Origin of the sequence: Ruegeria sp. HKCCA0370, from assembly GCF_013033705.1 — a bacterium.
Classification (GTDB): domain Bacteria; phylum Pseudomonadota; class Alphaproteobacteria; order Rhodobacterales; family Rhodobacteraceae; genus Ruegeria.
Genome location: NZ_WQEP01000009.1, coordinates 1 through 56,071, shown reverse-complemented (window position 1 = coordinate 56,071; position 56,071 = coordinate 1). Strand labels below are relative to the sequence as shown.

The window sequence follows — 56,071 nt, the reverse complement described above, 5'->3', positions numbered from 1 at the left end:
CAGGCTGTGCAGAACTTGATATCCTTCAAGGTGCTGTGGGCTTTCTGCCATCACCTTGTGCAGGCCCGGCAAACGGCCAAAAGCGGCCTGGGACTTTTCCAACAGCGGTTTGGATGCTTCGGGTGCGGATTCGAGGTCATGAGACGGGAAAGTGGCCATGTCGGAACTCCTGTTTCTGGCGCGATGGGTGGTATTTAGGGTTTCTTGAGCGATCGCTCAAGTATATATTTGAGTGAATGTTCAAGAATTGGTGATGCCGATGCCCCGTAAACCCGCATATGATCGCGACGCGTTGATCGAGAAGGCCCGTGACATCTTTTGGCGTCAGGGTTGGGCTGGTACGTCGCTGAAGGACCTTGAGCGGGAATTGAAGCTGAAACCCGGCAGTTTCTACGCAGCTTTTGGGTCGAAGGATGCGCTCTATGCGTTGACGCTGGAAAGCTACACGCAAGAAGGCATGGCGCGCCTGAACGCCCTTGCTGAAAGACTGGGGCCGAAGGAAGCGCTCAAGGCGCAACCTCGTTTGGTCATCGAAGCGGTCGAGAACCCGGCAAAGGCTTGCATGTTGGCAAAGACATATGCCGAGTTGCAGGCGAAGGATCATGCGCTCGCGGATCAGGCCGCGCTTCACATGGCGGAAATGAAGGCGTGTTTCGCCGACCTGTTTCGCAGCGCCCAGGCTGCCGGTGAAATCCGGCCTGAACATGACCCGGATCGGCTGGCGGCCCGGTATCAGTCGGACATTCTGGGGCTTCGGTTATCGGCCGAACGCAAGGATGTCGATGCGCTGGAAATCGCGGCGGATATCGCTTCTGACATCGACCGGTTATGAGGTGGATTCGGATGGGCAGAAAACGACCCGAGTACACACAAAATATTGGGGGATCGCGTGACAATCCCCACCAGAAAACGTATAAGGTACCAAAATAATATAGGTACTGACTGAATGTCCGAAGACGCACAGGCTCCTCAAGAATACGGCGCAGATTCCATCAAAGTTCTCAAGGGTTTAGAGGCCGTTCGCAAACGCCCCGGGATGTATATCGGGGACACGGATGATGGATCGGGCCTGCACCACATGGTGTATGAGGTTGTCGACAACGGAATTGACGAAGCGCTGGCGGGTCACGCCGACCATGTGACCGTGAAAATTCACGCGGATTCCAGCGTTTCGGTCAGCGACAACGGTCGCGGAATTCCGGTTGATATCCACCCGGAAGAAGGCGTTTCAGCGGCAGAGGTCATCATGACCCAGCTGCACGCGGGCGGCAAGTTCGACAGCAACTCTTACAAGGTGTCGGGCGGCCTGCATGGCGTGGGTGTTTCGGTGGTAAACGCGCTGTCGGATTGGCTGGAGCTGCGCATTTGGCGCGCGGGCAAAGAGCACGTGGCGCGATTTGAGGGCGGTGAAACGGCAGAGCATCTGAAGGTAGTCGGCGAATGCGGCGATCGTACGGGAACCGAAGTGCGGTTTCTGGCGTCGACCGACACGTTCTCGAATCTCGAATACTCGTTCGAGACGTTGGAAAAACGGCTGCGCGAACTGGCCTTCCTGAACTCGGGCGTGCGGATCATCCTGATCGACGAACGCCCTGCCGAGCGGCTGGAGACCGAGCTGTTCTACGAGGGCGGCGTAAAGGAATTCGTCAAGTACCTCGACCGATCCAAAACGCCGGCCATGCCCGAGCCGATCTATATCAAAGGCGAGCGCGACGATATCGGTGTCGAGATCGCCATGTGGTGGAATGACAGCTACCACGAAACGGTGCTGCCATTCACCAACAACATCCCGCAACGCGACGGCGGGGCCCACGTTGCGGGGTTCCGGGGGGCTTTGACCCGGACGATCAACAACTATGCGCAGTCCAGCGGGATCGCGAAAAAGGAAAAGGTCAGCTTCACCGGTGACGATGCGCGCGAAGGTTTGACCTGCGTATTGTCGGTGAAAGTGCCCGATCCGAAATTCTCGTCCCAGACCAAGGACAAGCTGGTTTCCTCCGAGGTCCGTCCGGCTGTTGAAAGTCTGATGAATGAAAAACTGGCCGAGTGGTTCGAAGAAAATCCCAACGAGGCCAAGAATATCGTTGGCAAGATCATCGAGGCTGCGTTGGCCCGGGAAGCTGCGCGAAAGGCGCGCGAGCTGACCCGGCGCAAGACTGCGATGGATGTGAACTATCTGGCGGGCAAGCTGAAGGATTGTTCCGAGAAAGATCCGTCGAAAACCGAAGTTTTCCTCGTCGAGGGTGACTCGGCAGGTGGATCGGCACAGACCGGACGGGATCGTCTGACGCAGGCGGTTCTGCCCTTGCGGGGGAAAATCCTGAACGTCGAGCGCGCCCGGTTCGACCGGATGCTGTCGTCTCAGGAAATCGGCAACCTCGTCATGGCGCTGGGCACGGGCATTGGCCGCGATGAGTTCAACATCGAAAAGCTGCGCTACCACAAGATCGTCATCATGACCGACGCGGATGTGGACGGCGCGCATATCCGGACCCTGTTGCTGACCTTCTTCTATCGGCAGATGCCGGAACTGATCGAGGGCGGGTACCTCTATATCGCGCAACCACCGCTGTACAAGGTTTCCCGCGGGAAGTCAGAGGTTTACCTGAAGGATCAGGCCGCTCTGGATGACTATCTGATCAATCAGGGCGTCGAAGGAGCGGTGCTGAAACTGGGCTCGGGTGAGGAAATCATCGGCCAGGACCTGACCCGCGTGGTGGATGAGGCGCGTCAGCTGAAACGTGTGCTGGACGCGTTTCCAACGCATTACCCGCGTCATATTTTGGAGCAGGCCGCCGTGGCTGGGGCTTTCGTGCCGGGTGCGGTGGACGCCGATCTGCAAGGTGTGGCTGACAAAGTCGCCGCACGGCTGGATCTGATCGCGTTGGAATACGAACGCGGTTGGCAGGGTCGGATCACACAGGATCACGGCATCCGGCTGGCCCGTATCCTGCGCGGTGTCGAAGAGGTTCGCACGCTGGACGGCCCGATGCTGCGTTCTGGCGAGGCGCGCAAGACCGGCAGCTTTACGCAGAGCCTGCAAGAGATCTACAACTCTCCGGCCACTTTGAACCGTCGTGATCGCAGCCAGATGATCCACGGTCCGCTGGACTTGTTGCGCGCCATTCTGGAAGAGGGTGAAAAGGGCTTGTCCTTGCAGCGCTATAAAGGCCTGGGTGAGATGAACCCTGACCAGCTGTGGGAAACGACACTGGATCCGGATGCGCGGACTCTGCTCCAAGTGCGCGTGGATGACATGGTCGAGGCGGATGATTTGTTCACCAAGTTGATGGGTGACGTCGTGGAACCTCGTCGGGAGTTCATCCAGAAAAACGCCTTGAGTGTTGAGAATCTGGATTTCTGATCATGGTGTAGCAAGTTCCTTTGCCGAACAGACCTGCGAATGAAGTCGGATGAACAGCTTTATCTGACTGGTCCCTTGAAATTCTGGACTGATCATTCCACATCTATGCCATGAACAAAGAAATCCTTCCAATTGCCGACATCAAGTCGCCCGCAGGCCCGGGTAGGCCTCGTGCCTTTGACGAAGCCGATGCTTTGGAAAAAGCCTTGTGCGTATTTTGGCACAAGGGCTACGAGGCCGCGTCGGTGGACGATCTGACCAAGGCCATGGGTTTGAGCCGTTCCAGCTTCTATGGAACCTTCGGAAACAAGCAGGCATTGTTTCGCAAAGCCCTCAGCCACTATTCAAGACGTGGTTTGAAAGCTTTGCGCGACGTCGCGGACGCGGGTGGAAATGACCCCGTCGGCGCGATAATGGAAGCCTTGGCGAATCCGCAAGGAGGTCGTGACGGCTGCATGCTGATCAACTGCCTTACCGAGCTTGCCCCGCATGATGATGAAGTGGCCGATCTCGGACGCCACCATTTGGAGAGCATTGACAAAATTATTGCGGAAGCGCTTGAGCCTTCAGATCCGGGTCTGGCGCTCGACAGGGCGCGCGCCTATGCCTCCCTTGCCATTGGCACGCTAGCCTTGCGTAAGGCGGGCGTTCCCGCTGAGCAGATATCGCAAACCCTGAAACAAGCCCGGTTGGTGATTTCGCCATAAGGTCTCCCGCCACCATAACGAAATGAAACCTAACACAAACTCAAACAAGAGAGAGTGAGCGCAATATTGGACTAGTTGGTCCAATAATATCTGAACGAAGTTTACCAAAGAAGGAAGCAGCAATGGCTGATGAAAAACTGTTCTCGGGCATCAAAGCTGGTGCAATCGAGCTGAAGAACCGAATTGTAATGGCGCCACTGACCCGTAACCGGGCAAGAGCTGAGGATGACAGTGTCCATGAATTGCAGGCCGAGTACTACGCACAGAGGGCAGCTGCTGGTCTGATCATCACGGAAGCATCGCAAATCTCGCCCCAAGGCAAAGGCTATGCCTGGACGCCCGGCATTTATTCCAAATCGCAAATCGACGGCTGGAAAAAAGTGACTGAGGCCGTCCATGCCAAAGACGGGAAGATCGTGATCCAGCTTTGGCATGTCGGACGGATTTCGCACTACAGCTTGCAGGAGGGTGGTGAAGCCCCTGTTGCGCCATCCGCAATTGGCGCTAAGGCCAAGACGTTTGATGGTGAGCAGTTTGTTGAAACTTCTGAACCGCGGGCTCTGGCCATCGAAGAAATTGCTGACATCGTTGCGGACTACCGGAGGGCCGCGGAAAACGCCAAAGTGGCTGGTTTCGACGGTGTAGAGGTCCATGCAGCCAACGGATACCTTATCGATCAGTTCCTGCGCGACGGGTCGAACAAGCGTGAAGACGAATACGGTGGTCCTGTTGAGAATAGAGCGCGATTCTTGAAAGAGGTGATGGACGCTGTTGTCGGCGTGTGGGGTGCCGACCGCGTCGGTGTCCGCCTCAGCCCGTTCTCGGACGCTAACAACATTTCCGACAGCGACCCACAGGCGACGTTCTCGCATGCGATCAAATTGTTGAATAGCTATGGGTTGGCCTATCTCCATCTCGTAGAAGGGCAGACCGGCGGCCCGCGCGATATTCCTGAAGGTGGTGACCTAAAGGCGCTCTATGAACTGTTTGACGGAGTGAAAATGGGCAACAACGCTTATGACCGAGACATGGCGATTGAAGCAGTTGAGACCGGCGCCGTCGACCTGGTGGCCTTTGGTCGGCCGTTTATTTCCAACCCGGATCTTGTCAACCGGCTGGAGAAAGACGCCGCACTGAATGAGCTCGATCCAACCACTCTCTACGGCGGCAATGAAAAAGGGTATACCGATTATCCGGCACTGGAAGAGGAAGCGGTCGCTGCAGAGTGATACATCGCTCTTAACCCCTTAGCGACGGGCTATACCAAGCAAAGTGAGCGCGCCGGGTTGGACGCGCTCACCCAGCAACTACGGAGATCTCTATTCTTAAGGCGAGGGCCTGTCACAAACCTGCAAATGAACTGCTGCCATATGATCAGGGTTGAATGTATCCAATCAGGATGCATCCTTGATTGAGGGGCGCCCGGTTTTAGTTGAGGAAGAAGTGCGGTGACTACAATCAATTGAGCGCATTTCTCGAGCCGCGCATTGTCGCAAGTAAATCGTGCAAAATAGTTCAGTCTTTTGGCGTAGTCTTTGCGGTTACGGCCCCTTGCGTTGCTGAATCCCGCAAAGGTCCTCCTTAGGAACCTTGGGTTCTATGCAGCCTTTCTTGCTTGGACTTTCGCAAATGTCTCCGATGCGCAGAAAGCGGGCTGTGCAAAGCCGTCCGGATCCGTCAAATCTTGCAATCTTCAATGGCTTTCAACGCTGTAAAGCCTTCGGACCAAGACCAATCATTCGAGTTCAACGTCGCATTGTACCTCTGAATGTGACATCAAGGATTGACCCTAGAACACTTTGCATCGGCTGCGATACGACGTGCTTGATCAGTATCTAGTCAGAGTATCAAGTATCGCTTGCCGCGTTGCGTCATCATTGTGGAAGATCCTGCCGGCGAGAAACTCCGATGGAAACTCAGGCCACGTTTTGCGCATTTCAGTGACCAGTCGTTGTGCTTCTTGCGAATGTCCCAGCTGATCCTGCGCAACGGCCTGGAATAGGAGCGACGGAGCACTTACGGGCGAACCGGCAGCGGGCGCGCCTTGAAATGCTTCGACAACCTTTTCGTAATTCCCGAGCATAAGCTGCGATACACCCCAAATATTACGTGCGCCAAAGCGGCCCGATCCGGACCTTAGTCTTTCGGGATTGCTAACCTCGGCAGCAAGTTCCGGTGCGTTAGCCAGGATGGCTGTGATGCCGACAAGATCCAGGATATGACCATCATTCGGAGCAAGTTCGACGGACATTCTTGCATATTTTTTGGCCTCGACTGGATTATTTTGGGCAGCCAATACCCAACCATTTGCGCCGTTTGCCCAGGCATCTGTCGGAGACAGATCAAGCGCCCTTCCCGACATCTCCGAAGCCTTGCTGATGAGGTCATCTCTTTGCGCTGTGTCCGGGGACAAAATAGCCAAAGTCGCCAGAACTTGTGCCGATCCGGCGTAGCCATCGGAAAGTGCCGGGTCCAACTCTGTGGCATGTTGGAACATTCCCAATGCTATTTGCTGTCGTTTGACATCGAAAACAGGAAAAAACATTCCTCTGGCCTGATCCGCAAGGTTGGCCGCCTGAAGTCTCGTCAAAGACTGCTCACCAAGGGCTGCTCTTTCAGCCTGTCCTAGGGATTGGGTTGGGGGCAAAACCACATTGCTATCTTGAGCCAGCCAAAAGCCAAGTCCAGCAATCAATACAAGACAACCCAGTCCAAGCGGCAGCATTTTTTTCAAACGCGGATGTTCTGCTAGCACATCGCTATTCGGTACCTCTGAGGCGTCGTATGCTGTCGTATTTTTTTGCGAAAACCGTGGCTTGTATCCACCCGGATCAACAAAAATGCGAACCCCTTTGCCGTTCCATTGATCTTCGTAAAACTCATGAAGCAGTCGACGCAGCCGTCTGGCTTCAACGCGAACGAGATTTCGGCCACCGGTGCCATCAATACTTCGACCGTAAACTTCGACTGCGATTGCTTTGCCACGGATTTGGGCGCCGCGACCAGCGAGAGTTTCTTCGACCACGTAAGTAATAAATTGCTGGAGTCGCGGCGAAGCCTGGAACGCGACGCTTGAAACAACGCTCTGAAGTGCCTGTCGGACAAGCTCCGGCGATGGCGGTGCAATATCTTGATCTATCGGCAATTCATTAGCTTGGTTCAAAGCAAACTCACCCCCAACTCACGGTGACTCACTTGGCCTGCATCGTCAACCGCACTCATCTTGATCTGAGAATAGATAGTGGGAACCATGGATAATCCAGTGACTTGGGAACTGAGTGACGAGCTTCCAGAGCTTTCCGATGCGCTCTCAGGGTTTAACGAAACGGATGCGTTGCTCAGCGAGGCAATCGAAGACCTGAAGAAAGTATCGGCACTGTTGGATGACACATCGATACCAGCCCCAGAGCGCGCGGAATGGACCCACATCAAATCTGAGCTGATCAACGAGCTTCGCCGGATGGTGAAGCGAAGCCTTCGCAACACTTCTAACTGAGGACTGGTCCATGACTAAGGAAGACACAGGGAAAGACCTGGACAACAAACAGGGGCAACCAACAGAGCAAATCGAAGACCCGTCGCGGCGGAGTGTTCTAAAGGGCTTGGCCACTGGAGCGGCCGCGACAGGGGCAGCTGGGTTTGCGGCAGGAAGTGCCGAGGCCCACGAAGGAGACGGCCCCCTGGGAGAAACACTCAAGAACCCATATGGCGGTCGACCCGCAGGCGGCATATCATTGCCAGAGTACTTCCGCCCGACGAAGTACATGACCGGTTCAAACGCGAACTATTTTCCACTGAGTGAGGAGTTGGGGCCAGATGAGATGCGCATCTCATTCTGTGGTTCAACACCGTATCCACCGCGCGAAGATCAGGCGGGTACTTGTATCATGGTGGAGTTGGGGAATGGAAAGCGGTTCTTTTTCGATTTTGGATCCGGTTGTGTCCGCAACATCATTGCCATGCAAGTACCTGGGCAACTGATCAACGACATCTTCATCTCTCACCTGCATGTCGACCACTACGCCGATATTCCCTATATTTACCCATTCCGTGCCTGGTCGGGTGGTTACACACCGCTGCGCATTCACGGTCCCTCTGGTCGGACACCCGAGCTTGGCACAGCCGGAATGGTCAAAGGCATGCAACAGATGCTCAAATGGCATCTGGAGGCCTTTGATGTGTTCCCGATTGGGGACGGCTACGAGATCGAGGTCAACGAATTCGATTTCCGTCAGGAAGGCGGCATCGTTTATGACGAAGATGGCGTGACTGTTCGGTCCTGGCCACGAAGCCACGCCAAGGACGGTGCGGTTGGCTATCGGCTCGATTGGAACGGGCTGAGCTTTGTATGGACCGGCGATGGTCGCCCGGATGAGCTTTCACGTAAATACGGCGAAGGTGTTGATGTCTTTGTAACCGAAATGTCGGGACAGGATATTGGTCAGCTGATGACCTACAAATATGGTATCCCACAGGATCTCTTTAACTACACCATCGATACGCACCATACCTCTCACTATGCCGTGGGTAAGCTCTTTGCTGACGCAAGGCCGCGTTTGGGAATGGTGACGCACTATACTCAGGACGAAGACATCGACGCTGAAATGCTGGCTGGAATTCGCGCCCACTATGACGGTCTGTTCCAATGGGGTCTCGATGTAGCCGTTGTAAACGTGACCAAGGATGCAATCTGGTACAGGAAAGCTGCACTGCCCGGAAAATCCGGTACCGTTCCGCCATTCCGCGAACTGGCTGCGGCAGCTGAGGCCGGACGTATTGAGCTTCCGGATGAAATCACACTACCGAACCCGAGGCTCACCCGAGCAGATCAGCAAGATCAGAAGTACAGAGATATGGAGATTGATCCACGCGAGTACTACCCAACTGACGTTTTCCGAGCACCCGGCGGGGACTGGCCGCAGGACTTTACCATCAAAGTTTCGGATGTAATCGGCACGCGTGATGAAGACTGAAAGGAGATCGAACGATGATTGAATTTGGTTCGACTTCTGCGATCCCCGTCACGATCCTTACCGGCTTTCTAGGAGCCGGTAAGACAACACTTTTGAACCGCATCCTGACAGGCAATCACGGGTTGCGGGTTGCGGTTCTGGTGAATGACTTTGGATCAATAAACGTTGACGCTGACTTAGTAGTCGGTCTCGAAGATGATGTGATGAGTCTGGCAAATGGCTGCGTTTGCTGCTCGATCCGAGATGATCTGATCGAAACGGTGGAAGCCGTTCTCGCCCGGCCTGAGAAACCGGAATACATCGTCCTTGAAGCAAGCGGAGTGTCGGACCCGTCATCAATTGCGATGACATTCACCGATCAGAAGTTTCGGGACATGATCCGCTTGGACAGCCTCATGTGCCTGGTCGATGCGGAACAGCTATTTTCTGCGCCGGAGCAAATGGAACTGAAGCTCCGTCAAATCGCGTTCTCGGACATGGTTATTTTGAACAAGGTCGACCTCGTCGACAGGGCGGCTGTTCAAAGGGTGCACGATTGGCTTGGGTCTCGCTTCCGTCGATATCGCCTGGTCGAAGCTGTCAATGCCGACGTCCCACTGGATATACTTCTTTCCGTTGGTCGCTTTGCCGCCGAACAGCTCGAAACAGCGATACCCGATCATCACGAACACGGACCAGATTGTGGTTGCCGCCACTCTGATCACTCGGACAGTTTCTCAACAACCATGATGAAAGCTGAACGCCCGATAAGCCTATCTTCTCTCCGGAACGCAATTCGGAAGCTTCCGGGCGATGTCTATCGCCTCAAGGGTTTTGTTTTTAGCGAGGAAGACCCGGATCATCGCATTCTCGTTCAGGTCGTTGGAAAACGTATGGACATCGCAAGGGATGCGGCATGGGGCCACCGAAAACGCGAAACAAGGCTTGTTGCAATAGGTGCACCGGGAGCCCTTTCGGAATACGAGCTTTCCGATGCGTTGTTGGCGACCGTATAGCGGCAAGTTCAACCAAACTTGCTTGCGTGTGCTTCTTAAAGTCCAACTCGTAACTGCTCGTAAGCCCGCAGCGCCGAGGATCAAATGCAGCGCCGAGGACCAAATAAGAAGAAACACCTGATTGCAGATACAGATTAGGGAATTCGTTCAAGCGATCACATGGCCCACACCTGCCACTGCGTTTGTATTATCGGGCACGGTTGCATGCGCGCAGGACGTCTCAGGTCCAGAACTTGACGATGCAGCCCCGGAACCCGGATTGCCGAGTACAGCCGGAGGACAAGATGCCGAGTTGTTTTCTGCTTTCCACGGGCCCGAGGCGTTACCTCGGGTCGCAAATCTCCTTTTCTGGGGTTCTAGGGGCAAAGACAGGATGCCTATATTTTTCAACCGAGGAAAATCTGGAAGCCATGCAGCGGGTGACGTCAGTGTTTTAACAAAGTCAGGCGAGGTCGGAACAAAGCACTGCGCGTCAGTGTTGCACGCCAATGTTCCCGGTGAATTGCGTGCGGCGCTTCTCATCAGGGACTTTGGGAGCGATTCCGACGATCCACCCGTGGCAGTCGAAGTTATTGGCCACCTGCATTTCATCGAGGCCGCACTTGATCTCCGAGGCGCGATTGTAGCCGTAACTTCGAAAGCAATTATTGGCTGAACCACGATAGGCAAAAGGCATTAATCTGATCCAAGACACCCGCCGAGGCGTATTTATCAAGTACCTCTTAACAAGGAGAAAAGAATGCTTCCACCCAGCATTATCGCTGCGACCCTTGGGTTTTTCGCAGCCACTTCGCTTCAAGCTGGTGTTCAAATTCGCTTCGTAGAGGGCGCACCAAAGGATCGTTTTGTTCTGACAAATGTCGGAACTTGCGACGTCGTAGCCTCGACCGTCAAAATTGACTTGTCGCAATCTGCAGGACGCTTGATTTTCGACGTTACCGAAAAAGGCGCGGGCGTAGAGGTTTTTCAACCTCTCGAATTCGTTGAAGGTGCTGATGCACTGCGTCAGTTTCCTTCGGTCGTCGACGGGTAAAATACAATTGAACTTGAGATCACCTCCCTCGCGGCAGGGGAACAACTCGCTTTTACCATCGATGTAGATGACACCATTGGGCAACGCGAAATCACTGTTTCTGGGTCGGAGATCGAGGGCGCCATGGTGTCATATACTGCCTCGGATGAGACCAATACTGCGACCTTCTCTTCCGAAGCGTTCGTCAACGTGATGACCAAGGATTGCTGAGAGCTGCCCGGCAATGTCGAACTGGTTGATCCGCATAGCATTTCTTGCTCTCATGCTCGGAGGCGGCATCCTGATCGGGATACTAACCGCACCCGGTGATTGGTATGCGCAACTTTCTAAACCTGCTTTCAATCCACCAAATTGGATTTTTGGCCCGGTTTGGACGGCGCTTTATGTTTTGATCGCGATGGCGGGCTGGCGCCAGTTCGAAGCAGACCGGAGCTCGGCCGCCATGAAGTTGTGGTGGGCGCAGATGGGGCTGAACTTTTTGTGGTCACCAACCTTTTTCGTACTGCAAATGCCGTGGGTTGCCTTTGTGGTCATTGTTGCGTTGCTGGCTGTCATCTTCGTGTTCATCGCTCGGGTGAGGAACTCGGATCCAGTCTCCGCGCTGGCCTTCCTGCCGTATTGTGCATGGGTCGCATTTGCCACGGCGCTTAATCTTTCTATTGCGATACTGAACTGAGAAGGAACAACATGCGTGCCAACTTCTTTGGGCTTTTTTCGGGGCTTGTTATGCTCGGATCTACAATGGCACAGGCTGATGAAAACCTTGCTGAGGACTTTTCCAAGTCTCCGGAGACGCGTTGGGACTATGTTGCGGACACAGTCATGGGAGGCGTCTCTTCAGGGAAAGTGCAGTTTCGTAAGGAAGGTGATGTCGCATTCGCGCATCTGACCGGAACCGTTAGTACAAAAAACAACGGCGGCTTCATCCAGTTTCGACACAAGTTGCCTGATCGGCCCGATGCGGGCGTATCGGGCGTAAGGCTGTTGGTCCGGGGTAACGGCGAGCAATACTTTGTTCACCTCAGGACACGTGGCACCGTGCTTCCTTGGCAATACTACCAGGCCGAGTTTCCAACTTCAGAAGACTGGACCGAAGTCTCTTTGCCTTTGTCAGCCTTCAAGGCTTCAGGTGCCATGTTGCGCGCTATTCCCGTCGCTGACGAAATCACCTCGGTTGGAGTTGTAGCCTATGGGCGCGATCACGAGGCCCGTGTGGATGTCAGCGAGATTGGGTTTTACTGAAGGTCGCCCGGGCGATGGCCAGAAATACGTCTGGGCGTCCCCCTTTCGGTGTAGCCGCGCCCCCAAAAAGGGCGACATGCCATCAGATTATTTGTCAAAAAGACCTAAAGCTGCGACCCAATTGGCAAAATACTCAGGAAACCGGAAACTATGTGATCCCAGGCTGATCCTGTCGGCTCGGATTCATATTCAAGGACGTTGCCATCATCATCTCTTGTCGTCCATCTAAGCTGGCCAGCTTGCTCGAGTGTGACGTGATATGTGTATGCGGGCAGCGCGTCGTCTAAGGCACCCATCGTCTGTGCAGTCAATGCTGGCGAGTCAATCAGAATTCCCATCTCGGTGTTGATGTTGACAGACCGGGGGTCCCAGTTGAACGACCCTACGAACAAGTATCGGTCATCAACCGCAAATGCCTTGGAGTGTAGGCCTGATCGCGATTGAGCCCAGTTAATCCCGCGGCGTTGAACTTGATAGGCGTCGGGTCGCAGTTCGTAGAGTTCTACTCCACCGCGTAAAAGTGCTCGGCGTTTTTTAGCGTAGTGTGCGTAAACGGGTGCGACGTCGTTAGATGCAAGTGAATTGGTTACGACCTTTACGTCGACCCCGCGCCTCTCGAGTTCGGTCAACCATTTCACACCGTTGTTGCGCGGCACAAAATAGGCGGACACGATATTCACCTCACTGCGGGCATTTTCAAAATACGGAAGCAATTGAGATGCCAGAACGGGGTCTGAACTATCCAGACCCGCCGCTTTTGAAGGTGGATCAGAATATAGTTTCGCAGGCAGCCAATCCAGTGACAGGGCTCCATCTGCGAAGTTCTCTTGTGCTGACTTTCTGAGGGCGGCGCCGTACTGCGTTTGCTTCGCTTCTTCGACCAGTTCCTTCAACCTGCCTCGCGCATCGCTAAGGTCAAATTCTTCGGGTTCCCCAACGACCGCACGCGCCGGAACTGCGAACTCGCTGTTCCAGTAAGAGTCAAAGCTACGCGACACCTCGCGCACAACGGGGCCTGCGGCCAGCACATCCAGATCAGCGTAGTTCATTTCTTGCCGTGCCAGAAAGTACTCGGCACCGATGTTTCTTCCACCCACAATCGTGAACACATTGTCTGCCGTCATGGACTTGTTGTGCATTCTTCGATTGATGCGTTTGAAATCTGTGATACCTGCAATCAAAAGGCTCTGATCTCGCCAAAATGGATTGAATAGCCTGATCTCAATATTTTTGTGATTGTCCAACGCGGCCGTCATCGCGTCATAGCTGGACGTGTCCATGTCATCCAGCAACAATCGGACACGAACACCCCGATCTGCTGCCTGCAAAAGACTGGCTGCAAAAAGGTGACCTGTCGGGTCGTTGTGCAGAAGGTAGTATTGCGCGTCTATCGTTCGCTCGGCAGCAGCCGCCAACAGCAGCCGTGAAACAAGCGCTTCTTCTCCATCACTGATCAGCTTGATGCCTGACCGACCGTCTTTGGGGTCCCCAAGGCGATTGGCCGCCTGGCCCAGAGCCGTGCCCGAATTCGCCGGCAGCGCAGCCGATGCTGTCTTTTCATATGTACGGGATTTTGGAGCGCAAGCGACAAGAAACAGCGCGCAACAAACCCCAATCACGAACTTCCATTGCGCCATAGGTTTCCTCCAACCGTATGCCCTAAGTGACTACGCCGGACCATGCGATGGCAAGTTTGTTCTATGACGCCTGAGGTTGTTTCGTTTGTAAGTGTTGATTTCGCATACCAGCAATGGCGGAATTGTCAGTCTGATGCTGGGCGACGGTTTCGGAGTTCCGCAGCCACCGCCGAACTTTGCGCAAAGCTCAGTGTAGGAAGGACATCAAATGCATAACATGATTGAGATGTAAGTTCACGAGCGGCGCTCAGAAGGGAAAAGTGACCTGAAAATCAGCATCGGAATAGCGACTGGCGAAGTCGTCGCGGGCTATGCCGGTACGGATAATTGGGCGACGTATACTTGTATCGGATCGACCGTAAACCTTGCTGCTTACCTTGGGACAGAGACGCAGAAAACCGGAAGCCTTTAATTGATTGATCAAGAAGTCTTCGATCTGTCGGTGGCGGCCTATGTGTTGGACACATTTGGTGGAACCATGATCAAGGGTTTCTCCGATCCATTCGGCATCCATGCACTATGACCAATCGAGCGACCTCAAAAAAGGCTGAAATACTTGAAGTATTCGACGCAGTGTATGAGGGCCAAGAGCGAAAAGCAGAACAGTCAGCAAGTTCGGACTATTGGTCAGGTGCGTACCAAATTGGCGAAGTGTATGCGCGTTCCTGCGCTGTCAATGGGACATTGTCTGGCATTTGTATTCCAAACTTAACGGCATCATACGCCGTCCAGCGGGGTGTCGGAATTTCGATCACTCGGGCGTAGTAAAACGCGCTTTCTGACGGATCAAAGTCGGGATCTTGCCACACGGTTCCCAACTCAGAAGCACCTATCGTGTTGGTCCACGAGGGGATTGAAAGATTAACTGTGGTGCCTACGGATGGCAGCTTACCAGCGGCATCTGGTTCGCGGGAACCGGACCAGGCCACGTCGTAGACTTTTTCCCGTTGCTCTCCATCTGCATCTAACCAACCCTTTATGATCTGGATTCGATCCAAGTTTGCTCCCATCGGATCACGAAGCGCGTATACCAGAAAAGTAGGAGAGCCTTCCCCAGGGCCAAGATCGCCACCCATCGGCACACCTTTGGTGTATCCTACAAGCGCCAAGTCCCGCCGCAAGGCATCCTCTTCGGTAAAAGTATATCCACCGAACATACGGACGCGCATTCGGGGACCTGTTGTTGCGTAAGTTTCACGCCGATGCATCGCATCCCAGATGGCTGTGCGGGAATTCTCCTCGGCCCATACTGCTGTCAGACCGCCGGTAATATATTGCGACGACCGCAGCGCAACAGTCCCGTCAGCATACGTTTTGCTGACATGTTGGCTCCGTTCTTCGCTGGGCTCGTAGCCGGTAAATTTTCCGAAGAAATTGTCGTTGTCAGGGGCGGTCAAACCTGTGTGCGTGTCACTGGCCCCACCCAAACCAAACTTGAAAGGGTTCACCCCAAAAATTTTTTGAAGTGACAGGCCGCGAAGCAACCCGGATCGTGCATATTCGCCGGGCAGCATATCCGCCTCTTTTCGAACCGAAGCATCAAGGTTACCGAAGTCCCACGTTTCGAAGTCAGCAAATTCATCATCAGGTGAAAGGAACGGGTGGGCCTCACCGTCCCCCTTTATCTGGGTTGGTTCATATAGCCTTTCCCACTTGTTTCGCGCTTCTGCGTATGCGGGATCTAACGGCACCCCGTCTGCAAAATCGTCAACGAGCGGGAACATCCAGCCGTTCGATAAGTTTCCATTGTGCGGAATAGCAAGCACACGCCCGCCGGTTGTTTGCTCATAGTTTTCCAGCCACTTCCAAAGATCACGAGGGTTTGGTGAGCCTACCGGGGGCGTCGTTGAATAAGGCAGTATCTGCCTTGTGAGCTCAGGGCCGTCGCGAAATATCACGTTTCGGTGCAAATTGTTCCCTGCAACCAGAGATGTCCATTCATAGGCTATGAAGGTGCTGAACACGCCGGGGTCATTGTACTCCTCCGCGGCATCAATAATGTCGTCCCAAACACGGGCGTAAGCGGGATTGCCGGGTTGATAGTTCAGCGCAGGGGAAACCTGTCCTTGAGCAAATGCCGCGGTAAGCTCAAGCGCAGCTGCCAAGGCGGCTTCCCCACCTTTGTTGAATTCCTCGTGGAAATATCTGCCTTGCTCATCCGCCAGGATGTTGGGTGCACCCCCAATTATGTCGGTGATTGCTCCCATCGCATCCGAATGGTCTGTAATCATGAAGAAATCGAGAGGTATCGAAAGTTTTACTGGTTGACCCGTATTAGAGATTACCTCTTCGCCACGCGCAAACCGATAAGCATCTCGCGGCATGAGGCGTGTCCCGCCGCCGCCAGCGTCCCCGGAAAGACCGGTATGAACGTGGGTGTCTCCAAAATAGACTTGAGTTGGATACGCACGCTCAGCGTAAGGTGAATAAGGGCGACCAGAAGGTCCAGAAAGCCCAGACGGGTTTATTGCTTCCTGAGCAAGGATTGGGTTCCCCAAAATGAGAGCGAGGGGTAAAACATAGCGAAACAACTTTTCCTCCATAATTGGAGGCATCATAACACAACTCCGGTACGGAGTATTTCCGGCCGAGAATAAATGTCTTCTGCACTTGAGGAGTAGACCCTCGGTGAACTTCACCAAATGGCTGCAACGAGCCGGGCGCAGCAAATTATCCCGTGGTCCTAGCGGTTTAATGAACTTTCGAAGAGCCGTCCAAGTGGTTCAAAGGCTGTTGAGCCGATGCTTCTCGAGTATCCCACAAAGCATAGTCTTGGCTTGGAGCCTGTGTTCTCGATGGCGTTCACGCGCCACATCCGGCCGACCTTCACTTATCGCTTGGAAAACAACACGATGATCCTCATTGGATTTGACTGGTAGCGGCCTGATAAACAGTGTCGTTGCGCGTGCGCGACGAACCTGGTCGCTCATCATGGCCACAATCGCTTCGACCCGTTTGTTGCCACCTAAACGCACGAGTTCCTGATGAAACAGCTCATCGGCCTCTGCCCAGGCTTCAAGGTCTTCGGCGTCGATGGCTTGGTCCATCTTTGCAATCGATCCAGCAAGTACCGACAGTTCATCATCTGAATAACCTGCTTCGGCTGCGCGCTGTGCTGCGAGACTCTCGAGTTCCGTCAATATGTCGTAAATTTCACGCATATCATCGGATGAAACAGGCAGTATCCGCACGCCCTTCCGGGGCCGCATTTCCAGCAAACCCTTACTTTCCAACATCAGCGCAGCTTCCCGTATCGGGGTGCGGGACATGCCAAGGGTCTCGGCGAGTTCCGATTCCAGATGGTCAGTTCCGGCCGCAAGTTCGCCGGATAGGATCATCCGCCGCAAATCCCTTACTGCACGTTGTGTATTGGAAAGAGTTTTTGCGTCCTGATCCTTCACGGCGTCTCCAGGTTGATCTTTCGTCCCTCCGCAGCCGAGAGATAGATTTTCTCTTCTATGCGGATCACATCCAAATATTCTCGGGCCGTGTTTTCCAACAGCGTGCCCCGTAGAAGGCCCGAAATGACGTGACTTTGCAAGGCGTGGACACAGTCTCCTCCAAATCCTTCGTGATCGCTCGGAGGTAGAATCTGCTGTCGCTCCTGTTTTCCAAAAGCGCGCAGTTCAACTGAACCGTCGCCGTTAAGAACCAGCGATCCTTTCGTTCCTTCAATAAGCGCTTCGCCCATGGTTTGGCGCAGGTTTTCGGCACTGTGATCAAGGCACCTGTTCCCGTCGAACAGAGCTTTCAAGCCGTTGGGGTGATCAAACAAGATGTAACCTGCATCCTCGCCTGCGATAACGGGGTTCACTCGACGCAGGTCGGCATAAACCGCGCTGGGCGCCCCGAACAAAAAACGGAACGTGTCTACCCAGTGAACCGCTGTTTCATGAACGAGGAAACGCGGCATGTCCTGAAAGTAGGGCTGCCGGTCAAGATAGGCGCGTGGTCCCTGTCCGTCGCCGGGCCGAAGCCGGAAAGTCGCTTGTAGAGGCGTTCCAATTCGACCTTCAGCCATCGCTTCCTTGATTGCGCGGTACCAAGGCTGGAAACGAAAGTTCTCGTGTACGACAATAGTTGCGCCAACCTCATCTGCTTCGGAAACAACCTCCTCCGCTTCACCCAGAGACAAGCAAAATGGCTTTTGGCAGATCAGCCACTTGATACCAAACCGCAGTGCCGTGCGGATGGCCTCGGCCTGCGCCACAGGAGGAAGGATGATGTCCACGAGATCTGGTTCTTCTGCCTCCAACATTTTCGACAGATCATCATAAGCCGCCAGCCCTGTTTCCCTCGCTTTTTTGATATCACGGTTGCAGGATGCAACTGGAACAGCGCCAGGCATTCTTGACCAGCTTTCGTAGTGGAACTTGCTGAAGTATCCCGCACCTACACACGCGACCCGAATGGCTTCTTTAGTACTCATGCCGGCAATGCTTCCAATACCGCTGAGGCTGCTTCCTGAGTTCCAGCTTTGCCGCCCAAGTCTCGCGTCAGGTTTTGACCGTTCGCCACCACCTTTTCTACGGCCTCGCGCAATCGAGCGCCGTCGCTGGACAGTTCCGGGTGATCATGGGTCAAACCCAACCATTCAAGCATCATTGCCGCGGACAGGAACATTGCAAAAGGGTTGGCAACACCCTGTCCCGCAATGTCCGGAGCGGAGCCGTGGCAGGGTTGGAACACGGCGTGGTTCAATCCGATATCTGCTGAAGGAGCCAGTCCAAGACCGCCCATAAGACCTGCACCAAGGTCAGAGAGGATATCTCCGAACATATTCTCAGTTACCAAAACATCGAATTCCCAAGGCTTCTGGACCATCCAGAGGGCGGTCGCATCAACATAAGCATGGTCTGCTTGTAAATCGGGATGGCGTGCGGCCTCGGCGTCAAAGATTGATCTGAAGAATGCAAAGGCGCGGAATACATTGGCTTTGTCGACACAGGTTACTCGTCCCGGGCCGCGACCGGACGCCTTGCGGTTGTTGGCGAGATCAAACGCAAAGCAGAATAGCTTTTCGGATACCTCTCGGGTGATCAGCAGGGTTTCACGCGCCTCATCTTCCGTGACTTCGCCCGTTCCTTGGGTGAAGAACAACCCTTCAGTGCTTTCACGAATCAAAACAAAATCGATCTCTTTTCCGGGAGGCAGCGCCAAGGGGGTCATTTGTCCGCTGCTTACCTTTACCGGACGCACGCCAGCAAAAAGGCCAAGCTGCTTTCGCAGGTCTATCTGAGGAGAAATCTCGGTTCCGTCAGGATATCGAACATCCGGTAAACCCATTGCTGACAGCAGAATCGCGTCGGCCTTGCGTGCAGTTTCGAGTGATCCTGTTGGGAAAGATTCTCCAGTTTTGGCGTAGTGGCCTGCGCCTGCTGGTGCGTCTGTAAACGCCAGCTCGTAGGTGGGATTGCCGCGAGAGAGATGGCGCAAAATTTCAAGCGTAGGCGCCATAATTTCCGGGCCGATCCCGTCCCCGTGGAAAACCGCGATATCGTAAGTCTTTTTCATTTTGGCCCGCTTCCTTCCCGTTTTGCATTCATAGCGCGATAGCAGCTTCCACTACAGTCCGTTGACAATGCATTCTTTAATGTATACGCAAATAAATGCAACAATAAACGCGAAGTTGTTTTGGGAGGACTTGGAAATGAAACTAAAGCTAGGGCGGTTAGCGGCCGCAGCCGTGATGGCGACCGGGATCGCAGGGGCAACTGCCGCGCAGGATTATCCCTATCTTGATATCACCACAGCTGTGGTCTGGGGGGCCGGTGGCGGCACGGACACGATTAACCGAATGATCATGGCCGAGATGGAAAAACACCTTCCGGTCTCGATCAATGTTATCAATCAAACAGGTGGGGTCGCAGGCTCCAACGGCATGGTCTATGTCATGAACCAACCAGACGATGGTTATACATTGGTCGGGCTGTCAGAGTCGAACGTCACCGCTGCTGTGCAGGGTGGGTGGGACAAGAAATTTGATTTTTGGTACCCGTTCATTGTTGGCGGATCACCTGATCTGATCTCGGTTCCAGCGGACAGCCCTTACAATACGCTGGAAGAACTGGTCGACGCTGCCAAAGCTGCCCCTGGCACTATTCCAGCGGCGGCTTCCGGTGCGGGTTCGATCCACCACTTGAACCTTCTGGCCATCGAAAAAGGGTCCGGTGCAGAATTCAAATTTGTTCCATACAAAGGCTCAGCACCCGGGCAGGAAGCGGCGATAGCGGGTGAAGTTGCGTTGGTTGTGACTTCACTGGCTGAACAGGCTCCGTTGATTGAGGGCGGTCAACTTAAACCGCTCGCAATGTTGACGCCCGAAGATGCGCAGATTGCAGGCACAACAGTGCCATCTGCCTTTGGCATCTATGACGGGCTCGACCAGTATCTGCCGCTCAAACAGGCCATCGGGTTTGCAGTTCACAGTTCAGCCGGAGATGACGTAAAGGCTGCGCTTGGCGCTGCGTTCGAGCAGGCGATTGCGTCCGACACCGTCGCTGAATGGGCTGCGGCAAACAAATACGATGTCGGCGGTCAGCACGGCGAAGAAGCTCAAGAATTGTTTGCGAACCTTGAGGCTACCTTTGCCTATACCTTGCAGGACCTTGGTGCTGCCACTGTCGATCCGGCCTCGCTGGGTATCGAGAAGCCCTAATCCGATCAATTTTGAAAGGGCGCGTTCGATCGCGCCTTTTCCTGAAGGAGGCAGGCCATGGACAAACCTGACGAAACACTGATCCTGCGGACGCGCGATTTTTGGGCAGCGATTGCTCTTATCACAGTGTCCGTCTTTTTCCTTTGGAAGACATTGGACATTCCACTTTGGGGTGAAAACCGCGCCGGTGTAAGTGGATCGGACTGGTACAACTCGGCTGCAATTGTACCGTTATTCATCTTCGGCGGGATACTTGTTCTTTCCTTCGTTTTGCTGGCTATTTCGGTCCGTTCGGGCGGAGCTCAAAACGCGTTCAGTGCCTTGGGGATTGGATGGGATAAGTGCGAAGCCTACCGTGCTTCAACAATAGGCCTGATCCTTCTTGCATATGTCGTCGGGCTGGTTCCCCGAGTGGACTTCATTTTGTGCTCTGGGTTGCTGATCACGGCTTTGACTTACGGCTACTACGGGGGTCATGCGCGGCGTGCTTTGGTGGCATGTGTCGCAGTTGTCGCTGCCGGTTTGTTTGCGTTCGCCGTGTTTCCTGCTCAGGCGGATTGGAATGAACACGGTGATGATTGGTTTACCTTGGCCGTTTGGGTCACGCTTACACTTTTGGTGTTGACCAAAGCGGTTAATGAACGCGTTTTGCGGTTCGTTCCAGTGGTGGCGATACTTGCCCCGCTCATCCTTGTAAGCGCGATGGCCTTTGTTTTCCGGCAGAACGTGCCCGCGCGCGGCGGGCTGATCTTCAAGCAAATCGAATACCACTACTACGTGACGCTTCGCCCGCTATGGAAAGATTGATCGGATGGACTTTATCCTTTCGCAACTGGCTGGATTTGGGGCCGCTTTCGTGGGCCTGGCAGTGGACCCGCTGACCTATCTGTACTTGGTCGCATCCGTATTCCTGGGCATCGCATTTGGAGCATTGCCGGGACTTACGGCAACCCTGGCCGTGACGATCCTGACGGGATTCTTCGGCAACAAGATCCCATTGGACTATTCACTCATCGCATTGCTCGGCGCCTATGTTGGCGCGATTTATGGCGGCTCTTACCCGTCTATTCTGCTGAACATTCCGGGCACAGCAGCCAGCGCGGCGACGGCAATGGATGGCTACCCTCTGGCCAAAGCGGGTCGAGGGGGCGAAGCACTAGGGCTCACCACGACGGCCAGTTTCATTGGCACAGTAATCGGGACCATCACGCTTTTGATTTTCGTCTGGGCGCTGCTTTTGGTTTCAAAGAACATCGCAAGCCCGGAGAAAGCTTTGCTGGCCCTGTTCGGCATTCTGCTTTCTGGCACTTTAATGAGCGAAGACTTGGTGATTAAGGGATGGATCGCCGGTCTGATCGGGCTTGCGATGTCCATGGTGGGGCTTGACCCTCTGTTGTCTGAACCGCGCTATACTTTCGGCTGGTCTTACCTGATGAGCGGATTTCAGGTCGTGCCAGTTTTAATGGGTGCCTTTGCGATCCCCCAAATCATTGATGGTTTGAGGCACGTTGAGGCCGGGAAAGTTCTGGCCCTGAAAGGCCGCATTCTTCCGAACCTTCGCTCCATCCGGCGCTACCTGCCCACCATAGGCCGGTCAGGAGTGATTGGGACCGGGGTAGGAGCGCTTCCTGGCGTGGGCGAAGATGTCGCCGGTTGGGTCAGTTACGGTGTCGGTAAGACCGTATCTGCCGAGGGCGACAAGTTTGGAAAAGGGTCATTGGAAGGTCTGCTGTGCTCTGAAACAGCAAACAACGCCTGCATTGGGGGCGCGCTAATCCCACTCTTGGTTTTGGGTATTCCCGGTTCACCACCCGCCGCGGCTTTGATGGGGGCTTTCAAGATCAACAACGTGATCCCAGGTCCGACGATAGACCCCGAGATTATTCTGCGTGTGGTTGCAATCTTGGTGCTGGCCTCCCTGACAATGTTCTTGATGGGGCTTTTCACCGCTCGGGTCTTTATCAAAATACTCGCCATCCCGCAGACCATCTTCTTGCCCGTTGTAATGGTTCTGACAACAATTGGGTCTTTCAGTGTTGGTGGTGGCATCAATGATCTTTACCTGATGCTTGGCGTCGGCGCCGTTGCCTATTTCATGAACCTGATGAAGTACCCAATCGCGCCATTGGTGATCGGGGTTATTCTGGGCAGCCTGTTTGACGAAACCTTCCGCCGGTCGCTGTTCTTGTCGGACGGGGATCTTTCGGTCTTCTTTTCACGACCCGGTGCGGCCATTCTGCTGGTGCTCAACATTGGTCTGATCCTCAGCCAACTGCCTGTCGCGAAGCGCGCTTTCTCACGCCTAAAAGGAATTTCTGTCTGATGTTTGCGGTTACTGTCACCTTCACTCTCAAGCCCGGTACGACAGACACCTTTTTACCGCTGATGGTCGAAAACGCTTCAACCTCTCTGCGTGAAGAACCCGGATGCCATCAGTTTGACGTTTGCCTCGGTGACGATCCCGAGACGGTGTTCCTCTACGAGGTTTATGAGGACGCTGCCGCGTTCGGCGTTCACCTCGAAAGCCCGCATTTCAAGTCCTTCGATGCTGCGGTGGCTGATATGATAGAAGCCAAAGCTGTTCACCAGTACTCCGAGGTCATCCGATGAACAATTGGGAAATCCACGCCGTCAAATATGCAGATCGCAATGCCCGCACTCGGCGCGATAGCTTCATCTTGGATGACAATCACGACGCGCCTCATGCGATGGATTATTTCGTTTGGGTGCTCAAACGCGGCGACAAAGTCATTCTGGTAGATACTGGTTACGATAGCGGCGAGGCCACTGCCCGGGGTCGTCCCATCGCGATGGACCCTCGCGAGGCTTTGCGGCCCTTAGGTATTTCGCCCGAAGCGGTGACCGATGTCATCGTGACCCATCTTCATTATGACCACGCGGGGGGGCTGCATATGTTCCCTAACGCGAAGTTGCATATGCAATCGGCGGAAATGGCCTTCGCCACGGGCCCCTGTATGTGCCACGATCATCTGCGTGCGCCTTTCTCGGCGGGCCATATTTGCGAGGTCGTAAAGCGTCTCTATTCAGGCCACGTCATATTCTACGACGGAGAAGCCGAGATAGCTGATGGGGTCACGGTGCACTGCATCGGGGGGCATTCGCGCGGGTTGCAATGCGTTCGGGTAAGGACGTCAGGCGGATGGATGGTACTCGCCTCAGATGCCTCGCATTACTACGAGAATTTCATGGCGCGCAAAGCCTTTCCCATCGTCGTCGACCTGCAGGACATGATGGACGGTTTCGAGACGCTCGAGAGGTTGGCTTCGCATCCTCGACTCATAGTGCCCGGCCACGATCCACTTGTGCGCGAGATTTATCCCGTCGGAGCAGCGCCGCATATCCATAGGTTGGATCCAGGGCCGACGAGGGACATCAAATTATGAAGATCGGCGTCATAGCGGACGACTTCACTGGTGCGAGTGATATTGCGAACACCTTGGCAAAGGGCGTTGAGCCGGAAGGTGGGTTACGAACGGCTCAGTTTACAGGCATTCCAACTACCCCGGCGGACGAGGCGATCGAAGCGGGTGTGATCTCTCTCAAAAGCCGCACTGCACCCGTCGATGAAGCCATTGCAGATAGCGTGCGCGCCCTGCGCTGGCTCGCGGATCAAGGATGCGGTCAGTTCATTTTCAAGTATTGCTCGACCTTCGATTCCACGTTGGCGGGAAACATCGGCCCCGTTGCGGAAGCGTTGGCCAATGAACTGAGTGCGCAAAAGGTGGTTTTCTGTCCGGCCTTTCCCACCACGGGGCGTACCGTCTATCAGGGACATCTTTTTGTGCACGGCAAGCTGTTGCACGAGTCTGGGATGGAAAATCATCCTCTTACTCCGATGACGGATGCCAACATCCGGCGATGGTTGCAGCGTCAGACCAAAGAAGCGGTCGGGTTGGTGCCCATTGACGCCGTGAAGCAAGGATCCGAGGCGATTGCTGCTGCTTTGAAAAACGCCGACGAACGATTTGTGATTGGCGATGCGATTTCGGATGAAGATTTGTTGGCCTGGGGCGAAACTCTAAAGGGTGCCAAGCTCATTACTGGGGGATCGGGTATAACACTGGGGTTACCAAGAAACTTCTTGAGAGGGACTTCACCCAATAGTGCTGGCAGTGTGTTCCCCGGTATCACGGGGCCCGAGGCGATCCTTGCAGGGTCTTGCTCAGGCGCTACTCGTGAGCAGATCGATGTTCATGCGAGTTCCCATCCGACCTTCGCAATTGATGTTCCGGGCGTCATTTGCGGAGATGTGACCACGCAAACGCTTTTGGAATTCTTTGAAACGCACTTGGGTCAGGCGCCGCTCGCATATTCGTCGGGAAACCCGGAAGATGTGCGCGCGATCCAAAACCAATTTGGTCAGGAAGAAGTAGCGGAAAAGCTGGACAATCTCTTTGCAGACACCGCGCGAGAACTTGTCCTGACGGGGTATAAGCGATTGGTGGTGGCAGGAGGGGAGACGTCGGGCGCTGTCGCCAAAGCCGTGTCTGCGGCACTGGGGTCTCCTGCCATGTCGGTTGGGCCAGAGATTGACCCGGGCGTGCCGGTCCTGAGCGTTGGAAAAACCGAACCCATCGCGCTGGCGTTGAAGTCTGGAAACTTTGGCGCTCCGAACTTCTTTTTGAAGGCTCTCAGAATGATGGAGGCAGGCACATGAAATCTGAAGAATTGGTATTGCGGCAGCAGATGTCGGATTTATGTGCCTCGCTGTTTGAGCGTGGATTTTCCGTCGGCACTGCGGGCAATGTCTCCGCTCGTCTACACGACGGTATCCTGATGACTCCAACCAACTCAACTTTAGGAGTTATAAATCCCGAGCGCATTGCCAAGATTGATTTGGATGGAAACCACGTCTCTGGCGACAACCCGACCAAAGAGGTTTTCCTGCATCAAGCCTTCTATGAAACGCGGCCAGAAACGGGCGCCGTGGTTCATCTGCATTCGACCTGGGCCACCGCCCTGTCGTGTCTGGAAGACATCAACCCAGATGATTGTATTCCTCCGTTGACGCCGTACGTGGTGATGCGCGTCGGCACGGTCAAACTTGTTCCATACGTCAAGCCGGGTGATCCGAAATCTGGTGACCTGATCCGCGAATTGAGCGGTAAATACAGTGCTGTACTGTTGGCCAACCACGGACCCGTAGTCTCGGGAAAGGATCTTTTCTCAGCGGTCTGTGCAGCAGAAGAGTTGGAAGAAACGGCCAAGTTGCTCGTGGCACTGCGGGGTATGCCAACCCGAACGTTGGATGCAGAACAAGTCGCAGAACTCAAAGAGACATTCGGAGGGATTTAATCCAACGCAAAATACTGACTTTGCAGACTTTTGGGCAAATCGTGCAGGGCTATGGGCGTTAAACTTGAGTTTAATGAACGGAATCTATGGCAAGAAAGCCGGGTTGTGAGGCACCTAAGCCCGGTGTGGCTTATCAATTGCGGGCGTTCTTTGCTGGCCGAATGCAAATACTGCACCGGACTCCGACTAACGCTTATGTTCTCAATGTCTCATTTCTCACGGGTGACCGGAACTTCAGTTTAGATGACAGATAATAGATTTCGGCGGAGCGTGCGGTTCAAATACAGGGGTTTTTTTGATGAACTGTGGGCGGAACTTGCGGCCTAGCTGCTTCTTCAGCCGCCGGTTCTCGGAATCCAAAGTACGCAGCTTCTCGTCAGACAGTTCCATGCCGCCATACTTCGATTTGTATTTGTGGAAGGTGCTCTGGCTGATCCCAAAGTGCTTGTAAACATCCCCGTCTTCTCGCAGGCTTCTTGTTCGTTGATCATCTGAATGATCTGTTCGCCGATGAATCCCACGTGCACTTGTCCGTCCTTTAGTTGACCAGACTCTACGCAAAACTGGAGGAGATTTACGGGCTCAGGTCATGTCCTGAAGAAACACAAAAGTCTTGATCTGACCAAATCCCGGCGGCAGCATTGACCTGCGTTGTTCGAAAAATGGGGATACCGTTTGCAAGGCCTTCTTAGTTTCTTCCCATGTAGCGTCTCGGGTTGCTTGCGATGATACGTTCCTCACCTGAACTGCTGGCAGTTTCCAGGCGTTGGTATGAGATTCTCAGAACCAAGAAGAATACTGAGGAATTGCGGAACTTTCTGTCGAAAGCAGAAGAACTTCGGTTCGTTGGAACCGGCGAAGGCGAGTATTGGAGCGGGCAAGCCGTTCGTGATGGGGTTAGCGGCTTTTTTGCGGAAATCCCGGCACCGGTCGTTTTCGAGGAAATTGAAGCGGAAGCCTTCGAAAACGGAGAAACGGGATGGTCATCCTTTGTCCATAAGATTCAGTTTGTCGGCTTTGACGAAGCCGTCTTCTATCGCACCGTCCTGATTTTTGTCCTGGAGGGAGCTGCCTGGAAGATCATCAATCGCCACGCTTCAGTGCCCACTCCGAATATTGAACTTGTGGGTAAGGAACAGCTGGCCATCCAAAAACTGATTGATGCCGCACGCGATGAAGGGCCCGAGCTGACCCAAACCGAAGGTTTAGCTTCGGTACTTTTCACTGATGTGGAGGGCAGTACGGCATTGGCAGAGGCGTTGGGTGATCAGCGTTGGTCGGTGCTGATCGAAAACCATTTCCGGGTCTTGTCGGCGATCATTGAAAAGCATCATGGCCAGTTCGTAAAATCCCTTGGAGATGGAACGTTGTCTGTCTTTCCGTCTGCGAAAGAAGCATTAGCGGCTGCCGTCAAAATTCAGAAGGCCATTGCGTCGGTGTCCGAAGAGCCGTTTTTCGGAATTCGTATTGGAATTCACACTGGCGATGTCGTGCAATCACGTGGAGATTTTTTCGGTACCGTGGTCAACAAGGCGTCACGCATTACAACGGCTGGTGTGGCAGGTGAAATACTCGTTTCAGATGTGACCCGCGCCATGGTTGCCGGACAGACCGGTTTTTCGTTTTCCGGCCTAGAACCCAGACTGCTCAAAGGTCTCCGTGGACACCACGTTCTATATCGGCTCCAGTGGAATAACTGAGCGTTGACTTTAACTTAACCCGACAAGTCGAATAGTGCCCTCGCGGATCAGTTGGGTACAAAGCACTGTGTTGCACAGTACAGAAAATCGCCAAAATACTCCGGTGGATTGCGGCTATCGCCCTACTGTCACGTGTGCAGTACGCAACAAGATCAGCATACAATTTCTCGCGCGCCGGATCGTTCGGTTGGTTCAGTGTCACGTCCTTCCAAAGACGAAATGCGCTGTGGATGCTTCTGTCACTCGTCCACAACACGAAACTCGCCGGATGGCGCGTCAGTAGGTGGTTCTTCGAACTCATTGGAAATCAGACCGCGACGGATGAGTTCTCGAATGGCGGCCGCTCTGGATGGCAGTCTGTTCTCGAACCGCCAATCATCGATGGCCTTAAGCTCTTCGAGGTCGAGCATTAGTTGCAGTTTTTCAGTGCGCTTTGGTGGTCGATTTTGATCAGACACTGGCATGACCTCAGTAGCTTACGTCAGTTACTCCAAGCATGTATGGCAATGGGCCTGTGTGTCTAGATCAATGTTGGCATGTTGGGCTGGATACCCATGATCATGAAGCGCCCCATTATGCGTGGCATACCTATAATAAGTATATGATTTTATTTGAAATTTACAATTTTCTCCCTAGTTTCTACTCTGTAAGAAAAGAAATGGAGTGAAAATGATACAGCAAGTTTTGAAGTCTGAAGTTCAGGAAGAAACGAACGATACAGGCATCGACAAAAATGCGTGGATCGCCAACGCGGTGACGGAAATACTGGCCGATACAATGATCCTGATGGTGAAAACGCAAGGCACACATTGGAACGTCGTCGGCCCACTATTCCTGCCGATCCATGAGCTTACAGAGCGTCAGTATCGTGACCTGTTTGAGGCCGCTGATGAATTGGCCGAGCGCGTGCGCGCGTTGGGTCAGGTGGCACCGATTTCGTTCACTGACATGGTTAGCCAGGCAAAGTTGACCGAAGAAGAAACGGTCAAAGACGCAGAAGGTATGATCAAGCAGTTGGTTGCAGACCATGAAGCGATCGCCCGAAACCTGCGTGAGACTGCCGCGACCGCCGCCCGTTATGGCGATGGGGCTACAGAGGATCTGATGAACGCCAGGATGGCCAAGCATGAAGAAGCAGTCTGGATGCTCAAGGCGATTGTTGCGGCCTAGTGGGCGGCTCCCGTCGATCTGAACCACCGTTTGAGAAGAAAGGAAAAAACATGACACGTGTTGGGTACGAGAAGAAGGCACAGCTGCAACTGGATAGTTGGAATGCCCAGATTGATGTTCTTGAAGCCAAGCTGAAAGTGGCGGAAGCGGATGCCAAGATCGAGCTCGAGGAACAACTCAGCAAGCTCTACAAGGTAAGGTCAGACGCAGAAGCTCAGCTGAAAGAGTTGAAGTCGACCAGCGACGAGGCCTGGGAAGACGTCAAAGAGGGCTACGAGGCTGCATGGAATAACATGCAGAGTGCTTTGAAAAAAGCGGCCGACCGGTTCGCGTAAAGCAGAGTTCGTTAAGAAAGCGCGTGTTGGGAATGGGGACTGGAATGCAAACACCCAGAGAATTAGTGAGATACTTTCGCGGGTTCCTAACCATCCCTGCCGCCATAAGTCTTTCAGGTCTTGTGGTGGCTGGGATTGTCTTCAAGACCGAGCAAGCGCTTGTGAAGTGGGGTTGGTCCGCTTCCGATTGGCTCAGCGTTTCGAATCGCACTGCGAGCGATGTACTGAGCGCAATCTCGGCAGCATCCATGTCCGCATTGGTCATGGTCTATTCCATTGTTCTTCTGGTCTACACCTTGGCAGCTGGATCTATTGGCCCCAGGCTCTTGCAACGCTTTGGCGAAGACAGGGTAAACCAGGTTGCAGTTGGTTCACTTGGAGCAACGTTTTTGTACAGCTTGATGATCTTGTGGTTGGTACGCGATGACACATCAGTGAACCTAGCCGTGGTGGTTGGCATAATCTATTCGATCGTCTCAGTTCTATTGCTGCTGCTCTTCGTCCATACAGTATCGACGCGCGTAACCATTGATCAGGAGGCGGCGCGGATTTCTGAAGCCTTGGATCGCCAAGTGAGCACCGCGATCGAAAACAGTGCAGATATTCCATCCTCAGAGGCAATCCCCGAGAAGGGAGACAAGCGCCCGGTCCCGGCTTCGGGAACTGGTTATGTGAACTCGATCAACACCGAAGAACTGGTGCGTGCGGCCAAACAAGCAGGAGCAGTCGTCGTTTTTGATGTGCAGCCTGGTGACTTTATGGTTCCATCGGACATTTTGGCCAATGTTCATGGTGATTGTAATGAGAGCCTCAATGATCTGGTGCAGACGGCAGCTCCGTTGATCCCCGCGCGAGACCCTAACGGAGATATCCGTTTTTCTGTCCATCTTCTCGTTGAAATCGCACTTCGGGCATTATCGCCGGGTGTCAACGACACGTTCACCGCAATTGTCTGCATCGACCGTCTATCGGCCTCTCTGGCCCGTGCGTGGTCGTCCAAGCTCTGCACGGGTGTGTATCGAGATGACGACGGAGCCGTGCGGGTGGTTTACCCATCCATCACGGCAGAGTCGTTGTTTCACGACTCGATGCCAGCTCTAAGACGCGCCGCTCGGGGCAATGGCCTCGTGACGGCCGCCCTTATTCGAGCTTTGGTGCGCATTGCTGAAGCGGCTCCAGAAAAGGAAGCGTGGGCTGTTGTAGATGAACTAACCGCAGTCAGAGATGAGACCCGAGAAAGCGACATGCTGGAGCGCGATATTGATAAGTTTTGTGGTCAAATCGAAACTGCAATGCGAGGGCTTAGTTAAACTTCCCTTACGCGCGTAGTCCCGTTCTGCGGGGGAGAAGTGCGTGGGCCATCCGCAGTGTTATCGAGAAGTACTTGAGTGCCGGGCTTGCCTTCAAGTTAAAAAAAGACGGCAAGCAGATGATGAAAGCAGACAGCAGGGAATGATCGCATAAAGCCCAAAACGGGCGGGCACTGAATTCAAGCAGAATTGACTTTCGCAGCTTTCAGATAAAAGGGTTGTGAGTTTCCTTCTTTAATTCGAAGTACCCCAATTCATGCCAAGGTGGGAGGAGTTGCTATGAAAACAGCGGTTGTGACTGGCGCCGCGGGAGGAATGGGTAAGGCCATCTGCCGCCAATTTCGGGCAGATGGGTTCCACGTCGTTGGACTGGACCTTAATGAAGAGGGTCTGGACGAACTGGCAACAGAATTAGGCCCAGATTTCACGCCGATCTCCGTCGACCTAACGGATTCCATGGCTATCGCTCAGACGTTTGATGGCATTAAGTCAGCGCACGGTGGTCTGGATGCTTTGGTAAACAACGCGGGCACCTGCTTCATGTCCGACTTCCCGCACATTCCGCCCGAGGAACTCGAAAAACAGATGGCAATCAACTTTAACTCTGCGTTCCATTGTTGCCAGCAGGCGGTTCAGTTGATGTTGGAACGCGAAGGCATCAAAAAGATTGTAAATATCTCTTCGAACGGAGCTTACAATTTCGATGTTTTCGACCCTCCGCACTACCGGGCGTCAAAGGCTGCTATGGATACCCTTACGAAAGACCTTGCCCGTCGATACGCAAACGAAAAAATCTGTGTGAATTCGCTGGCACCTGCCATGACCGAGACACCCTTGTTCAATGTCTTGACCGAGGAAGTCTTGGAGAAAGCCGTTAGTGCCATGCCGCATGGTCGCGCGATGCTACCCGAGCAAATCGCCTCTTGGGTCAGTTTTCTCATTTCGCCGGCCGGCGATGTTTCCAGCGGGAACGTGATTATTCTGAATCAAGGGCGCGACGTCAGATAACTGGCAGGCGCGACATCACTTTTCGGGAAAAGTGAGCCACAGGTTGGGATCAACGGTAGACTTCTGGTGCTTTCTTCAGAACGGGCCACTGCTTTGGGCAATGCCCATAGATTACAAAGGCATCTCGCTCGGATGCTAGACGCATCAACCTGTCTGCGCTGGCAATTGCGGCATCTTCGTCCCACGAACCTGCAAACTTCTCGTCGATTTCTGCCGGCCGGGATATTGCATCACTCGTTAATAAAATTGCACCCGAAGGAAGATCTACCATCACGGCGATCTGACCTGGCGCATGACCGGGTGAAGCCAAAACGAAGATGCCCGGTCCAATTTCTGCGTCGCCATCAACCAAGAGATAATCCTGGTCGGGCCATTCCAAAGGCCGTATATCGCCCCAATACAATGGGCGAGGCAAGGCTCGCTCCGCGGAAGAGATAAGAATTGGACTGCTTGGAAAGTCGCCCAATGCGCCGATATGGTCGATATGAGTGTGCGTACAAATCTGCAATGTGATGTCTGACGGAGTCAGTCCGAGTTTTGCCAGTTGTGCGCGTGGCAGATTGTCTGGTTCACACTTCAGGACCTCGCCGAACTCGTCCAATCGATCTTCTTTGACTGCGGCGTCGGTATCGGTCGCGTATTTTTCAGGAAACCCAGTGTCGATGAGTATTGCTTCTCCTAAGTCCGTCCGGATCAGAAACCCGCAGATCCCAATAATGCGGCCGGTGGAATGGACCTTGAACAGCCCGTAGTTCAAAACTGCCAAGTCACTCGGTCGCCCTTTGACAAATCCTTCTGCTTGCACAGACTCTCTCCCTGATTGACTACAAGGATTTTGAGTTGAGCATGAAAGTCAAGATACACACACTTTTTCAGTACCTGCTGGATACCACCGAAGCGGATCCAGAAGCTTTCGTTGGGTTTTCCTTGTCAGAGTCGCCGTGTTTGGGTGAGTTTATGGATGCGCTGGACCCAGCACTGCCGCTGGATTGGAACCAAAAAAGCTTTCGGGGCCTGCCTGCCTTACGACGACATGTCTTGGACCGCGCAGGCTTGTCTGATGTTTGCAAACCAGACGATGTTCTGATCACCGCAGGCGCTGCGGAAGCCAATTATCTTGCATTCATGCAATTGGTCCAACCGGGTGACGAAATCGTAACAGAACGCCCGGGCTGGCCGCAAGCGGGCGTATTGGCAGAGGCTGTTGGCGCGACTCTCAAAGTTGTCGACCGAGAAGTGAGCGCTGGTTGGTTATTGCCGCTGGACGAAGTTGAAGCCGCAGTAACGGAACGCACGCGGCTCATCTTTGTCACCAACCCCAATAACCCAACCGGCCGCCTGATGACCCGGGCAGAGCTGGAAAGGCTTGTACAAATTGCAGACCGTGTCGGCGCATGGCTGGTTGTTGATGAAGTTTACGCAGGATTGGAATGGAACGGGTCTCGTGCCCCTTCGATTGCCGGTTTGTATCCTAGGGGTATCACGACGGGCAGCGTTTCCAAAGCATTGGGGCTCCAGGGGCTGCGAACCGGCTGGATGATTTGCCGTGATCCCGATCTGATTTGGGATGCCATAATTCTGCGGGAAAACTCCAGCGAGATAATGAATATACTCGGCGAAGTCATTGCCGAAATCGCTTTAAGGCCTGACCGATACAATCAGTCAATGAAAACTGCGCGCGCAGATGGGATGAAAACACTGGAACGCCTTGATCGGTTTGTTGCCGAACAACCCCGCCTCGATTGGGTCAAACCTCAGGCTGGGTTGATTGGTTTGGCACGGCTTGACGGGATTGATGGCGATGTTTTCGCCAAACGCTTGCTCGCCGATCCGTATCGGACATTTCTTTTACCGGGCTCGTCATACGGGATGCAGAACCACGTCCGACTAGGCGTCGGAGGAGGTGCTGCTGCCAATCTCGACCTTGGCCTAGAGCGCATGGGCGAACTGTTGGCGAACTGGCAGACTTAAGACACTCATTTTAACGGTTCTGGCTGCAAAGTCGGTCTAACAGAACAGCCCGATCAAAGCTGATACTAAGCCCAATTGTGGTTCAAGTTCGCCTACCTTGTGTTGAAAGCTCTTTCGCTAGAATAACGCTGTCGGCGCGCTATCTCGCAGAAGGAACAGCCGAATACACAATCCGGTCCGACAATGACAGCTTTGACAATTGAAGACGTGCAAGACTATCCACGGCCACCTGCGCTGCAAGAGGTGCCCCATAACGTACGGATAGAGTTTGGCGGCCGAACAATCGTAGAAACCGATCAGGCGTTTCAGGTTCTCGAAACCCACCACGCCCCAACTTACTACATCCCACCGCATAACATTGATGCCGTTCTGACAAAAACCTCGGTCAGGTCATACTGCGAATGGAAGGGCGTTGCGAGTTACTGGGACGTTCAGAGCGGGGCGGCCAAGGCCACAAAAGCCGCATGGAGTTACGAGGAACCAACCACCAGGTTTGAACAGATAAAGGGCTATGTCGCCTTTTACGCCGGGCTTATGGACGGTTGTTTCGTTGGCAAGCATCGCGTGATCCCGCAACCCGGGGACTTTTATGGAGGTTGGGTCACCGAAAATTTGAAAGGTCGCATCAAAGGCTCTCCGGGCACGGAATTTTGGTGAGAATGTATGACTGACCCTAAACCCTCACCAACCTCTTTGGCAGTTCCGACAAGCCGTTTGGTCCGTGTTGCCGGTTTGAGCAGCATGACGGCAGGCATTGCAGGAAACGTGGCAGTACGCGCCCTTCGAGAGATCGGTCGCGGTGCGCGACCCGATATGCGTGGTTTGTTGATGTCCCCAGGTAACGTGACACGGATCGCGGATCAGCTTTCGCGCATGCGAGGGGCAGCGATGAAGGTGGGTCAGCTGATTTCGATGGATGCAGGCGAGGTCTTGCCACCTGAGCTGGCTGACATCATGGCAAGTTTGCGGGATCAGGCGCATTTCATGCCACCGAAGCAATTGCGTGACGTCCTGAACCGAACCTGGGGTACAGATTGGCGCAAATCCTTCAAAACTTTCAATGTAAGGCCCATTGCGGCGGCGAGTATCGGGCAAGTACATCGTGCAACTTTGAAAGACGGGCGCGATGTGGCGATCAAAGTGCAATATCCCGGTATCGCTCGCAGTATTGACAGCGATATTGCCAATGTGGCCGGGTTGGTTCGAATGTCCGGTCTACTTCCCAAAAGCTTTGATCTGGGGCCGTATATCCAAGAGGCGCGCAGTCAATTACGTGAAGAAACGGATTATGAACGCGAGGGGCGGCACATGCGCCACTTTGCTGACCTCTTGCAGGGTGATGAAGCCTTCGAAATTCCGGAGTTCTTTCCGGATTGGAGCACTCCCGAAGTTCTAACGATGTCCTTTCTGGAAGGTCGCCCTATCGAGACCGTGAGTGATGCGACCAGAGAGGAACGCAATCGAGTCTCAGAAGCCTTGGTCGATCTCACGCTGCGCGAGGTTTTCGAGTTCGGTATCATGCAAAGTGATCCAAATTTTGCCAATTACCGATACAACCCGGCAAATGAGAAGATCAGCCTCTTGGATTTTGGTGCGGCCCGAGCACTGCAACCATCGGCAATTGATGGGTATATGCATCTGCTGCGTGCAGGCCTGCGGGAAGATGACGAAGAGCTTCGTAACGCTGCCATCCAATTGAAGCTTGTTGAAGGTGATGGCCCGTTCGACGACCGGATCCTCGGAATGATCCGCATTGTTTTCGACGCAATCCTATCCGCGAATGAATTTGATTTTTCTGACCGAACGCTCTCTAACCACCTGAACAAGGAAGTCATGGCCTTGGCCCGGGCCGGGTATGTCCCGACCCCAATGCCAATGGATATTCTTTACCTTCAGCGAAAGATTGGGGGGATATTCTTGTTGGTCACGCGATTGAGTGCCTCGCTGCCTGTAAAGGCGCTTCTTGCAAAGTATGTCATCTGAACGACCTCCATCCTTCCTAACCCAGCAAACCGAGCAATAGCAGAACCCGCGGCACCGATATGCGTGACCAACCCAAAACAAAGCGCGAGTATAATGCGAGTGTTGCCAAGTGCGGGTTCGAGCCCCCGTTTTACGAGCCAAACCAGCCATTGAAATGACCATCGTCCAGATTGATCATGTCGACGAACCTGTCTCGTTAGCCGACTTCGCTCCGACCCAAGACGCGATCCTCGAAAGCATCGGTCTTAGGGGCAGGAAGCCCCGGTATGCAAGCTCTAGCAAAGGCGTTACCCCCGGCAAGCTTGCCACCCGTGCCAGCCAACGCCATTTGGGTAAAGTGCCCCAGAGTTCCGTAAACGCGCGTGCACCGGATACAAGCACTCCATCTGGTCGACGTACAGTGAAACGATCCATAGCTTCTTGCCGCGTTAGATCTTCATCAATTCGAACATTGGATTTGGAAACGTCGACAAACCTCAGGCGTTCAGCGCCCTCGCAGGAGGCATAGTGTTCGATCTCAACGGAGCAAAGCGGGCAAGATCCGTCGTAATAAACCGTAGCAAACGAATGATGGGTTGCGGCGTCATCAGATGTGAGAGCAACCTCAGCTTTGTCCGTTTTGTCCATTTTGTTTGACCTCGTCTTGTGGGCTTCATCCGTCCCGTTGCAAGACTTAGCGCAGATACCGAAGAAACGAGGGTTCAGCAGTGACATAAAGATGCGTTATGAGGCCGCAACTTGTGATGATGCTAGCCAAATTTTAGCGATTGCATCGCCTGAATAGCAGGCGTGCGGGCAATTTTGTTGAATAAGGTGAGGGGTTTGTAGGCACCTCGCTGTTTTTCCAAAGGCACTGAAAAGTTGCCCTACCAGAAGATGACTACTGCAATCTCACAAGCTCAGCCTCACAAGCTCAGCGGTTGGCGCAGCTCATGATCCACGGGGCTTGATACCGCATAAGTCAAGCTTCTGCTTTCGATGCGCAAACAGGATGGTCCCGTTTGAATACCTCCCTCTTGCGTTTACAGAGCTTTCGGGGTGGATGCTCTGAGGTCCGTTGCAAACCGTGCCTGGTAGCGTTCAAATCGACGGGCTGGTCTCTTTATCCTTTACTCAGAAATCAGACATTCAAATAAGACAGAGATGGGCTAACCCGCTCCTTTTTTGGTGGTTTAGGGCCCAGAGCGATCACTTACCAATGTCACCTTTGTCGGGGTCTTTTTCTTTTGGCCACGTGCTTTCGGTGGGTTCGCGAACGCTTCCGACATTCATGTACCGAAGGCCAATGGCTTCTCTGCAAAAAACCACGTCCTAGCGGAATGCGAGGAAGACTGGAACATAGATCCATTTCTAGTGGCCATGCGTACAAACCTTGAAAACGGAGGTATCGTGCAGGTCGTCTGGTTCAAACGGGATTTACGGGTAAATGATCATCAGGCACTGGCGCAAGCGTCTGAGGTCGGGCCAGTTCTGCCACTCTATGTGGTTGAACCTGAGCTTTGGCAGCAACCTGACGCGTCAACACGGCAGTGGAACTTTGTTGCTGAGACAATCGCTGAGTTGCGTGATGACCTTGGGAAACTGGGACAACCACTCATTGTGCGCACGGGACAAATTTTGGCGGTCCTTTCCAAGTTAAAAGATCGTGGTCTGATAGACGTACTTTGGTCACATGAAGAAACAGGAAACAATTGGACTTATCAGCGGGACCGTCAGGTAGCTGCATGGTGCAGGGACCACGGCGTGCGGTGGCACGAAGTACAAAACCATGGCGTTCTTCGCAGGCTCAAGTCTCGCGATGGCTGGGCGGAACGTTGGGATCGGTTTATGGCTTTGCCCGTTGCTTCACCAGTTGCGCTTAAGCATATCGACGTAGAACCGGGCTATATTCCCACGGGGCGCGACCTTGGCTTGCGGGATGATACATGTGTTGGTCGTCAAGCCGGTGGACGAGCTGCGGGTTTGGAACGTCTGAGCAGTTTTCTGACCCACCGTGGCAAAAGATACCTACGCGAAATGTCCAGCCCCTTGGAGGGGGCCGTTGCGTGTTCGCGGCTCTCGCCCTATCTGGCTTGGGGTGCGCTTTCGATGCGCGAGGTGTCCCAAGATACTGAAAATCAGAGACGCCGGTTGCCGCCGCAGGCAAAAGATTGGCGTAAGTCGCTTCGCTCGTTTTCGGGCCGTTTGCATTGGCATTGCCATTTTATTCAGAAACTTGAGGATGAACCCCGGATTGAATTTGAAAATCTGCATCGGCTCTACGATGGTCTTCGACCGAAAGCGCCAGATGCCCAGCTCTTGACCGCATGGTCCAACGGCGAAACGGGATATCCATTTCTGGACGCATGCATGCGGTCATTGCGGGCAACGGGCTGGCTTAACTTTCGGATGCGCGCAATGGTGATGGCCACTGCGAGTTATCATCTTTGGCTGGATTGGCGGGCCCCGGGTGAGCATTTGGCGCGCATGTTTACCGACTATGAGCCGGGCATTCACTGGAGTCAGGTGCAGATGCAATCAGGCACCACTGGCATCAATACCGTGCGCATCTATAATCCGGTTAAGCAGGGCTATGATCAGGATCCAGAAGGGTTGTTCATTCGGACATGGTTGCCGGAATTGTCCCAAATTGCGGATCAGCATATCCATGAACCCTGGAAAGCTCACAACGCGAAAGACATCCTTGGAACGCTTTATCCAGAGCGTGTTTTTGACCATCTAGCGGCAGCCAAGGCCGCGCGCGAGCGGGTTTGGGGAGTCCGCCGAAGTGCGGAGTTTCGTTCCGAAGCACACGCCATCGTGACAAAACACGCCAGCCGAAAGAATCGGCGGAATCCTCGCAAAGTCGCGCGGGCGTCTCAAAATCAAAAGCAACTCAGCCTGCCTCTGGAGGATCAGTGATGAAGATGCGCAAGAAAGCCGACTTACCCCAGAAGGTCTGCCCGGTCTGCCAGCGCCCGTTCACGTGGCGCAAGAAATGGGAAAACGTTTGGGATGAGGTGAAATACTGCTCGAAAAAATGCAGATCGGCTGCATGATCGAGATGTTTTCAGAACTTGATGAAGCGAAAGAGACGTTTGATTTCAAACCCACAAGGACCAACGGTCTTATAAGGCTGAAGCAGTTCGTGGGACGCACCGGGCGCCATTACGCAAGTGCGCGAAACTACGATTTTGGGACTGAGCGTCGCAGCAATGTTTCGGGTTTGTCACCTTGGCTGCGCCACCGTTTGATAACGGAGAAAGAAGTACTGGCAACGGTTTTAGCGTCGCATAATTTCGACGCGGCGGAGAAATTCGTGCAAGAAGTTTTTTGGCGCACTTACTTCAAGGGTTGGCTGGAACAAAGGCCCAGCGTCTGGTCACTGTATCAGCGGGATTTGCTGAGCGCTTGCGAGCGATTAAGAGATGATGAGGGCTTAAAGACCCGTTTCAATGATGCAGTGAACGGCAATACCGGCACCGACTGTTTCGACCATTGGGCGCGGGAACTGGTGGCGACAGGCTACCTTCATAACCATGCGCGCATGTGGTTTGCATCAATCTGGATTTTTACACTCCGCATACCTTGGCAGCTTGGTGCAGATTTCTTTTTGCGACATTTGCTGGATGGCGATCCCGCATCGAACACGCTGAGCTGGCGCTGGGTTGGCGGATTGCACACGAAAGGCAAAACTTACCTCGCGCGCCCTGACAACATCGCCAAATACACTGAAGGACGGTTTCAACCTAAAGGCCTGGCCAAATTTGCAGAACCGCTGACCGAGCCGGTAGATCACCCGCTCGTTCCCCTTTCAAGTCCGCACATGCACTCAGACAGCCCTTATCTGTTGCTGTTGACAGAGGATGATCTGTCAGCTCATCAATTGATGCCGACATCGCCTGTTGCCAAGATCGGACTTTTGGCGACGCATGGTCGATCCCCAAACCCGTTGGGAGACGTTGTACAGGATTTTGCCAAGGGCGCGATGAGCAACGCTTTGGAACCCCACGGAAAACTCGGGCAATCGACCGAGGACTGGTGTGGTACGTTGATCGAGGCAGCACGGAATGCAGGTGTTGCGACCATTGCAACAGCCTATGCGCCTGTCGGTCCCACTCAGTCACGGCTGGATCGTGCGGAACCTGTATTGAGAGACGCAGGCCTTTCTTTGAACAGGATAATGCGGCCGTACGACGCTTTAACATGGCCTAATGCGAAGGCCGGGTTCTTCGGCCTTCGAAAGAAGATCCCGTCGCTTCTACGCCAACTGAACTTGGCCACCCAAAAAAGACCATAGCCCATGTCCACTGCCGCCCTTTTACTTCCCAACCAATTGTTTGCCCAACACCCGGGCCTGGCCGCCCGGCCCGATACTGTTGCACTTTTCGAAGACCCGCTTTTCTTTGGCGACACGTACTATCCCGCCACGATGCACAAGCAAAAGCTTTGGCTGCACCGCGCCTCAATGGCGCGCTATCGCGATGGCTTGGTCGCCAAGGGCTTTGATGCTGCGATCTGGCCCTTTGAGCGGCAGCCGGGTGCATGTCTGCGGCTTTTTCAGAACCTGCGTGATCGTGGTGTCAGCCGAGTGATCATGGCTGATCCAGTAGACTTCATTGCAGAAAGACGTTTTCGGGCAGCGGCTGGCAATACCGACATCACGCTCGATATCCAGCCATCGCCCGGCTTTTTGAATACGCGGGCCGACAATCTGGAATGGTCTGCCGGTCGAAAACGCTGGTTCATGGCGGAGTTCTACAAGGGCCAACGCCGCCGTTTGAACGTGTTGATGGACAGCGGCCAACCGGCCGGGGGACAATGGAGTTTTGACGAGGAAAACCGCAAAAAATTGCCCAAGGCGCTGTTGGGCAGCCTGCCTTGGATCGACTGGCCTGCCCATGACGCAGTTGATGAAGCGGCAAAAGCGAGCGTTATCGCTGACTTTCCAGATGCATTGGGCAGCCTGGAAAAGTTGTTTTATCCGACGTCACACAAAGCTGCATCCGACTGGCTGGCGCAGTTTCTGGAACGGCGGTTCGAACACTTTGGCGACTATGAAGATGCTATTGTCGAGGGGGAAAACTGGCTGTGGCATGCCGTTCTTACGCCTGCTTTGAACATCGGCTTGTTGACGCCGAAGCAAGTTTTGGACGCTGCCCTGGCGCATGCTGATCGCAAGGGCATTCCCCTTAACTCGGTAGAAGGATTCATCCGCCAGATCATTGGTTGGCGCGAGTTTATGCGTGCTACCTATGAGAACCTTGGTGTGCAGATGCGCACTACAAACCATTGGGGCCATCACCGCCCTATGCCTCGCTCATTCTACAACGGAACCACTGGTATTGATCCGCTGGACGACACGATCAAAAGGGTGCTCGAAACCGGGTATTGCCACCACATTGAACGCCTTATGGTACTGGGAGGATTTATGTTTCTGTGTGAGATTGATCCAGACCATGTCTATCGCTGGTTCATGGAAATGTTCGTCGACAGCTATGATTGGGTGATGGTTCCTAATGCCTATGCGATGAGCCAGCATGCCGATGGCGGGTTGATCACCACCAAACCGTATTTTTCCGGCTCAAACTACATTCGAAAAATGAGCCATTGGGGCAAAGGGCCCTGGGCAGATATCTGGGACGGGCTTTATTGGCGCTTTATCCTGAAACACACCGATAGACTTGCTGGCAATCCCCGTTGGGCGATGATGTGCCGTACGGCTGGGCGCATGTCGCCAGAGGTCAAAAACAAGCATGTCACGACGGCTGAAGCCTTTTTGCGACGTATGACGTGAGCATGAAATTTACCCGCGCAATGTCCTGCGCTGGATCAAGGTCGCCTAGTCCCAGCCACACTCCAACGGAGGTTCTGATCGAGGCGGACAAAGGTAGAAGCGTACAAAGCAAGCTGCAACAACTTGCGGAAGCCATTGTGGCGGTGTGAGCTTCGTTTTCTAGCTATCAAAATTCGGGAATATCAAAAACATACAGTCGCGATTTCTCGGCATCATCTGTCAGGATGTAGAGAAGTCCATTGGGCTCATCCAGGGCGATCCCTTCTGGATGCTTTACAACCTTACGGTCGCCGTCTTTCATATAAGTTAGTTCTATTGTCTCTGCCGTTCTCGTCTCGGGATTGTACAAAAAGATCTGGCGCCCTTTGTCGCTCAGAATCCACAGTACACCTGAGGACGCAGACCAAGCCAATCCGCTTACATCCAGCTCATCGTCATTTACGCGATCAGACTTAAAACCAGATTCGCGATCCAAGGGGGTGATTTCCTCGATCTCCGTCAGCTCTGGTGACAATACCAGCAACAACCGCGGTTTCCCTTCGATGACCACGAATACTCGCCCAGTGTCCGGATCGACTGTGATGCCCTCAGGCCCTTTGTTCAATGGATTACCGACGAGCATTTCAGCTGCATCCGAATAACCCTTGAGAGTAGCAAGTGGAACCGTTGTCAGTTGAATGGGGTCGGTTGGGTGAACGACTAGAATTGACCGGTCAGTTTCCTGAAGCACCAATACAGATCCATCTTTTCGCGAAGCGACACCCTCAAGGTCTGATCCCTTCAGTGATGGCAACTTGAAAGAGTTTCCCAATGCCCCGTCGATTCCAAGGAGACGCAGTTTAGGTTCGGCATCGCTGACAGACCACAAGAAGCCTTCAGCGCTGGAAAGCGACAGACCTGAAGGCTCTGAAAACCCTTCTGATTTGTCTGCGACCTTGAACCTATCGACCAGAACCAGATCAGCACTTTCGGCGCATGCAGGATCAGCCCACAGCAGGAAGGCTGCCGCCACTAACCCGGGCGCAAAAGCGAGCCGTCTAAGCATAAAGAAGCTCCCTGAAATTTCAGGTTTTGACGGAAACACTTTGTTTTCTGCCATTCAGTTTTCTCGCCCGTGGAACACATCCCTTTATCGCGTTCTTATCACAACTCAGATGCGATGTCGGAAGAATGCTCATTGAACTCTTTACCTGATCCCGCTTGTTGCGATTGAATTGAATGGGGCACGATGTGCCTGTGGTGAAGCCTAAGCCCTTGGCCTGAGCAGGAAGGAAGAAAAGCTGAATACGACATTCCCGTTTAAAACCGTGTTGTTGATGCTGCTGTTGCCAGGCGCTGCGGTGTCGCAAATCGATCCTGCAACGATGCTGGCCGGAGCTTCGGAATCAGAAATTCTGATCGAACGCCAATGGACTCAGTTTCGCGGCAAACAGGAACTGTATTTCTTTACTCTCGATGTGGTGGTCACGATCATTCTGGCTGGCTTGATCGTCTATCATCCGGTGAGACGCAAAGCCCGTAGAAGCATCGGCGACTTGGTCATGCCGAGGCTGTTCTTCCTTTATGCTCTTATTGGCATGGCTGTTGGATTCCTGGTGGTTCAGCACGGATCAATGATTGGTTTTGTCATATTTGGCATCGGAGCTTTGCTCAGGTTTCGCTCCAATCTGGATGATCCGGTAGACACCGTCGAAATGATAGTCGTAACTGTTCTTGGTCTTGCGGTCGGTTTGGGCTTGCCGCTGATGGCCACGCTGGTGGCAGTTGTTTGTTGGTGTTTCATTTGGCTTGGAGGGCGAAACAAGGGTGTTGAGATTTCTCTCAAAGCTTCGGACGAAGAGCACTCATTGAACGTCAGCGGCGCCATTGAAGCCATGGCCGCAGACGCTGGCTGGAAGCTGGTCAGAAAACACCACGTCCCTGGCAAGTCTCGCGTTTCATTGCTTTTCATTACTTCGGGTGGACTTTCAGAAGCCCGGATCGAAGAGATGATAAACGATCTGGTCCCCGAAAAAGTTGAGTTGAAACTCAACCTCTAGTTATTTCACAAGGTCCAATCGTTTTAACACCGCATTCGGGGATCTGATCTCTTTCGGGAGCGACTTGAAGTTTACCGACCTTTCGAAATCGGGCCCTCGATATACTGCTATCCCAAACTCTCCGTTCGGCTGGAACGTAACATGAGTGAAGCTGTGAGGTGATCTGGCATTATCACCAATCAGCCGTCGTGGACCACCGCCCAAACAAGCTTGCGAAACATAAGCCACACCGTCTTTCCAGCCTGGGTAAAAGGCATGATGGTGGCCGGACAGATGCAGAACGACCCCGCTTTGCAGGTAGATTTTCTCAAGTGCCGGGTCACCGATGATTTCGCGTTCGCGCTGGATCGCGAAGGGCCAAAGCGGCAGGTGACTGAAAGTGACAATCGGGTTTCCATTCGCCGCCAGTTCCTCAATTTGGTCCTTCTGATCGCCGGATAGCGGCCCAAGGGTCGTGGCATCCAAAGACGCAAACGTGACGCCTTTCATCTCAAACGCGTAGAAGAACGGATAGTCATCCGAAACCAGGAAATCGACGTCTGGTTTTCTCGGTGCCCATTCCTCGGCGTATATTTTTCTTTCACGTTCGAACCCGCGATAGGCAGAGGCATCATGGTTTCCCGGCGTGACCGCAAATGGAATTCCGGCAGCCTCCAGCGGGTCTGACACTGCCTTGTGAAACGCCTTCCACATCTCTCTGACCTGTTTGTCTGACAAGTTGGGAATGCGCTGACCCGCAACCATATCTCCGGTCGAAATCACCAGATCTGGATCAATCTCGATTATCCGTTCAATTGCTTTGTCGACACGGGCATCGTATTTTATCGAGCCATAGCTTCCGTTCAGATCCGATATGACGATTACATCCAAAGCCGCCGCTTTGCAGGCAAGCAGAGCGGACCAAATCAACACCGCCGCGGTGACGGAGCGCTTACGGGTCATTACAGTCCACAGCCTTTACCTCGGTGTCGTTTTTCAAAAAGAATGCGACGGGGTCCAAGTCGAACATCAAAACACCTTTTGAACAATTGCTCTGGAGAATGGACGTTGCCAGCGCTGTATTTTTAACGGCTTGCGCAATCTGCCTATCTGACAGGCCAAAGCTTTGCGACAACCAGTCATAAATCGGGCCTTGCGTTTGAAGGTCGTTATTCAAAGCAAACAAGCGTTGGTAAGTGCTTGGAGAAAAATGTCGCATTTTCTCCAACATCTGAGTGGATTTCGCAAAGTTGGCATATTCGACACGCCCACCAGCATCGTTGTCGTTTAGATTGCTGCGACGGATCAATAATGCGTCGGCTGGAACATCTCCATCGTTTGGCTTATGGTGCTTGGCCTTCTTGTGCTTCAGGTCTCCGTCTTCGACCCAATACCAATAGGGTGTGAAGTCTATGTTTCCTACGCGGTCCTGCTGGCTAAAGATGAAGTCGAGCAGAACAATCTCGGTAAGTTCTTGCATCCAAAATGCCATCTGTTGGTCGCTGACATCGGGGCCGAGATCCTTGTTGATCTGCCGATCCTTTCGACCTTCCCTGACACCCTCTACAATGGCCTCGGGCAAGGGTTTTGAAGACCGCAAGGCCAAGAAGGCGGGTGTTTCCTGAAAATCGCGGTTTTGGCCTTTGCCCCAACCGGATTTACGGGTGCCGTTGATTTCCGAGCCGTAGCGATGACCGGGGCTGTCAAGCAGGACACCGTATATCTGCGTTCGATCCGCGGTGAACAGATCATCGGTTGGCTGGTACGAGTTCGGACCGGCATCCGCAGCCACGAATACCCGCCAACCTTCGTGGTTCATGCGCCCGCCATGAGAGCCACCAGAAATCGCAAGGCCGGGCTCTGCGACCTCGGTGAGATGCGCCTGAGCGTCCATGCTACGCCAGACCGCCACCGGAACGTTCACCGTCGCGTCGAAATACCTGGAGAAATGGTAGTAGAGCAGCGAAGAGGTTGAAAACGTTCCGCTTGTACCCTTCTGGTTCATGGTGGATTTGAATTTAGCCACCCTGTCCTTTGCCAGATCTTTTGCCGCCTTCCCCTCTTTGCAAGCGTTTCTCTCGAATTCGGAACGGTTCCCGGCGTAGGGTCCTTCCGAAATATCGTAGACGGCCATTCCTGGGCTGGTGCTCCAGGTTTTTGGGCAAACAGCAATTTCGGAGGCATAGAAATCAATCTCGCAATAGGTTGTTTCTTCCTCAAGATCGCTTTTCTTATACGCGCCCGTTGGTATTTTCTCGATCCGAATACAGCGCTCAGTAAATCCGTTAGGGCTATCAAAAGTCGTGGCTTCACCCAGAACATCGTCGCTCGCCCACAAGATGGTGGGTGCAATGAAAGCAAGAGACCCCAGAAGATGGAACTTCATTTGAATAGTCCTCCGGATATCATCTAGGGCAAATCGCAGCCCGTTTTTCGGCGGAAATCTTCAGATTGGGGTCGACACTGAAGTTGGAAAATTTTGAGTCAATCCACTGGTCACACCCGCCTGAACAAGGCGCCCCGTTTCGGGCATCATTCCAATAATCCTTGGCCCTTTCTTCCGTCCAACCGCAAAACTGAACAAGCGCCATTGCCGACAGTGCGCCAGAGGAATGAACGCCCCACATGCAGTGCACCAGAACAGGGCCCTTACCCGGGTTTTCAATTACTTCGTGTATGGATGCCATGACGACACCGGGACGGGAGGATCTGGCGCTCTGATAGTCAAAGGATCCGTTCCCACAACTGGTGCGGCCGTACTGAGTGTCTTTGCCGAAGTCGGCATAAAACCCAGTTGAAAACCCTTTTTCGCACAAGGTTTCGCGTTGAACGTCACTCAGACCCGTTCGATCCTTGTCGCCGCCCTTGAAACCGGATCGATACAACACACCGCTTAAGACTGGGCGGAAGAAAGCGACGCCATCGACCCCTCCGTCGCCACTTTTTGAAAGCATTTGGCTGTTGCTAGGGCCACCGTTTCGGCTGGTGACGTCAGAAGTCGCAGCGGTTGCCAGAACACCAATGAATATAAGTGACGTCAAAAACCGCATGCGTGTTCCTTTCTGTGTTCAGCCCGTGATGCTCACACTTTTCCAGCCGGTAATCTCTCGGAGAGACACATTCACCGTAAACATCTTTGGTGGCGGTTAGCGTCCCGCCGCGAAGCTTCAAATTGGCCACACCAGATTGATGATAACGACGACCACGAAGTAGGCCAGAACAACTTTCCAATTCCACTGGTGTTTGTTTTCTTCGTTGATCACGCCGGCCGATTTCAATGCCAGGTTTGTGATAATCAAAGCGACAACGATGACCGCCGCATGTGCCAGATCGAAATGCAAACTAGAGCTCCTTTTTTCAGATTTGGGATTGTTGAAAATTGTCAGCAGTCGCCTGATGGCAGCATAGTTACATCTGAATACCTTCCTTCAGATGTCGTGATCCGCGCACATGCGCCGGTATCTTTGTTAAACCAGTAAGAGGTCAGCCCTTCGCTTCGGATAAGTTCAAACCCAAGACTTTGGATGCCCATTTCAGCCTGACCCGCTCTGGCCCCTTCAAATGACGAAAGATCGCTAGAGCTGCCCACAGTTGGTGCACTCGCATCCACTGACCCGCCACTCTCGTCGCATGCTGAGAGTACAGAAATACACACTGTACCGATCACCAAAAAGACTTTGGATTTCATCTGTTTTTTCCTAGCTGATTTGAGTTGCCGTTCCAGGGTTTTCCGTCGATCACCTATTCAATTCCGAAAATTACGTTGTAGCCGACGGAAGAGTTGCCGCGGTTGATGACCTCGACAACATGATCACCGGATTGCCACAGCTGCCCTCGATACTCCTTGTCCGCCGACATCAATCCCAACAGTTCAGAACCATCGGGGTTTCGAATAACGTAGTCCAAGGTGCCATTTCGCGGAGCAACGCGAACGTAAAGGAACTGTTCGTTTTTGGCGCCAAGGACGTATTGCTGGGACGCTCCGGGCGCGAGTTGGCCAACGAGTTCGGCGCCAGTTGAACCAGCATCGAATTTGACACGTTGGCTACCGGTAGATCCTTCGGCACCGGCCATAGCTCCACCACCATCATCCATCGCCTCGACAACCGACATCTCTCCGATGCTTCCATCCTTGTACGCGATGCATCGCCAGAGTGTCCCACCTGCGTCACGTAGCATGACCAACGTGCCAGCTTCGGAAAACTCTGAGCTTTCAATCGTACCGGATTGACCGTCTGGCCCACCAACTTGCCGTAAATGATCGATACACGCGTCATCGGCTTCCGACATTGCAAGAGCAGCTGTGCCCGAAATTGCAAACATGGGTGTGAGGAGGTTCAGTAAACGGAGTTTCATCAGATTGTCCCCTGTTGGCTAATCCTTACAGTGTTCTTCTGTACAAAGCGGAACATCACTTCGCTTCCCGCAACTTGGACAGAAACTCATCGCATGCCTGTGCGCTTCCGACGATCTCGTCCGTCGTTTCAATTCCTTGCAGGGATGCCATCTCGGAATTCACGCGATTGAGGATCTGATCCGCTTGCTCGGCGGTGATCAGATTCTCGGCTTGTGCGCCTTTCAATGTAGAGCAGACACCGGCGGACAAGCCTGTCGCAACGCCGACACCCATCGCGGCACCTCCACCCAAGGTCATCGCCCCAACCACGCCGAGGACGAGCCCGATCACGATACCCAAGATCGCTTTTCCCATGTTTTCCTCCCTTTTGGTGAGAATGCGTTCGGCGTTCACTACTGCCGCAAACTGCGTACCCATTTGCAAATCAAGACCAGCGCTAGAAGATTGAAAACCGGTGCGAGCGCCGCGAACCACGGTTTGGTCGACTCCGAGAGCAAGTCCGCTAGAAGTATCCAGGGCAACCCCAACGGCAAAAGGAACACCCCGGACAAAGGGTCTTTTTCTTGCCCCAACCAGCCAAATGTACCCGTCAAGAACGCAACCAACGCCAACAGGTAAAGGATCGCGAATATGATAGTGGCTATTCTACAAACCAAGTCGAGCATTCCGATGAGCGAGCCAGTGCTGCGCGGCCGTGTTCAGCCACGCACCAAACAGGTCACAATGCGCCTTCGTCGCCCAGGAACTCGATACCGGCTGTGGCGCCATCACTGTAAGCAATACAGTTCCATGGGGCACGATCCTCGCCAACGCCGACGGTGACCTGGGTTCCCGCCTCGCTGAACGCAGACGACAGAACAACGACTTGCGAATTGTTCGTTGTGTTGGCCACGTCTCGCAAACACGCTTGCTGAGCGGGCGTGAGCTCGGCAGACGCGCTTGATGTACCCGCATCGTCGCAGGCCGCAAGCAGTGCGAAACATGTCGTGCCTGCAACCATCACCATCTTGTTGGTCATTTTCTTCTCCCTCTGGGTTCTTTGATCTCAATTGAATTAGAGGCGACGTTTTGAAGCTCCAGCGCCTAAGCGGCCAATAGTGCATACCTCGAACTGGTGACTGCCGTTCCCAAAAGACTTGCCGCTTAAGGTTTGGCCGGCAGAACAATATTGCGTTGATCGCATGCACTGCCAACAACGCGTGACCGCACTGGAAAAAGCTGGAGCGAATGTTGGAAGAAGAGCTAGTATTTTGAGTCTTGGCATCGCGTTCTCCCAACGCTCAATCATTGAAAACGCCTTCCGACTGCCAGCACTCACTCCGACAGTCGGAAGGGCCCGGTAAATCGGGCGACAGCGACAACAACGGAGGTAAAATAAAGTTGCGTCGAATTCTCATATTTGAATCTAATTTTTCATAAATCAATATTTTTTCCGCGCGTAAATTTCTCTAGGCTTTCGTGCGAAAGGCTTTTGCTTTCAAACAAAAAGAATGTGGGGATTTTCGCAAAAGCGAGTGTTCCCTACGCGGCCAAGCGTTTTTGACGCCGCCAAGAAACGACGAAGGGACAAAAACATGGGATTCGTTGAAGCAGTAAAAACGTGTTTTTCGAAATACTTCCAGTTCTCTGGTCGGGCTTTACGATCAGAATACTGGTGGTTCTTCTTGTTCGTGGTTCTCGTGAGTGCCGTATTAGCTGTGCTGGATACGATCATATTCGGGACCAATCCCGAAACGGGGCAGGGATCTCGGGTTTTGTCCTCTGTTTTCCAACTGGCTGTTCTCATACCCATGCTGGCCGCCGGTTGGCGGAGGCTGCATGATACAGGACGACCTGGCTGGTATTTGCTGCTGCCGATGGCGCTTAGCATTACAACGCTTTTTGTTATGCTGGGCGGGGTGGCGTTCTTTTCGGTATTGGAGCAAGGAACGGAAAACCCCGATACATTACGTGGACCCGCGGCAGTTTTGGGCGCAACCGGCATTGTTGTTTTCTCAATTCTTCAATTGGTTCTGTCCATCCTGATGATCTGGTGGCTGACACGACCTTCCCAAGAAGGCGCAAACGAATACGGCGAACCTGTTTCCTGATCTGGCTGTCGGCGCGGTGGGCCCGACGCTCTGCTGCAAGAAAGAGCCAAATGCAACGCCGTGGAGAGAGAAAGAATGAATTTCAAGCCGATTTCCGTTGGAGCGCTGATGATGGCAATGGCAACCACGGCATCGGCGGAGTGGTCGTTCAGTTCCGGGCCTAGTCCCAATGCATTTATTCAGACCGGAAACATGACGCTGGAACTTCAGTGTAACCGTATCCGCTTTGCTCCGGCTGGATATGAGGACAGCCAGGACATTGTGCAGAAGCAGGGGCTTTCCATTCGATTTTTGAAGAACGGCACCACCGAAGTTGGGGCATTTCAGGTTGGCGCAGAAAACGCTGCCGTGCAGATCGTCGACAACTATCCCGTCGAAGTCAGTTTCAATAGTCAAGAGGACTATGGTTTTGTACTGGACCAGCTTGCGGCCAATGCATCGGTTAATCTGTCCATGATTGATCAAGATATCAGCTATGGAATCTTTGACTTGAAAGGTTCCAGCGCGGCAATTCAGTCCCTTCGTTCCGCCTGCGATTCAGGTGCTCGCCAGGGGGCCTCCTACGAAGCGCCCGAAGGCATCGCCTATTGTGGTGGCGGAGCGGTAGAGCGCGTGATCGAACCGGTAATTTTGGACACTCCGGACGGGGAGTGGGACGCGCGAGTATCGGTCAATGGCGAGTTGATCAGAGCCATGACCGCCTATAGTTATTTTGGAAACTCTAAGCCGCCGGCCGGATTTGTCGTCGCCCTGCTTGGGGAAGACAGGTCCGAGTTTCTGATTTTTAACGAAGGCGCGGAAAACTGGCTGGAATACGGGGACTTCAGATATGATCAATGCAATTGACGCCGCCTTCCAATCAGTTTCCCCAATAGAGCACCAGCTGAAGTATTTGGTTTCCGGGATCGTACTTGTTTCGGGACTAGTTTGGACCTCACCAGCTGTCGCGGCTGATGTATCGCAACTTCCGCCCGGTTTGCAGGCGAAGGTTGATCTGGCGGCACGAGCCTGCGCGGAGTTCAACGACGGTCAGTTTGACATAGCCTGGGGCGCGGTTGAAAGGGTCGATCTCGACGGAGATCTACAACGCGACTGGGTTCTGAATGAGTCTGGTTTTGCGTGTTCGAGCGCCGCATCCCTTTACTGTGGTACCGGCGGATGCATGTCGCACTTTTGGATTAGCGAAGAGGTGCATTCCTTGCTCAACCAAGGCTGGACGGTCGTTGATTTTGGGAGCCAACGCATTGTCATCGCGGACGTGCATGGATCCGATTGCGAGGGAATAAATCCGACGCCATGCGTCAGCGCCAGTGTGTGGGATGCCGAAGCCAAGACTTGGCGCTCGTCTGCTGGAAGCTGGGAGTAAACTGTTTTTGTGTTTAGCAACTGTACCAGAGGACCCTGTTTGTTCCTGGGGTTCTCTGTGGCATGCAAATCTGTGGTATAGCTGTACAAAACTGTGACCGAATACCGCGCAGATTTATGGGTTGGGTTCTGCGGTTTTTCTTAAGTCACAGGGCGGCCTATACCCTTCAACCGCAGGTAAATCCCCACGACCTCAGACAAAAGAACAGATGACGAGGAGGCAACAAGCGGCAGATCGGAGTGGTCGGCTCCCGCTGCATTTTGAAGCCTCAGCATGTGCTTCCCCACAAGTTCTGCGTCACGACACCTCAGGTGGTACCAGTATTTATCGAGCTGATCGGCAGCTCTTCTGGCTTTCATTTCAGCGAGCTTGGGCGACTTTGTGCGAATGGAAGGCACGCGAGCAGCAACCAGACCACAGCCATTGGCAACTTGCCGATTTTGGGAAGGACAGGAATGGATGTAGGCATCACAGTGTTCGAAAACCAAGTCCCCGTTTTCGCAACACGTTGCGCCCCTGGAACAAGGGACGGCTTTTGGTAAAGAAGCGGCCGTTGCAGCCAAAGCAGGCTAGGGCCATTCACCCCCGGCTTGAACTCGCAAAAACCTGAGAAAGCTTGCTCTGTTACATCGTGCTATCGACAGCAAGTTGCGTGGATGCCGTCGACAACACAGATCGCGTAGGACAGCAGCGAAACATCCAAGCACGCGAAATACTCTATTCGAAACCCCCTATTTTCACAGATCTGCTGTGATCCAGTTGGGAGCTCGGCACCTGATCAGTGGCAGGCCAATTGCTCACGCTTGGGGCTTGGCCTTTTGCACAGTTTGCCCGCAGGTAGGGCAGTGATCGGCCTGGGACATGGTCTCAGCGTGTACGCGGTTTCGGATATGATCGGCAGCGCGACGCGAGAGACCCAATTGCTTGCGAACGGCTTCAATAACGGCCTCGTCCGCGTCGCAGATATCGCCGTCTTCCAAGGCCTTTCGAAATTCACGTTCCAGGCTGGCTCGTCGGCGGTGCAACTGGTCGTTCAGACCGCTGGCAATGATCCCTGCGGGCAATGCGGCCATCCCAATGCCAATCACCGTGATCGCAGCGCCGAAGATCTTACCGGCAACTGTCACGGGCGTCACGTCGCCATAACCAACGGTCGTAAGCGTTGCCATCGCCCACCACATCGCCGCTGGGATCGATCCGAATGCCTCCGGTTGCGCTTCGTGCTCTGCCAGCCATGCACCGCTGGCAGCAAAGATCAGCATCACCATCAGGATAAAAAAACCTGCAAAAAAGGCGCCGGCCTCTTCCTCAAACACAGCGAGCAGCATGCCAAGTGCGGGCGAGTACCGAGTGAGTTTGAGGAGCCGCAACATACGGAAGGTCCGCAACAGACGCAGATCAACCGGGAAGATCAAATAGAGCAGCGCAGGTAAAATCGCTAGTAAATCGATGATGGCGATCGGGGAGACGGCCCAGGCAGCACGCGTTTTGTAACTTGGATTTTCGGTGGCGACCCACAGCCTTGACGCGTATTCGACTACGAATACGAACAGAGAAAAACCCTCAAAGAGGTTCAGCGCCAGGCCCCAACGGGTATATATGGAGTCGACCGTCTCCAGGATAACGGCGGCCACGTTCAGTGTGATGAGGGCAATTAGAGCTATTTCAAGCAACCATGGACCGGTGGCCGCCCTGTCCGGGCGCTCGAGCCACCAATAGACTTTCCTTTTTAGATAGCCCGAATTTGTAACTGCCTCACTCATGTCGAAACTGCGTCCAGGCGCGCGTCAGGGGGATCGCGATTTGCGATAGCAAGGCTGTGCCCCAGATCAGATTGCCAACCAACGAGGGAACATGGGGGACGATAAAGAAACAGGCAATAGCCAGAACGATCCCAAATACCCGCACATCCCAGCGCCCAAAGTCCGATGCAAGACGGTGTTCAATAACGTTCTGGAGCACCCAAAGCATGGCGATATATCCTGCAAGGCCGAAACAGCCAATGGCGGCATATTCGGTCGGGTATGGCTCCCAAAAACCGACTTTGACCTCGGCAGCTAAGGCCACGCCTACCATGACGCCGCATAACATCAAGATCAGATGCGCAAGCCACCAGATGACCAATGTCGACACCTTCTTGTCGTTGGGCTTGGCGTTGCCGACAAAGTCAAAATAAATCCAGCACATGACGAACATCGAAACGCCACCGATGACGAAATTAACAAGCACATCAAGTGAGACTTTGTAGATGCCTTTCTCGGACAAAGTTACGACGAGTTTGAAGAACCCTTCGCCCAGAACGATCAGTGTCAGCAGAGCAAACCGTTCCGCCATATGGCCAAGGCGCGGGACGAAACGTTCGAAGCGCAATACAGTGAGGCCTGGGATCATGTACATCGCCTGCGTGGCCACCATTGCGGCAGCAAACACCCAATAGGCCAAGGGTGTTGGCAGAAATGCCGTGATGGCAAAGATCACCGCAAAAACCGAAAAATTCCGGATCTGGGCCGTCGACATGGACTCGCCAGATGAATTGGCCCGCCGGGCGCGATAGTACAACGCCGCGAGCATGGCCCTGTTCGCTGCAAATCCTAACGCGAAGAAAACCCAACCCTTGCCGTCAATAGCCGGGATCGCCGCTGCCATGAACATCACCGTGCAGATCATCACGGCCATAATCAGCCGGTGCCAGAAATCGGTGCTGACGAAGATCGAGTTGAATATGCTGAGTTCGCCCCACGCGTACCAGAGCGTGATGAAGACCCCGGCGAACACAAGAAACCCATGCAGATCGAGATGATGCGACAAGTAATTGCCCAGCAGAAAGATCGTCACGACATGGATCAGGTCGTAGAACAGCTCGGCCCAGTGGACATGATCATGTGCATGGTCAAGGTCCTGGTGATGTTGGGGCTTTCGCCACATGGGGTGGTCATGCAATGCCATAAATTGGGAACTCTTCAAGGTTGGAAGGCTGTTGTGGCCGACAAGCGGCCACCTAGATTGAGTTTCACTATAAGATGAAGGTTGTCGCGGAGACTTTCGTCATGCAACCCCCACAATTGTTGTTAAGCGAGGGCATGCCGGGCAACACCCGCCCGATCGTGGGTTTATTGCGCTGGCAGTGCCCGGTATTCACGGATGTCACGCGGCCCTGTCGTCTCGTAGATGCAGCAGGATGCGGGCGTAGTTTTCCTCGCCCTGCGCGCCGGTCACAAGGTGACGTTTGCCGAACACCATTGCGGGCACACCCCGAACTCCTCGGCTGATCCAGAATTGCTCTTTCTGGCGCACGTGATTGGCCCGATCTTGGCTTTGCAACATGTCCAACGCATCCGCGCGGTTCAGCCCGATGCCAGCAGCCGCATTTGCCAGAACCTGTATGTCCGAGACGTTTTCACGGCGTGTAATGAACGCCGAAAAAAGGGCCTGCTTCATTTCATGGCCTTTGCCTTGCTCGGCGGCCCAGTCAATCAATTGATGCGCGCGGAAGGTGTTATACATCCGCATGTCATCGGCGTAATTGAACGTGAACCCCAGTGCCGCGCCCATCTCTGTCAGGCGGGCTCGTGCCTTGATCGACCCTTCCAGCGTCGTCCCGTATTTCGATGCCAAGTTGTCGCGCAGGTTCTCACCACCCTCGGCCATCTGCGGATTCAACTCGAATGGATGCCAATGGATATCCAGTTCGGTCTGAGTGTCGTGCGCGGCTTCCCGTACCAAACAGATGAAAAAGCACTCACATCCTCACGTGTGAAGACCGCCCATTCCAACAGACGGTGCTGCAACTCGTTGAGCCTCTGTGGGTCCGCGTTATCCCCGACCGGTGTGTCCTCATAGTAGGGCTTGAACGCGTTGAAGATGTCTTCCTCTTCATTGGCGAAATCGAGGACAAAGGTTCGTGACTTACCCGGTGCCATGCGGTTTAGCCTGGAGAGGGTCTGAACAGCCTGAACTCCTGCCAACCGTTTCACGACATACATGGTTTGCAGCAGGGGCTGGTCGAAACCTGTCTGATACTCTCAGCGGCTAGCAAGACCCGGAACTGATCGCCATCAAAAGTCTCGGGTAACTCGGCTTCCGGTAGACCATTGTTCATCCCCACTTCGGTAAATGAGCTTTCTGGTAGCTTTGCATCACGACAACGCAGGTGATACCAGTACTCGTCCAGCTGATCGGCTGCTCTTCTGGCTCTTGCTTCAGCGATCTTGGGCGATTTTGTCCGTAGCGAATACGTGATCCGAGGCGACGTGTAGTGGTTTCTCAACTCTTTCGGGATACGGCGGCTGAAGTAGAAAACACCATCTTTGATGAAGGTGAATGGGCGCGAAATGGTCTCCGACATGGTCTACGGCTCCTAGCAGTGGCTAAAATCTGAAGCGATACCAATGTGTTAGCTGAGGAGATGGTGCCCCCACACGGACTCGAACCGCGGACCTACTGATTACAAATCAGAGATCCATTTCTCACCACCTTTTTCAACTGTCGTCCGCATCCGTCTACATCAATCCAAAATACCTATTGATTTAAATGGTTTTTAACTGTTTATATATTGTCCCCCAGACAAATAGCGTCTACAATCATCCATAATCGTCTATCAAAATCCAACCCATTTTGTCCCCCATGAGTCCCCCAGAGGCGATTTGATGAAAAGAGAACTGAACGACCGATACCTAAAGAGCCTTAAGAGACCGGCAGAAGGGCGGGACGAGATATCGGATACAAAGCGGGTCGGATTGCGGTTGCGTGTCTACCCTGCCCGCGCGGTGTGGATGTACGAAAAGAGGGTTAAGGGCGGTGCGAAGCGGAAGCATACCTTTGGAACCTATTGCACATGGTCCGCGACCGGAAAGCGCGAAGATGGCGCGATTGGGCTGGCTGAGGCCCGTGTATTGGCTCTTGAGATAGAGGCTGAGGCCGCACGTGGGTTTGATCGAGTACTTGAAGCCCAGCAGGCCCGCAGGGATCAGGAGCGCGCCGCCGCGACGGCCCAAACCCTTCAAGACGTTTTGGACGTATATGACGAACTGCACCTTTCCACCCTTAAACGTCAGGGTGAGAG

General features: G+C 53.6%; 58 protein-coding genes and 2 pseudogenes (1 of these 60 cut by a window edge). 36 read left to right on the top strand and 24 right to left on the bottom strand.

From position 1 onward, the window contains the following. Window positions 1-159, bottom strand: partial view of a carboxymuconolactone decarboxylase family protein gene (locus GOW31_RS17165; protein WP_171171745.1) — the 5' portion only. It extends 408 nt beyond the left edge of the window; only the first 159 of its 567 coding nucleotides appear in the window; the start codon lies at window positions 157-159; its stop codon lies beyond the left edge, outside the window. A gap of 100 nt (window positions 160-259) precedes the next feature. Between GOW31_RS17165 and GOW31_RS17160 the strand changes: the two genes are divergently transcribed. From GOW31_RS17160 to GOW31_RS17145, 4 genes are all read left to right on the top strand, one after another. Continuing rightward, entirely contained in the window at window positions 260-832 is a 573-nt protein-coding gene (locus GOW31_RS17160; RefSeq protein ID WP_171171743.1) for a TetR/AcrR family transcriptional regulator, read from the top strand. A gap of 114 nt (window positions 833-946) precedes the next feature. Next, on the top strand, window positions 947-3,364 hold the full coding sequence (gyrB, locus tag GOW31_RS17155; RefSeq protein WP_171171741.1) for a DNA topoisomerase (ATP-hydrolyzing) subunit B: 2,418 nt from the start codon (window positions 947-949) through the stop codon (window positions 3,362-3,364). 110 nt (window positions 3,365-3,474) lie between these two features. After that, window positions 3,475-4,071: a TetR/AcrR family transcriptional regulator gene (locus tag GOW31_RS17150; RefSeq protein ID WP_171171739.1), complete on the top strand. Its 597-nt coding sequence runs from the start codon at window positions 3,475-3,477 to the stop codon at window positions 4,069-4,071. Window positions 4,072-4,193: 122 nt separating this feature from the next. Continuing rightward, complete coding sequence (locus GOW31_RS17145; protein WP_171171737.1) at window positions 4,194-5,300, top strand: alkene reductase; 1,107 nt, start codon at window positions 4,194-4,196, stop codon at window positions 5,298-5,300. 599 nt (window positions 5,301-5,899) lie between these two features. Here GOW31_RS17145 and GOW31_RS17140 read toward each other — a convergent pair. Beyond that, on the bottom strand, window positions 5,900-7,234 hold the full coding sequence (locus tag GOW31_RS17140) for a hypothetical protein (protein WP_171171735.1): 1,335 nt from the start codon (window positions 7,232-7,234) through the stop codon (window positions 5,900-5,902). 87 nt (window positions 7,235-7,321) lie between these two features. Between GOW31_RS17140 and GOW31_RS17135 the strand changes: the two genes are divergently transcribed. Genes GOW31_RS17135 through GOW31_RS17125 form a run of 3 tightly spaced genes read left to right on the top strand, consistent with a single transcriptional unit; the run spans window position 7,322 to window position 10,039 of the window. Next, a complete protein-coding gene (locus tag GOW31_RS17135; protein WP_152456619.1) occupies window positions 7,322-7,567 on the top strand; it encodes a hypothetical protein in 246 nt (81 codons plus the stop codon). Between the two features lie 10 nt (window positions 7,568-7,577). After that, the gene (gntH, locus tag GOW31_RS17130; RefSeq protein ID WP_216597984.1) at window positions 7,578-9,044 is read left to right on the top strand and encodes a guanitoxin biosynthesis MBL fold metallo-hydrolase GntH; all 1,467 of its coding nucleotides are present in this window, start codon (window positions 7,578-7,580) and stop codon (window positions 9,042-9,044) included. 14 nt (window positions 9,045-9,058) lie between these two features. Beyond that, window positions 9,059-10,039, top strand: a complete 981-nt coding sequence (locus GOW31_RS17125) for a GTP-binding protein (RefSeq protein WP_171171733.1) — start codon at window positions 9,059-9,061, stop codon at window positions 10,037-10,039. A gap of 472 nt (window positions 10,040-10,511) precedes the next feature. Here GOW31_RS17125 and GOW31_RS17120 read toward each other — a convergent pair whose 3' ends face one another. Continuing rightward, entirely contained in the window at window positions 10,512-10,715 is a 204-nt protein-coding gene (locus tag GOW31_RS17120; RefSeq protein ID WP_171171731.1) for a hypothetical protein, read from the bottom strand. A 63-nt stretch (window positions 10,716-10,778) separates the two neighbouring features. Here GOW31_RS17120 and GOW31_RS17115 point away from each other — a divergent pair, with 63 nt between their 5' ends. The 3 genes from GOW31_RS17115 (at window position 10,779) to GOW31_RS17105 (ending at window position 12,314) form a co-directional block, all read left to right on the top strand. After that, window positions 10,779-11,072, top strand: coding sequence for a hypothetical protein (locus GOW31_RS17115; protein WP_171171729.1), 294 nt, complete (start codon window positions 10,779-10,781; stop codon window positions 11,070-11,072). A 223-nt stretch (window positions 11,073-11,295) separates the two neighbouring features. Beyond that, window positions 11,296-11,748 (top strand): TspO/MBR family protein, encoded by a 453-nt coding sequence (locus GOW31_RS17110; protein ID WP_171171727.1) that lies wholly within the window; start codon window positions 11,296-11,298, stop codon window positions 11,746-11,748. A 50-nt stretch (window positions 11,749-11,798) separates the two neighbouring features. Next, window positions 11,799-12,314, top strand: coding sequence for a CIA30 family protein (locus GOW31_RS17105; RefSeq protein ID WP_253284012.1), 516 nt, complete (start codon window positions 11,799-11,801; stop codon window positions 12,312-12,314). A gap of 104 nt (window positions 12,315-12,418) precedes the next feature. Here GOW31_RS17105 and GOW31_RS17100 read toward each other — a convergent pair whose 3' ends face one another. Then, window positions 12,419-13,729, bottom strand: a complete 1,311-nt coding sequence (locus GOW31_RS17100; protein ID WP_254441749.1) for a phospholipase D family protein — start codon at window positions 13,727-13,729, stop codon at window positions 12,419-12,421. A gap of 481 nt (window positions 13,730-14,210) precedes the next feature. Here GOW31_RS17100 and GOW31_RS22300 point away from each other — a divergent pair. Further along, window positions 14,211-14,363: pseudogene (locus tag GOW31_RS22300) on the top strand (adenylate/guanylate cyclase domain-containing protein); the annotation flags it as partial. Between the two features lie 208 nt (window positions 14,364-14,571). On the opposite strand, the gene GOW31_RS17090 reads toward GOW31_RS22300, so the two are convergent. From GOW31_RS17090 to GOW31_RS17075, 4 genes are all read right to left on the bottom strand, one after another. Next, window positions 14,572-16,509: a DUF3604 domain-containing protein gene (locus GOW31_RS17090; RefSeq protein ID WP_171171721.1), complete on the bottom strand. Its 1,938-nt coding sequence runs from the start codon at window positions 16,507-16,509 to the stop codon at window positions 14,572-14,574. A 165-nt stretch (window positions 16,510-16,674) separates the two neighbouring features. Further along, window positions 16,675-17,352 (bottom strand): GntR family transcriptional regulator, encoded by a 678-nt coding sequence (locus GOW31_RS22295; RefSeq protein WP_171120699.1) that lies wholly within the window; start codon window positions 17,350-17,352, stop codon window positions 16,675-16,677. Continuing rightward, a complete protein-coding gene (locus GOW31_RS17080) occupies window positions 17,349-18,380 on the bottom strand; it encodes a Gfo/Idh/MocA family protein (RefSeq protein WP_171171719.1) in 1,032 nt (343 codons plus the stop codon). The genes GOW31_RS22295 and GOW31_RS17080 overlap by 4 nt, the downstream gene beginning before the upstream one ends. After that, window positions 18,377-19,465 carry an isocitrate/isopropylmalate dehydrogenase family protein gene (locus tag GOW31_RS17075; protein ID WP_171171717.1) on the bottom strand — a complete coding sequence of 363 codons (1,089 nt, stop codon included), beginning with the start codon at window positions 19,463-19,465 and terminating at the stop codon, window positions 18,377-18,379. Before GOW31_RS17075 ends, GOW31_RS17080 begins: the two co-directional genes overlap by 4 nt. Window positions 19,466-19,601: 136 nt before the next feature. On the opposite strand from GOW31_RS17075, the gene GOW31_RS17070 reads away from it, so the two are divergent. Genes GOW31_RS17070 through otnC form a run of 7 tightly spaced genes read left to right on the top strand, consistent with a single transcriptional unit; the run spans window position 19,602 to window position 25,925 of the window. Next, window positions 19,602-20,609 (top strand): tripartite tricarboxylate transporter substrate binding protein, encoded by a 1,008-nt coding sequence (locus GOW31_RS17070; RefSeq protein WP_171171715.1) that lies wholly within the window; start codon window positions 19,602-19,604, stop codon window positions 20,607-20,609. A 57-nt stretch (window positions 20,610-20,666) separates the two neighbouring features. Beyond that, window positions 20,667-21,416, top strand: coding sequence for a hypothetical protein (locus GOW31_RS17065; RefSeq protein WP_171171713.1), 750 nt, complete (start codon window positions 20,667-20,669; stop codon window positions 21,414-21,416). 4 nt (window positions 21,417-21,420) lie between these two features. Then, the gene (locus tag GOW31_RS17060) at window positions 21,421-22,932 is read left to right on the top strand and encodes a tripartite tricarboxylate transporter permease (protein ID WP_171171711.1); all 1,512 of its coding nucleotides are present in this window, start codon (window positions 21,421-21,423) and stop codon (window positions 22,930-22,932) included. Beyond that, complete coding sequence (locus GOW31_RS17055; protein WP_171171709.1) at window positions 22,932-23,219, top strand: putative quinol monooxygenase; 288 nt, start codon at window positions 22,932-22,934, stop codon at window positions 23,217-23,219. Before GOW31_RS17060 ends, GOW31_RS17055 begins: the two co-directional genes overlap by 1 nt. Continuing rightward, window positions 23,216-24,013: an N-acyl homoserine lactonase family protein gene (locus tag GOW31_RS17050; RefSeq protein WP_171171708.1), complete on the top strand. Its 798-nt coding sequence runs from the start codon at window positions 23,216-23,218 to the stop codon at window positions 24,011-24,013. The genes GOW31_RS17055 and GOW31_RS17050 overlap by 4 nt, the downstream gene beginning before the upstream one ends. Beyond that, complete coding sequence (otnK, locus tag GOW31_RS17045) at window positions 24,010-25,287, top strand: 3-oxo-tetronate kinase (RefSeq protein WP_171171706.1); 1,278 nt, start codon at window positions 24,010-24,012, stop codon at window positions 25,285-25,287. Before GOW31_RS17050 ends, otnK begins: the two co-directional genes overlap by 4 nt. Further along, the gene (otnC, locus tag GOW31_RS17040) at window positions 25,284-25,925 is read left to right on the top strand and encodes a 3-oxo-tetronate 4-phosphate decarboxylase (RefSeq protein ID WP_171171704.1); all 642 of its coding nucleotides are present in this window, start codon (window positions 25,284-25,286) and stop codon (window positions 25,923-25,925) included. The genes otnK and otnC overlap by 4 nt, the downstream gene beginning before the upstream one ends. A 234-nt stretch (window positions 25,926-26,159) precedes the next feature. On the opposite strand, the gene GOW31_RS22290 is transcribed toward otnC, so the two are convergent. Then, complete coding sequence (locus GOW31_RS22290; RefSeq protein WP_371813784.1) at window positions 26,160-26,486, bottom strand: transposase; 327 nt, start codon at window positions 26,484-26,486, stop codon at window positions 26,160-26,162. Window positions 26,487-26,650: 164 nt separating this feature from the next. Here GOW31_RS22290 and GOW31_RS17035 point away from each other — a divergent pair, with 164 nt between their 5' ends. Next, a complete protein-coding gene (locus GOW31_RS17035; protein ID WP_171171702.1) occupies window positions 26,651-27,625 on the top strand; it encodes an adenylate/guanylate cyclase domain-containing protein in 975 nt (324 codons plus the stop codon). Window positions 27,626-27,864: 239 nt separating this feature from the next. On the opposite strand, the gene GOW31_RS17030 is transcribed toward GOW31_RS17035, so the two are convergent. After that, window positions 27,865-28,083, bottom strand: coding sequence for a hypothetical protein (locus GOW31_RS17030; RefSeq protein WP_152456637.1), 219 nt, complete (start codon window positions 28,081-28,083; stop codon window positions 27,865-27,867). A 211-nt stretch (window positions 28,084-28,294) separates the two neighbouring features. Here GOW31_RS17030 and GOW31_RS17025 point away from each other — a divergent pair, with 211 nt between their 5' ends. The 4 genes from GOW31_RS17025 (at window position 28,295) to GOW31_RS17010 (ending at window position 31,448) form a co-directional block, all read left to right on the top strand. Continuing rightward, window positions 28,295-28,795 carry a Dps family protein gene (locus GOW31_RS17025; protein WP_171171700.1) on the top strand — a complete coding sequence of 167 codons (501 nt, stop codon included), beginning with the start codon at window positions 28,295-28,297 and terminating at the stop codon, window positions 28,793-28,795. A gap of 50 nt (window positions 28,796-28,845) precedes the next feature. Continuing rightward, a complete protein-coding gene (locus GOW31_RS17020; protein WP_171171697.1) occupies window positions 28,846-29,130 on the top strand; it encodes a coiled coil domain-containing protein in 285 nt (94 codons plus the stop codon). 44 nt (window positions 29,131-29,174) lie between these two features. Then, the gene (locus GOW31_RS17015; RefSeq protein WP_171171695.1) at window positions 29,175-30,440 is read left to right on the top strand and encodes a DUF2254 domain-containing protein; all 1,266 of its coding nucleotides are present in this window, start codon (window positions 29,175-29,177) and stop codon (window positions 30,438-30,440) included. A gap of 279 nt (window positions 30,441-30,719) precedes the next feature. Next, window positions 30,720-31,448 carry an SDR family NAD(P)-dependent oxidoreductase gene (locus GOW31_RS17010; protein ID WP_171120673.1) on the top strand — a complete coding sequence of 243 codons (729 nt, stop codon included), beginning with the start codon at window positions 30,720-30,722 and terminating at the stop codon, window positions 31,446-31,448. A 49-nt stretch (window positions 31,449-31,497) separates the two neighbouring features. Here the strand turns inward: GOW31_RS17010 and GOW31_RS17005 are convergent, their stop codons facing one another. Continuing rightward, the gene (locus tag GOW31_RS17005; protein ID WP_171171694.1) at window positions 31,498-32,253 is read right to left on the bottom strand and encodes an N-acyl homoserine lactonase family protein; all 756 of its coding nucleotides are present in this window, start codon (window positions 32,251-32,253) and stop codon (window positions 31,498-31,500) included. A 41-nt stretch (window positions 32,254-32,294) separates the two neighbouring features. Between GOW31_RS17005 and GOW31_RS17000 the strand changes: the two genes are divergently transcribed. From GOW31_RS17000 to GOW31_RS16990, 3 genes are all read left to right on the top strand, one after another. Continuing rightward, a complete protein-coding gene (locus tag GOW31_RS17000) occupies window positions 32,295-33,419 on the top strand; it encodes a pyridoxal phosphate-dependent aminotransferase (protein ID WP_171171691.1) in 1,125 nt (374 codons plus the stop codon). Between the two features lie 183 nt (window positions 33,420-33,602). Next, the gene (locus tag GOW31_RS16995) at window positions 33,603-34,076 is read left to right on the top strand and encodes a DUF427 domain-containing protein (protein WP_171171689.1); all 474 of its coding nucleotides are present in this window, start codon (window positions 33,603-33,605) and stop codon (window positions 34,074-34,076) included. A 231-nt stretch (window positions 34,077-34,307) separates the two neighbouring features. Further along, complete coding sequence (locus GOW31_RS16990; protein WP_371813787.1) at window positions 34,308-35,402, top strand: ABC1 kinase family protein; 1,095 nt, start codon at window positions 34,308-34,310, stop codon at window positions 35,400-35,402. Between the two features lie 174 nt (window positions 35,403-35,576). Here the strand turns inward: GOW31_RS16990 and GOW31_RS16985 are convergent, their stop codons facing one another. After that, window positions 35,577-36,029: a thiol-disulfide oxidoreductase DCC family protein gene (locus GOW31_RS16985; protein WP_171171685.1), complete on the bottom strand. Its 453-nt coding sequence runs from the start codon at window positions 36,027-36,029 to the stop codon at window positions 35,577-35,579. A gap of 732 nt (window positions 36,030-36,761) precedes the next feature. On the opposite strand from GOW31_RS16985, the gene GOW31_RS16980 reads away from it, so the two are divergent. The 4 genes from GOW31_RS16980 to GOW31_RS16965 are packed head-to-tail and all read left to right on the top strand — an operon-like array spanning window position 36,762 to window position 41,178. After that, window positions 36,762-38,303 (top strand): deoxyribodipyrimidine photo-lyase, encoded by a 1,542-nt coding sequence (locus GOW31_RS16980; RefSeq protein WP_217356702.1) that lies wholly within the window; start codon window positions 36,762-36,764, stop codon window positions 38,301-38,303. After that, on the top strand, window positions 38,303-38,440 hold the full coding sequence (locus tag GOW31_RS16975) for a DUF2256 domain-containing protein (protein ID WP_171171683.1): 138 nt from the start codon (window positions 38,303-38,305) through the stop codon (window positions 38,438-38,440). Before GOW31_RS16980 ends, GOW31_RS16975 begins: the two co-directional genes overlap by 1 nt. Beyond that, window positions 38,437-39,681: an FAD-binding domain-containing protein gene (locus tag GOW31_RS16970; RefSeq protein WP_171171681.1), complete on the top strand. Its 1,245-nt coding sequence runs from the start codon at window positions 38,437-38,439 to the stop codon at window positions 39,679-39,681. The genes GOW31_RS16975 and GOW31_RS16970 overlap by 4 nt, the downstream gene beginning before the upstream one ends. Window positions 39,682-39,684: 3 nt before the next feature. Then, window positions 39,685-41,178, top strand: coding sequence for a cryptochrome/photolyase family protein (locus tag GOW31_RS16965; protein WP_171171679.1), 1,494 nt, complete (start codon window positions 39,685-39,687; stop codon window positions 41,176-41,178). A 166-nt stretch (window positions 41,179-41,344) separates the two neighbouring features. On the opposite strand, the gene GOW31_RS16960 is transcribed toward GOW31_RS16965, so the two are convergent. Continuing rightward, window positions 41,345-42,277 carry an SdiA-regulated domain-containing protein gene (locus GOW31_RS16960; protein WP_171171677.1) on the bottom strand — a complete coding sequence of 311 codons (933 nt, stop codon included), beginning with the start codon at window positions 42,275-42,277 and terminating at the stop codon, window positions 41,345-41,347. 211 nt (window positions 42,278-42,488) lie between these two features. On the opposite strand from GOW31_RS16960, the gene GOW31_RS16955 reads away from it, so the two are divergent. Continuing rightward, window positions 42,489-43,217, top strand: coding sequence for a DUF4956 domain-containing protein (locus GOW31_RS16955; protein ID WP_216601229.1), 729 nt, complete (start codon window positions 42,489-42,491; stop codon window positions 43,215-43,217). On the opposite strand, the gene GOW31_RS16950 is transcribed toward GOW31_RS16955, so the two are convergent. The 7 genes from GOW31_RS16950 to GOW31_RS16920 form a co-directional block, all read right to left on the bottom strand. Beyond that, window positions 43,218-44,159, bottom strand: coding sequence for a metallophosphoesterase (locus GOW31_RS16950; RefSeq protein WP_171171673.1), 942 nt, complete (start codon window positions 44,157-44,159; stop codon window positions 43,218-43,220). After that, window positions 44,149-45,582 (bottom strand): hypothetical protein, encoded by a 1,434-nt coding sequence (locus GOW31_RS16945; protein WP_171171671.1) that lies wholly within the window; start codon window positions 45,580-45,582, stop codon window positions 44,149-44,151. The genes GOW31_RS16950 and GOW31_RS16945 overlap by 11 nt, the downstream gene beginning before the upstream one ends. A gap of 781 nt (window positions 45,583-46,363) precedes the next feature. Further along, the gene (locus GOW31_RS16940) at window positions 46,364-46,537 is read right to left on the bottom strand and encodes a hypothetical protein (RefSeq protein ID WP_170755412.1); all 174 of its coding nucleotides are present in this window, start codon (window positions 46,535-46,537) and stop codon (window positions 46,364-46,366) included. Window positions 46,538-46,578: 41 nt separating this feature from the next. Next, window positions 46,579-46,884: a hypothetical protein gene (locus tag GOW31_RS16935; RefSeq protein WP_152456654.1), complete on the bottom strand. Its 306-nt coding sequence runs from the start codon at window positions 46,882-46,884 to the stop codon at window positions 46,579-46,581. A 53-nt stretch (window positions 46,885-46,937) separates the two neighbouring features. Continuing rightward, the gene (locus tag GOW31_RS16930) at window positions 46,938-47,552 is read right to left on the bottom strand and encodes a hypothetical protein (protein ID WP_171171669.1); all 615 of its coding nucleotides are present in this window, start codon (window positions 47,550-47,552) and stop codon (window positions 46,938-46,940) included. A gap of 55 nt (window positions 47,553-47,607) precedes the next feature. Beyond that, the gene (locus tag GOW31_RS16925; RefSeq protein WP_171171667.1) at window positions 47,608-47,907 is read right to left on the bottom strand and encodes a hypothetical protein; all 300 of its coding nucleotides are present in this window, start codon (window positions 47,905-47,907) and stop codon (window positions 47,608-47,610) included. 364 nt (window positions 47,908-48,271) lie between these two features. Continuing rightward, a complete protein-coding gene (locus GOW31_RS16920) occupies window positions 48,272-48,571 on the bottom strand; it encodes a hypothetical protein (RefSeq protein WP_171171664.1) in 300 nt (99 codons plus the stop codon). Between the two features lie 556 nt (window positions 48,572-49,127). Between GOW31_RS16920 and GOW31_RS16915 the strand changes: the two genes are divergently transcribed. From GOW31_RS16915 to GOW31_RS22115, 4 genes and pseudogenes are all read left to right on the top strand, one after another. Continuing rightward, window positions 49,128-49,643 carry a DUF805 domain-containing protein gene (locus GOW31_RS16915; RefSeq protein WP_171120647.1) on the top strand — a complete coding sequence of 172 codons (516 nt, stop codon included), beginning with the start codon at window positions 49,128-49,130 and terminating at the stop codon, window positions 49,641-49,643. Between the two features lie 75 nt (window positions 49,644-49,718). Further along, window positions 49,719-50,489 (top strand): hypothetical protein, encoded by a 771-nt coding sequence (locus GOW31_RS16910; protein WP_152456660.1) that lies wholly within the window; start codon window positions 49,719-49,721, stop codon window positions 50,487-50,489. Continuing rightward, window positions 50,473-51,009, top strand: coding sequence for a hypothetical protein (locus GOW31_RS16905; protein ID WP_171171662.1), 537 nt, complete (start codon window positions 50,473-50,475; stop codon window positions 51,007-51,009). The genes GOW31_RS16910 and GOW31_RS16905 overlap by 17 nt, the downstream gene beginning before the upstream one ends. A 508-nt stretch (window positions 51,010-51,517) precedes the next feature. Then, a pseudogene (locus tag GOW31_RS22115) lies at window positions 51,518-51,669 on the top strand (integrase); the annotation flags it as partial. A gap of 137 nt (window positions 51,670-51,806) precedes the next feature. On the opposite strand, the gene GOW31_RS16900 reads toward GOW31_RS22115, so the two are convergent. The 4 genes from GOW31_RS16900 to GOW31_RS22110 form a co-directional block, all read right to left on the bottom strand. After that, complete coding sequence (locus GOW31_RS16900) at window positions 51,807-52,772, bottom strand: ion transporter (protein ID WP_171171659.1); 966 nt, start codon at window positions 52,770-52,772, stop codon at window positions 51,807-51,809. Beyond that, window positions 52,765-53,955: a low temperature requirement protein A gene (locus GOW31_RS16895; protein ID WP_171120640.1), complete on the bottom strand. Its 1,191-nt coding sequence runs from the start codon at window positions 53,953-53,955 to the stop codon at window positions 52,765-52,767. The genes GOW31_RS16900 and GOW31_RS16895 overlap by 8 nt, the downstream gene beginning before the upstream one ends. A 198-nt stretch (window positions 53,956-54,153) precedes the next feature. Beyond that, complete coding sequence (locus tag GOW31_RS16890; RefSeq protein WP_217356701.1) at window positions 54,154-54,732, bottom strand: DsbA family oxidoreductase; 579 nt, start codon at window positions 54,730-54,732, stop codon at window positions 54,154-54,156. A 247-nt stretch (window positions 54,733-54,979) separates the two neighbouring features. Then, window positions 54,980-55,354, bottom strand: coding sequence for a DUF6538 domain-containing protein (locus GOW31_RS22110; protein ID WP_254441748.1), 375 nt, complete (start codon window positions 55,352-55,354; stop codon window positions 54,980-54,982). A 301-nt stretch (window positions 55,355-55,655) separates the two neighbouring features. On the opposite strand from GOW31_RS22110, the gene GOW31_RS16880 reads away from it, so the two are divergent. After that, a partial coding sequence (locus GOW31_RS16880; protein WP_171171657.1) for an integrase arm-type DNA-binding domain-containing protein occupies window positions 55,656-56,071 on the top strand: 416 nt, incomplete at its 3' end.

Bases quoted from the DNA above. Each gene is read 5' to 3' on its own strand.
- GOW31_RS17160 (WP_171171743.1), top strand. From the start codon at position 260: ATGCCCCGTAAACCCGCATATGATCGCGACGCGTTGATCGAGAAGGCC.
- gyrB (WP_171171741.1), top strand. From the start codon at position 947: ATGTCCGAAGACGCACAGGCTCCTCAAGAATACGGCGCAGATTCCATC.
- GOW31_RS17150 (WP_171171739.1), top strand. From the start codon at position 3,475: ATGAACAAAGAAATCCTTCCAATTGCCGACATCAAGTCGCCCGCAGGC.
- GOW31_RS17145 (WP_171171737.1), top strand. From the start codon at position 4,194: ATGGCTGATGAAAAACTGTTCTCGGGCATCAAAGCTGGTGCAATCGAG.
- GOW31_RS17135 (WP_152456619.1), top strand. From the start codon at position 7,322: ATGGATAATCCAGTGACTTGGGAACTGAGTGACGAGCTTCCAGAGCTT.
- gntH (WP_216597984.1), top strand. From the start codon at position 7,578: ATGACTAAGGAAGACACAGGGAAAGACCTGGACAACAAACAGGGGCAA.
- GOW31_RS17125 (WP_171171733.1), top strand. From the start codon at position 9,059: ATGATTGAATTTGGTTCGACTTCTGCGATCCCCGTCACGATCCTTACC.
- GOW31_RS17120 (WP_171171731.1), bottom strand. From the start codon at position 10,715: ATGCCTTTTGCCTATCGTGGTTCAGCCAATAATTGCTTTCGAAGTTAC.
- GOW31_RS17115 (WP_171171729.1), top strand. From the start codon at position 10,779: ATGCTTCCACCCAGCATTATCGCTGCGACCCTTGGGTTTTTCGCAGCC.
- GOW31_RS17110 (WP_171171727.1), top strand. From the start codon at position 11,296: ATGTCGAACTGGTTGATCCGCATAGCATTTCTTGCTCTCATGCTCGGA.
- GOW31_RS17105 (WP_253284012.1), top strand. From the start codon at position 11,799: ATGCTCGGATCTACAATGGCACAGGCTGATGAAAACCTTGCTGAGGAC.
- GOW31_RS17090 (WP_171171721.1), bottom strand. From the start codon at position 16,509: ATGATGCCTCCAATTATGGAGGAAAAGTTGTTTCGCTATGTTTTACCC.
- GOW31_RS17080 (WP_171171719.1), bottom strand. From the start codon at position 18,380: ATGAGTACTAAAGAAGCCATTCGGGTCGCGTGTGTAGGTGCGGGATAC.
- GOW31_RS17075 (WP_171171717.1), bottom strand. From the start codon at position 19,465: ATGAAAAAGACTTACGATATCGCGGTTTTCCACGGGGACGGGATCGGC.
- GOW31_RS17070 (WP_171171715.1), top strand. From the start codon at position 19,602: ATGAAACTAAAGCTAGGGCGGTTAGCGGCCGCAGCCGTGATGGCGACC.
- GOW31_RS17065 (WP_171171713.1), top strand. From the start codon at position 20,667: ATGGACAAACCTGACGAAACACTGATCCTGCGGACGCGCGATTTTTGG.
- GOW31_RS17060 (WP_171171711.1), top strand. From the start codon at position 21,421: ATGGACTTTATCCTTTCGCAACTGGCTGGATTTGGGGCCGCTTTCGTG.
- GOW31_RS17055 (WP_171171709.1), top strand. From the start codon at position 22,932: ATGTTTGCGGTTACTGTCACCTTCACTCTCAAGCCCGGTACGACAGAC.
- GOW31_RS17050 (WP_171171708.1), top strand. From the start codon at position 23,216: ATGAACAATTGGGAAATCCACGCCGTCAAATATGCAGATCGCAATGCC.
- otnK (WP_171171706.1), top strand. From the start codon at position 24,010: ATGAAGATCGGCGTCATAGCGGACGACTTCACTGGTGCGAGTGATATT.
- otnC (WP_171171704.1), top strand. From the start codon at position 25,284: ATGAAATCTGAAGAATTGGTATTGCGGCAGCAGATGTCGGATTTATGT.
- GOW31_RS17035 (WP_171171702.1), top strand. From the start codon at position 26,651: ATGATACGTTCCTCACCTGAACTGCTGGCAGTTTCCAGGCGTTGGTAT.
- GOW31_RS17025 (WP_171171700.1), top strand. From the start codon at position 28,295: ATGATACAGCAAGTTTTGAAGTCTGAAGTTCAGGAAGAAACGAACGAT.
- GOW31_RS17020 (WP_171171697.1), top strand. From the start codon at position 28,846: ATGACACGTGTTGGGTACGAGAAGAAGGCACAGCTGCAACTGGATAGT.
- GOW31_RS17015 (WP_171171695.1), top strand. From the start codon at position 29,175: ATGCAAACACCCAGAGAATTAGTGAGATACTTTCGCGGGTTCCTAACC.
- GOW31_RS17010 (WP_171120673.1), top strand. From the start codon at position 30,720: ATGAAAACAGCGGTTGTGACTGGCGCCGCGGGAGGAATGGGTAAGGCC.
- GOW31_RS17000 (WP_171171691.1), top strand. From the start codon at position 32,295: ATGAAAGTCAAGATACACACACTTTTTCAGTACCTGCTGGATACCACC.
- GOW31_RS16995 (WP_171171689.1), top strand. From the start codon at position 33,603: ATGACAGCTTTGACAATTGAAGACGTGCAAGACTATCCACGGCCACCT.
- GOW31_RS16990 (WP_371813787.1), top strand. From the start codon at position 34,308: ATGAAGGTGGGTCAGCTGATTTCGATGGATGCAGGCGAGGTCTTGCCA.
- GOW31_RS16985 (WP_171171685.1), bottom strand. From the start codon at position 36,029: ATGGACAAAACGGACAAAGCTGAGGTTGCTCTCACATCTGATGACGCC.
- GOW31_RS16980 (WP_217356702.1), top strand. From the start codon at position 36,762: ATGCGTACAAACCTTGAAAACGGAGGTATCGTGCAGGTCGTCTGGTTC.
- GOW31_RS16975 (WP_171171683.1), top strand. From the start codon at position 38,303: ATGAAGATGCGCAAGAAAGCCGACTTACCCCAGAAGGTCTGCCCGGTC.
- GOW31_RS16970 (WP_171171681.1), top strand. From the start codon at position 38,437: ATGATCGAGATGTTTTCAGAACTTGATGAAGCGAAAGAGACGTTTGAT.
- GOW31_RS16965 (WP_171171679.1), top strand. From the start codon at position 39,685: ATGTCCACTGCCGCCCTTTTACTTCCCAACCAATTGTTTGCCCAACAC.
- GOW31_RS16960 (WP_171171677.1), bottom strand. From the start codon at position 42,277: ATGGCAGAAAACAAAGTGTTTCCGTCAAAACCTGAAATTTCAGGGAGC.
- GOW31_RS16950 (WP_171171673.1), bottom strand. From the start codon at position 44,159: ATGACCCGTAAGCGCTCCGTCACCGCGGCGGTGTTGATTTGGTCCGCT.
- GOW31_RS16945 (WP_171171671.1), bottom strand. From the start codon at position 45,582: ATGAAGTTCCATCTTCTGGGGTCTCTTGCTTTCATTGCACCCACCATC.
- GOW31_RS16935 (WP_152456654.1), bottom strand. From the start codon at position 46,884: ATGAAATCCAAAGTCTTTTTGGTGATCGGTACAGTGTGTATTTCTGTA.
- GOW31_RS16930 (WP_171171669.1), bottom strand. From the start codon at position 47,552: ATGAAACTCCGTTTACTGAACCTCCTCACACCCATGTTTGCAATTTCG.
- GOW31_RS16925 (WP_171171667.1), bottom strand. From the start codon at position 47,907: ATGGGAAAAGCGATCTTGGGTATCGTGATCGGGCTCGTCCTCGGCGTG.
- GOW31_RS16920 (WP_171171664.1), bottom strand. From the start codon at position 48,571: ATGACCAACAAGATGGTGATGGTTGCAGGCACGACATGTTTCGCACTG.
- GOW31_RS16915 (WP_171120647.1), top strand. From the start codon at position 49,128: ATGGGATTCGTTGAAGCAGTAAAAACGTGTTTTTCGAAATACTTCCAG.
- GOW31_RS16910 (WP_152456660.1), top strand. From the start codon at position 49,719: ATGAATTTCAAGCCGATTTCCGTTGGAGCGCTGATGATGGCAATGGCA.
- GOW31_RS16905 (WP_171171662.1), top strand. From the start codon at position 50,473: ATGATCAATGCAATTGACGCCGCCTTCCAATCAGTTTCCCCAATAGAG.
- GOW31_RS16900 (WP_171171659.1), bottom strand. From the start codon at position 52,772: ATGAGTGAGGCAGTTACAAATTCGGGCTATCTAAAAAGGAAAGTCTAT.
- GOW31_RS16895 (WP_171120640.1), bottom strand. From the start codon at position 53,955: ATGGCATTGCATGACCACCCCATGTGGCGAAAGCCCCAACATCACCAG.
- GOW31_RS22110 (WP_254441748.1), bottom strand. From the start codon at position 55,354: ATGTCGGAGACCATTTCGCGCCCATTCACCTTCATCAAAGATGGTGTT.